This window comes from Variovorax sp. ZS18.2.2 (assembly GCF_024701975.1).
Classification (GTDB): domain Bacteria; phylum Pseudomonadota; class Gammaproteobacteria; order Burkholderiales; family Burkholderiaceae_C; genus Variovorax.
In genome coordinates this window covers 558,036-615,110 of the sequence record NZ_JANLNM010000003.1, presented here as the reverse complement: position 1 = coordinate 615,110, position 57,075 = coordinate 558,036, and the positions used below count along the sequence as shown (strand labels likewise).

Below are 57,075 nucleotides of genomic sequence, written 5' to 3'. Positions count from 1 at the left end.
CGCAGTCCGTGACCGTTGTGACCAGGCAGCGCATCGACGACCAACGCCTGCAGACCATCACCGACGTCATCAACAACACGACCGGTGTGTCCGTCAACCAGTACGAAACCAGCCGGGGCCAGTTCACCGCGCGGGGTTTCGACATCAACACCCTGCTGATCGACGGCGTGCCCACCACCTGGGAGCAGCCATGGAGCTCGGGTGAAGTCTTCACCAGCCTCGCCACCTACGACCGTGTGGAAGTGGTGCGCGGCGCAACGGGCCTTACCACCGGCGCCGGCGACCCGTCGGCGGCCATCAACCTGGTGCGCAAGCGCGCCACCAGCAAAGTGTTTACGGGCAGCGTCGAACTGGATGTCGGCAGCTGGAACGAGCGCCGTGCGATGTTCGATCTGTCGACGCCGCTGAATGAAGCCAAGACGGTGCGCGCCCGCATCGTCGGCGAGTACGCCGACAAAGACAGCTACATCCGCGGACTGAGCACCAACAACAGCACCCTCTTCGCCACCTTCGAGGCCGACCTGGGTCCCCGCACGCTGCTCACGGCCGGCTTCAGCCGCCAGAAGTTCGACACCAAGGGCCCCATGTGGGGTGGCCTGCCGGTTTGGTACAGCGAGGGCATCCGCACGAACTGGGGCACCTCCAAGACCAGCGCCGCCGACTGGACACGCTGGAGCACCGACTACGACACCTACTTTGCCTCGTTGGAGCACCGGTTCTCCAACGACTGGAAGCTCAAGCTGAGCTACAACCGCAGCGACCGCAAGGCGGATTCGTACCTGCTGTACCTCTCGGGCGCGCCGAGCATCTACACTGGCCTGGGCATGTCCGCGTTCGCCGCTTCGTACAACGTGCGCACGAAGCAGGACGACTTCAGCGCGCAGGGCAGCGGCACCGTGAAGCTGTTCGGCCGCGACCACGAGCTGGCGTTCGGCTATACGAGTTCAAAGCAGAAGTTCCTCGCCAACGACCGCTCCGCCACGCCGTCGTTCGGCATGGCGACCGACTTCAACAACTGGACCGGTTCGTACCCCGAGCCCGTCTGGGGGCCGCTGAAGTACTACGGCAAGAGCGAGACCACGCAAGACGCCGTCTACGGCGCGGCGCGCTTCAACATCACCGACCCGCTCAAGCTGATCGTCGGCGCGCGCGTCACCAACTACCAGAGGAAGGGTGACGACATCTACAGCAACCCGTACCGCCTGAAGTACAACAGCGAAGTCACGCCGTACGCGGGCCTTGTCTACGACGTCAGCAAGGAACTGTCGGTGTACGCCAGCTACACCGACATCTTCCAGCCGCAGAACGCACGCGACATCAACGGCACCTACATCGACCCCATCAAGGGCAAGAGCTTCGAGACCGGTGTCAAGGGCGAATTCCTGGACGGCCGCGTCAACGCTTCGGCCGCTGTGTTCCACATCAAGCAGGAGAACCTGGCCGTTGCCACCACCGATCGGCTGACCGGCCTGGGTGGTCTGCCTGAAACCGCGTATCGCGCCTCCGACGGCGCGACCAGCAACGGCTTCGAACTGGAGCTGACTGGCGAGCTGGCCCGCGGCTGGAACGTGAGCGCAGGCTACACCCAGTACCGCTTGAAGGACTCGAGCGGGGAAGACGTGAACAGCATCTACCCGCGCAAGCTGCTGCGGTTGTTCACCACCTACCGCCTGCCCGGTGCATGGAACGCATTGACCGTTGGCGGTGGCGTCAACTGGCAAGGCCGGACCTACACCAACACGGTCGACCCCCTGGGCGTGACGCGGCGGATCGACCAGGGCGCCTACGCGCTGGTGAGCTTGATGGCGCGCTACGAGTTCACCCCGCAGCTGTCTGCCCAGCTCAACATCAACAATGTCACCAACAGGAAGTACTACGGCATGTTCGACGCGTACAGCCAGATCACCTACCAGGCGCCGCGCAGTGCGACGCTGACAGTGAAGTACAAGTTCTGAGTTGTGCAGCAGCGGGCCGCCTACACAGCGGCCCCGGGGGCGGGGTGGTCTTGAGGCCAGCGAGCATATGCACCGCGCGCGCCACGCCCGGGCCGTGTGCAATGCCGCGGGCCTGCATGGCGGCCTCCACTCCGGCCAGGCAGCCCAGCACCATCGGCGCGTTGAGATCGCCCAGGTGCCCGATGCGAAAGATCCGGCCCGCGAGGCTGCCGAGGCCGCCCGCAATGCCCACCTGGAAGCGCTCTCGCGCCAGCGTGCGCAGCGCCTCGGGGTCGATGCCCTCGCGCACCGCGACGGTGGTGACCGACACCGAGCGCGCGGCCGGCTCGCGCACGTGGAAAGCCACGTCGCCGGCCTCGCTCCAGCCTTCCACTGGCGTACGGTCGAGCGATGCGTCGTCGGTCGCCTGAGAGTTCATGCGGTTTGCTGGAGTTGCGTGACCGAACTCCGAAACCAGGCGGGATCTGGTCGTCGGGTTTCAGGCAGCGGAGCCACGCCGGATCAGCCGCAGAAGGTCGTCGACGCCGTCCTGCAGAAACCCCAGCGTGGCCTCGTCGACGAGCCGGCCTTCCACGATCTTCTGGTGGGCCGAGCCGATGACCGTCTGCGGCCGGTGCACCAGCCTCGCCGCGATCGCGGTCAGCACTTCGGTCAGCTGGGCCTGCGCGCGCACGCCGCCAGTGAATGCGGTGGACGAAGTCAGCGTGAGCACGGGCTTGCCGCTCAGCGCCGACTGGCCGAAGGGACGCGATGCCCAGTCGAGCGCGTTCTTCAGCACGCCGGAGATGCTGTGGTTGTATTCGGGCGATGCAATCACCAGCCCGTCCGCCGAGTCGATGGCCGCACGCAGACGGATCACCGCATCCGGCGGGGTGGTGGTATCGGCATCCTGGTCGTAGGGTGGCAGGTCGTTCAACGGCAGGATCTGCAGGGTTGCGCGCTCTTCGACGGATGCTCCAAGGCTCGCGAGGATGGCGGTATTGAAGGAGCCCTTTCGCAGGCTGCCGGAGATGCCGAGAAGGCGGGGCTTGAGAGCGTTGTCGGTCATGAGTCTTTGAAGTTGAGGCAAGCGCACGCCGCGCTTCATTTGGTGTGGGATCGCATCGCGTGTGCGGCCAGCAGCACGCCCACCGCAATCCATGGCAGCCCGCCCGTGAGCCATTGCCACGAAGCAGGCAACAGCAGCCCGATCGCGTCGTCGACCCAGCAGCCGTAGCTGCACAGTTTCCGGCCGGAGGCCATGAAGCACAGCCCCACCAGAAAGGCAGCTGCGGCAACGACGAGCTGAGGCTTCATGGCCGTCACCGACGCTTGTCCAGACCCGCCTCCGCGAGCGCGCACAGCGCGATGGCGGACCAGTCGTGCCCTTCGCCCGCACCGTGCGAGCGCGCCGCAAGGAAGCGGTCGCGCACCAGGCTCGCCAGCGGCATCGACACGCCCAGCGCTTCGGCGGCGGCCAGCATCAGGCGGTTGTCCTTCTGCCCGAGAGGCAGCGAAAAGCCGGCGGGCTCGAAGCGTTGCGACGCAATCAAGGCGCCGTAGATCTTGTACGGGGGCGCGTTGAAGTTCGCGCTGGTCAGCAGATCGACCAGATGCATCGGATCGATGCCCGCCCTGCCTGCCACCGCGCAGGCCTCGCCCAAGGTCTCGATCACGACCGAGAGCATGAAGTTGCCGATCAGCTTCACCAGGTTGGCTTGCGACGGGTCCGTGCCCACGATGCCTATCGACTGGCCGAGCTGCTCCAGCAGAGGCACGGCGACTTCCAGGTCCTCGTCCGGGCCTGCCGCCATGATGAAGAGCTTGCGCGCGGCGGCCGCGTCCGGCCTGCCGAACACCGGTGCCGAGACGAAGCCGATGCCTGCCTCGCGATGCCTTGCCGCGAGCTCCCGTGCGGTTGCCACGCTGATGGTGCTCATGGCGATGTGCAGCGCGCCTGGTTTCAGGCCGGCGAGCAGGCCGGCCTCGCCGAAGGTGATGGCGTTCGCGGCCGCGTCGTCCGCCACCATCGTGAAGACGACATCAGCCGTGCGTGCGGCCTCGGCGGCGCTTGCCGCAACGCTGGCGCCCGCTTGGCGCAATGGCTCCGCGGCTGCCGGGCTGCGGTTGAAGACGTGAAGCGTGTGGCCGTCGTCGATCAGGTTGCGCGCAATGGCGGAACCCATCGACCCCAGGCCGACAAAGCCGATCTGCCTGGCCATGCGATCAGCCCTGCCGCGCCGGCGGCGCCATGAACTCGGGTCCGACGGGGTCGGTGATGTGCTGGGCCAACAACGCATCGATATCGCGCAGATCGCCGTCGCTCAGCTTCCAGCCGAAAGCTGCATCGACGCCGGCGAGCTGGTCGGGCCGGCGTGCGCCCCATAGCGCGATCGTCGGTCCCTGGTCGAGGATCCAGCGTATCGCCAGCGCCAGCACCGACTTGCCGTGGCGCTCGCGCGCAAAGCGCTCCAGCGCATCGACCGCCGCCAGGTATTGGTCGAAGCGTGGCGGCCGGAACTTGGGGTCGCCGCTGCGAAGGTCGTCGCCGGGAAAGACGGTGGCCGCGCTCATGCGGCCCGACAGCAGGCCGCGGCACAAGGCGCCGTACGCGAGGACCGTCAGGCCGTGCTGCCTGGCGTAGGGCAGCACGTCTTTCTCGATGCTTCGTTCGAACAGGTTGTAGGGCGGCTGCACCGTGGCCAGCGGCGCCTTGCGGCTGAAGCTCTCCATCTGCGACGGCGAATAGTTGCTCACGCCGATGGCGAGAATCTTTCCCTCGCGCCGGAGCCTCTCCAGCTGCGCAGCGGTCTCGTCGTGCGGCACGAGCGGGTCGGGCCAGTGGATCTGGTAGAGATCGATGCGGTCGGTGCGCAACCGGCGCAGCGACTGCTCCACCTCCGTGCGGATGCGTTCCGCCGTCGCGTTGCGCCGCACCGACCCGTCGGGCCAGTCCAGGCCCGCCTTCGTCGCGATCACGGCCTTGTCGCGCAGGCCCTCCAGGGCCTTGCCGACGACCTCTTCCGAGTGACCGAATCCATAGACCGGCGCAGTGTCGATGAGGTTGATGCCCGAGTCGACGGCAGCGCGGATCGTCGCGATGGACTGGGCGTCGTCCGTGCCGCCCCACATCCAGCCGCCGATGGCCCAGGTGCCGAGCGCGACGCGCGAGACGGGTGTCGCAATACCTTCGATCTGAAGCGTTTCCATGGTCATGTCATCCGTTGAAAAGAATGCTTTGAATCTAGTCAAAAGGGCGATGAATGGATTTCAACGCCCCATTAAACTGGGCACAACCACGGAGTCACGGATGCCAGCCTTTACCCGCTCCGAACTGGCCGACCTGAATGTGTTTGTGGCGGTCGCGCGCCGGCGCAGCTTTCGCCAGGCGGCCATTGAACTCGGCCTCACCACTTCCGCGCTGAGCCATTCGATCAAGAACCTGGAGACGCGGCTGGGCGTGAAGCTGCTCAATCGCACCAGCCGTTCGGTGGTGCCGACCGCTGCGGGGAGCGCGCTCGCCGACAAGCTGGAACGAGGTTTCCAGGCCATCGGTGATGCATTGGGCGAGCTCGATGTCTACCGCGGCGTGCCCGCTGGGCGGCTTCGCATCAACGTGCCGCGCGATGCCTCCCGGCTTCTGGTGGGTCCGGTGCTTCCCGATTTCTTTGCGACCTATCCGGACGTGCAGCTCGAGATCACCGTCGAGGACCGCCTGGTCGACATCGTGGCCGATGGCTACGACGCCGGCATCCGCTACGGCGGCACCGTGCCGCAGGACATGGTGGCGGTGGCGCTGACGCGGCCGCTGCGCTGGGTGGTCGTCGGCTCGCCGGACTATCTCTCGCGTCACGGCCGCCCCTCGCAGCCCACGGACCTGCTGCGGCATGCCTGCGTGCGCATGCGCATCGGCGACAACTCGCTCTACAAGTGGGAACTGGGCGGCGGCAACGAGGCTTGCGAGATCGACGTTCCCGGTCCCATGAGCGTCAACGAGACCGAGACCTCGGTGCAGGCCGCGATCGACGGTGTCGGCCTGGCCTACTGCCTGGAGCGACGCGTGAGCGAGGAGCTCAAGGCGGGGAAGCTGGAGGTCGTGCTGGCGGAGTGGGCCGCAGTCGGGGTTCCGTTCTTTGTCTACTACCCCAGCCGCCGGCAGATGCCGCCGGGATTGCGCCAGTTGATCGACAGCATCCGCGCGGCGAACCTGCCCTGAGGCTGCGGACGGGCGTCTCGTCGGTCGGGACCACCGCGGCGGGTAACCGTCGCCCCCTTGACCTGCATTGCTGCGATCACCCGCTCAATGACCTTGTTGACCTCTGCATGCCGCCAGCGCCCCGGCCGTACATCAAGATCCGCGCAATCCCCGAGTCTCGGACGGCCGCTCCCCGAAGCGCGCACGGTATTGCGCCGCAAAGTGCCCGAGGTGAAGAAACCCGTACTTCTGCGCCACCTCGCGCACGCCGGTTCCGGCAGCGCCGGCCGATGACTGCAGTTCGGCCCGCACCTTGTCGAGCCGGGTCTCGCGAAGAAACTCCATCGGCCCCTGCCCCGCATGCTGGCGAAACGCCAGTTGCAACGCGCGCGCACTGCAGCCGACTTCGCGGCAGATGTCGGCCAACGAAAGCGGCAGCTCCGCATTGGCCGCCATGTATTCCTGCGCCCTGCGAACCACACGCGGCAGCAGGCGCCGCCGGGCGTCTCCGGCGAGGGCTCGTGAGTGGTTGTGCCCCGCCGACATCAGCAGGCTGGACATCAGGTACGCCTCCGCATGCTCGGCCAACGGGCTGCCGGCCTGCAGCGCATTGCCCGCATCGAGCGTGAGCCGCAGGTAGTCGATGAAATGCACCAGCGGCGCCAGCACGGGGTTGTCCAGCGGCACGCCAAGGTCGAACACCAGCGGTTGCCCCACAGGCGCCTGCAGCAGTGATTCGAGCCGGGAGAGCAGCGCGGAGCGTGCCAACTGCACGATCAGGTGCGGACTGTCGTCGGCCCAGCGCATCGAAAGCGGTTCGGTGGGCGAGGGCAGCGAGGCGAGACGGGGCGTGGCGTCCACCTGCTGCGCGCCGCAACGGATCTCGGCGCCGCCGCGCAGCGGAATCTGCAGCAGAAAAAAGTCCTGCAGATAGCCGGGGTCGATCTGCACGCCCGGCCCGTACTGCACGTAGTTGAGGCTCACGTCCCGGTGCAGCCGCGCGCTGTGGTGGCAGGCGTCCAGTTCGGTGCGCGGCTTCAGCATCACCAGCCCGTGCGGGCAGAACACGCGGGCGACGCTTTCGCGTGCCTCGTCCATGTCATGGCTCTCGAAAAGCCGGTAGCGCTGCAGCGGCAGCGATGGGGTGGTGACGGTTTCCATGGGGCGAAGGCACCGTAGCAAAAACCATCCCCGCCCACAATTCGGGCCTCCCCTCGGCAAAGACCTGCGCGCCAGGGACATCGCCTGCGTTTTCGGGACTCTCCAGGAGCCCGCCCCCTCGTAACGTTCGCTCCACAGGCCAACAGGGTCTGTCCGATCGACCAACCGAGGAGAGCAAGCGTCATGTTCAAGGGACTCGCAGGCAAGAGCGCCATCGTCACCGGCGGCGCCACATTGATAGGCGTGGGCGTGGTGCGCGCGCTGCACGCGGCCGGCGTGAAGGTCGTCGTCGCCGACATCGATGCCGACAACGGCCAGGCGCTCGCCGATTCGCTCGGCGCCGGCGTGCGGTTCGTCCGCACCGACATCACCGACGACGCGCAGGTGCACGCCTGTGTGGCCGAGGCGGCCGCGCGGCACGGCGGAGTGCACTTTCTCGTCAACCTCGCGTGCTCCTATGTGGACGACGGCTTCAAGTCGCCGCGCGCCGACTGGCTCACCTCGTTCAACGTGAACGTGGCGAGCGCGGTGGCGATGCTGCAGGCCGCGCATCCGCACATGGTGGCGGCCGGCGGCGGGGCGGTGGTCAATTTCACGAGCATCTCGTCGCGCGTGGCGCAGACGGGGCGCTGGCTCTATCCGGTGAGCAAGGCCGCGATGGCGCAGCTCACCCGCAACATGGCGATGGACCTCGCGCAAGACAACATCCGGGTGAACAGCGTGTCGCCGGGCTGGACCTGGTCGGCCGTGATGGAGCGCCTGAGCGGCAACGACCGCGCCAAGACCGACCGCGTGGCCGCGCCCTTCCACCTGCTCGGGCGCGTGGGCGATCCGGACGAGGTGGCGCAGGTGGTGCTGTTCCTGTGCTCGGACCACGCGAGCTTCGTGACCGGCGCCGACTACGCGGTGGACGGCGGCTATTCCGCCATGGGCCCCGAGCAGGCCGTGCCCGCCATTCCCCAGTTGATGGACTGACCCGCTCCTCGAACGGAGCAATCAAGGAGCAGATGAAATGAAGCGAATCGCCATCGTCGGCGCAGGCCAGTCGGGCCTGCAACTGGGGCTCGGCCTGCTTGCGGCAGGCTACGAGGTCACCATGTTCAGCAACCGCACGGGGGAGGACATCCGCCAGGGCAAGGTGATGTCGAGCCAGTGCATGTTCCACACCTCGCTGCAGATCGAACGCGACCTGGGGCTGGACCACTGGGCGAGTGACTGCCCCACGGTGGACGGCATCGGCCTGGCCGTGCCGCACCCCGAGCAGAAGGGCGCCAAGGCCATCGACTGGGCCGCGCGCCTGAACGCAAGCGCGCAGTCGGTCGACCAGCGCGTGAAGATCCCGGCGTGGATGGACGAATTCCAGAAGAAGGGCGGCGAGCTCGTCTTCAAGGACGCGGGCATCGACGAGCTGGAGGCCTGCACGCAGAGCCATGATCTGACGTTGGTCGCGAGCGGCAAGGGCGAGATATCGAAGCTCTTTGAGCGCGATGCGCACAAGTCGCCCTACGACAAGCCGCAGCGCGCGCTTGCGCTCACCTATGTGAAGGGCATGGCGCCGCGCGAGCCGTTCTCGGCGGTGTGCTTCAACCTGATTCCCGGCGTGGGCGAGTACTTCGTGTTCCCGGCGCTGACGACGACGGGGCCGTGCGAGATCATGGTGTTCGAAGGCGTACCCGGCGGGCCGATGGACTGCTGGGCCGATGTGAAGACGCCCGAGGAGCACCTCGCGCGCAGCAAGTGGATCCTCGACACCTTCACACCGTGGGAGGCCGAGCGCTGCAAGGACATCGAACTGACGGACGACAACGGAATCCTCGCGGGCCGCTTCGCGCCGACGGTGCGCAAGCCCGTGGCGACATTGCCTTCGGGCCGCAAGGTGCTGGGCCTGGCCGACGTGGTGGTGCTCAACGATCCGATCACGGGGCAGGGCTCGAACAACGCGGCCAAGTGCGCCGACACGTACCTCAAGAGCATCCTCGCGCGCGGCGATGGCGCGGCCGATGCGGCCTGGATGCAGCAGACCTTCGACCGCTACTGGTTCGGTTACGCGCAATGGGTCACGCAGTGGACCAACATGCTGCTCGCGCCGCCGCCCCATGTGCTCAACCTGCTCGGCAGTGCCGGCGCGGTGCCGCCGCTGGCGAGTGCCTTCGCCGATGGCTTCGACGATCCGCGCACCTTCTTTCCGTGGTTCGCCGACGCCGCGGAATCGGAGCGCTACATCGCCACCTGCGCGGCCGTCGCATAACCCGGAGTTGGTGCATGAAACGACGCGTGGCCATCGTCGGCGCCGGGCCGTCCGGCATGCAGCTCGCACTCGGCCTGCGGCGCGCGGGGCATGAGGTGACGGTTTTCTCGAACCGCACGGCGCGGGAGATTTTCGAGGGGCCGGTGATGTCCAGCCAGTGCATGTTCGAGACCGCGCTGCAGACCGAGCGCGAATTGGAGCTGCATGGATGGGCCAGCGAATGCCCCCCGATCGAAGGCATCGGCATCGCGGTGCGCAACCCCGAGGGCGGCAAGGCCATCGAATGGAGCGCGCGGCTCGACGGGCCCGCGCGGTCGGTCGACCAGCGGCTCAAGATCCCCGCGTGGATGGCCGAATTCGAAGACCACGGTGGCCGGCTGGTGCTGCGGGACATGGGGCTCGACGACCTGGAAACCTGCACGCAGATGCATGACCTCGTGGTCGTGGCGAGCGGCAAAGGCGAGATATCGAAGCTCTTCGAGCGCGACGAGGCACGCTCCCCATTCGACCAGCCGCAGCGCGCACTGGCGCTCACCTACGTGAAGGGCATGAAGCCGGCCGAGCCGTATGCGCGCGTGTGCTTCAACCTGATTCCCGGCGTGGGCGAGTACTTCGTGTTCCCGGCGCTGACCACATCGGGGCCGTGCGAGATCATGGTGTTCGAAGGCGTGCCCGGTGGGCCGATGGATTGCTGGGCCGACGTGAAGACGCCGCAGGAACACCTCGCGCGCAGCAAGTGGATCCTCGAGACCTTCCTGCCGTGGGAGGCCGAGCGCTGCACGCACATCGAACTGACCGACGACAACGGCATCCTCACCGGCCGCTACACGCCGACGGTGCGCAAGCCCGTCGCCACGCTGCCCTCGGGTCGCCAGGTGCTGGGCCTGGCCGATGCGGTGGTGCTCAACGATCCGATCACGGGTCAGGGCGCGAACAACGCGGCCAAGTGCGCTGACATCTACTTGAAGCGCATCCTCGAACACGGCGACGCACCGTTCGATGCCGCCTGGATGCAGGAGACCTTCGATCGCTACTGGGAGGGCTACGCGCGCTGGGCCACCGACTGGACGAACAGCCTGCTCGCACCGCCGAAGCCGCACCTGCTGAAGCTGCTGCAGAGCGCGACGCACATGCCCGCGGTGGCGAGCACTATCGTCAACGGCTTCGATGATCCGCGTGCCTTCGCGCCCTGGTGGTTCGACGCCGCCGAGGCCGACCGCTTTCTCGAAACCCGCGCGCGCGAAGCGGCGGTGGACCGCTTCGACCGGCGCGACTTTCGCAAGGCGCTCGGGCAATTCAGCACCGGCGTGACCGTCATCACCACGCGGGCCATCGATGGGCGCCGCGTGGGCATGACCGCCAATTCGTTCTCCTCGGTTTCGCTCGATCCGCCGCTGGTGCTGTGGAGTCTCGCGCGGCAGGCGCCGAGCGTGGCCGACTTCACCGGCGCCAGCCACTTCGCGATCAATGTGCTCGCGGCGAACCAGCATCACCTGTCGCGGCAGTTCTCGACGCCGCAGGCGGACAAGTTCGGCGGCGTGGACTGCTGCGAGGGCACGGCCGGCGTGCCGCTGTTGAACGGCGTCATCGCGCGCTTCACCTGCCGCAACGTGAAGCAGTACGACGGCGGCGACCATCTCATCTTCATCGGCGAGGTCGAGCGCTACGATCGCTTCGACGGCGAGCCGCTGGTCTTTCATTCAGGCTACTACCAGGTGACGACCAGGCACCCGGAATGCATGCAGTGAGCACGCGGCCCGCTTCACCACCCCACCTCACCCACGGAGCAGTTCACATGCAGAAAAAAATCCGCATCCAGGCCACCGACGGCAGCGGCAGTTTCAACGGCTACCTCGCATTGCCCAAATCCGGCAGCGGCCCCGGCCTCGTGATCGCGCAGGAAATCTTCGGCATCAACCACACGATGCGCGAGGTGGCCGACTACTACGCGGAAGAAGGCTACGTCGTGCTGGTGCCCGACCTCTTCTGGCGCCAGGAGCCCGATGTGGAGCTCGGCTACAGCGAGGCCGACTGGCAGCGCGCCTTCGCGCTCTACGGCGGCTTCGACGAAGCCAAGGGCATGGAAGACATGCAGGCCGCGATCACCGCGCTGCGCCAGCGGCCCGAAGTGCAAGAGAAGAAAGTCGGCGTGCTCGGCTTCTGTCTCGGCGGCAAGCTCGCCTACCTGGCTGCGTGCCGCACCGATGCGGACGTGGCCGTCGGCTACTACGGCGTGGGCATCGATGCGGCGCTCGGCGAAGCCGACCACATCAAGCGCCCGCTCACGCTGCACATCGCCGAGCTCGACAAGTTCTGCCCGCCCGAGGCGCGCGACCGCATCGTGCAGACGCTGCAGGGCCGCCCGGGCGTTTCGCTCTACGTGTATCCGGGCATGGACCACGCCTTCGCGCGCAACGGCGGCGAGCACTTCCACAAGCCCTCGGCGCTGATGGCGCACGAGCGCAGCATCGCGGCGCTCAAGGGCGCGATCGGCCCCAACTACGACCTCTCGGCGCTCTGGGACAAGCACTGCGAGTACGAGTTCGGCACGCGCAACGTCGACGACACGATGGGCACCATGGTGGCCGAGCCGTATGTGAACCACATCCCGACCATGACGGGCGGCGTGGGCTACAAGGCGCTGCACGCCTTCTATACGAACCACTTCGTCAACAGCAACCCGCCCGACACCTCGCTGGTGCCGATCTCGCGCACCGTGGGCGCCTCGCAGGTGGTCGACGAGATGCTGTTCTGCTTCACGCACACGACGGAAATCCCGTGGATGCTCCCGGGCGTGGCACCGACCGGCAAGCGCGTGGAGATTCCGCTGCTCGCGGTCATCAAGTTCCGCGGCGACAAGCTCTACCACGAGCACATCTACTGGGACCAGGCCAGCGTGCTGGTGCAGGTCGGCCTGCTCGACGCGAAGCTGCTGCCGGTGGCCGGCGTGGAGACGGCGCGCAAGCTGCTGGACGAGACGCTGCCGTCGAACGCCTTGATGCGGTCGGGGAAAGGAAGCTGAAGCGTCGAGACCCGATCTCTGGCAGCGCAGTTCAAGCCGCCGGAAGAAACTTCCTGACATGCGCCGCGAATGCGGCCGTCAACGCCGTCGGCGCCTCGCGGTCGAACGCCAGCGTGACCCCGACGCTCGGCAGCTCGGGGAATCCCTGTTCCGCAGTGAGGATCTGGAGATCGTCGGGAACGGCCGTGCGCGTCAGCACGATGACGGCCTGCCCCGAGCGCGCCATGCCGACCAGGCCCGAGAGGCTGCTGCTGGCATAGGCGAGCCGGTAGGCGCGGCCCGCGGCTTCCAGCGCCTGCCTCGGCAACCGGTGGTCCAGCGCATCCGGCGCGCCCAGCGCCAACGGCAGCGGGTCCAGCGATGCGGCGACGCCGTCGCGGTGCGCCACCCACACCAGCGGCTCGTGGCGGATCACGTCGTCGCCGGTCGCATCACCGGGCACCGACACCAGCGCGAGGTCGACCGCGTGCCGAGCGAGCAGTTCGTGCAGCCGCGGCGTCGGCGCACACATCACTTCCAGTTGCACGCGCGGATGCAGGCTCGCGAAGCTCTGCAGCAAATACGGCAGGAAGACGACCGCATAGTCGTCGGGGCAGCTGAAGCGCAGCACGCCGGAGAGTTGCTCGCCGCGCAGCTCGGCCAGTGCTTCGTCGTGTTTGCGCAGCAGTTCGCCCGCGCGCACGAGGAGCCGCTCGCCGGTGGCGGTGAGCGTGACGCCCCGCCCGGTGCGGTGCAGCAGCGGCTGCTCGACGATGCCTTCGAGTCGCTGCATCTGCATGCTGAGCGCCGACTGCGTGCGCCCCACGCGCAGGGCCGCCTGGCCCAGCACGCCCGTCTCGGCGATGGCGACGAAGCTGCGCAAGAGGTCGATGTCCAGCGACTGGCTCACGGCATGAATTCTCCTGATAGCTGATGTCAAAACAATTCGCTTCCCGGTGGGGGCGCCCGTGCGTAATGTGCGTCATTTTGATCGGCACGCATCGACATGAGCAGCAACGACGACCCCAAGTTCTGGCAGCAGGCCCGGCAGCATCTGGTGCGCTACGGCGGCACGTTCGAGCCATTGATCATCGAGCGCGCGGAGGGTTGCTTCGTCTACGACGCCGATGGCCGCGGCATCCTCGACTTCACCTCGGGTCAGATGAGCGCGCTGCTGGGCCATTCGCACCCGGACATCGTGGCGGTGGTAACGGAGCAGATCCGCTCGCTGGACCACCTCTTCAGCGGCATGCTGTCGCGGCCGGTGGTGGCGCTCGCCGCGGAGATAGCGCGGCACGCGCCGCCCGGGCTGGAGCGCTGCCTGCTGCTGAGCACCGGCGCGGAGTCGAACGAAGCGGCGCTTCGCATGGCCAAGCTCGTCACGGGTCGGCACGAGGTGGTGGCCTTCACGCAGTCATGGCATGGCATGACCGGCAGTGCGGCCGCCGCCACCTACAGCGCCGGCCGCAAGGGCTACGGGCCGGCGGCAGCAGGCTCGCTGGCCATTCCGGCGCCGAACGCCTACCGCCCGCGCTTCACGACGGCAGAGGGCGCGCTCGACTGGCGCCGCGAACTCGACGACGGCTTCGAACAGGTCGACCGGCAATCCACCGGCGCGCTCGCCGCCTTCATCGCCGAGCCGATTCTCAGCAGCGGCGGCATCCTCGAGCTGCCGCCGGGCTACATGGCGGCGCTCAAGAAGAAGTGCGAGGAGCGCGGCATGCTGCTGATCCTCGACGAGGCGCAAACCGGTGTCGGCCGCACCGGCCTGATGTTTGCGTGCGAGCGCGACGGCGTGGCGCCCGACATCCTGACGCTCTCCAAGACGCTGGGCGCAGGCCTGCCGCTGGCGGCGATGGTGACGACCGCCGCGATCGAGGAAGAGGCCCATGCGCGCGGCTTCCTGTTCTACACGACGCACGTCTCCGACCCGCTGCCGGCGGCAGTCGGGCTGAAGGTGCTGGAGGTCGTGGAGCGCGATGGGCTGGTCGAACGCGCACGCGTCGCCGGCGAACGACTGGAAGAGGGGCTGCGGGTGCTGCAGTCGCGCCATGAATGCATCGGTGACGTGCGCGGCCGCGGCTTGCTGCTCGGACTGGAAGTCGTCGCCAGCCGCAAGACCCGCGAGCCCGCCTTCGAACTCGGCGAGGCCGTCACGCGCGAATGCATGAAGCTCGGGCTGAGCATGAACATCGTGAAGCTGCCGTCGATGGGCGGCGTCTTCCGGATCGCGCCGCCGCTGACGATCAGCGACAGCGAGATCGACCTTGGCCTGGAGCTGCTCGACAAGGCGATCGGGACGGCCGTGCGGGGGGCATAGCGACAGAGCGGCGCGGCATCTGCGCCCGGGTGCGTCCTCGCATGGCTCGCCGCCGTCGTCAGCTGCTCTGCCGCACCATCAGTTCGAAGCCCAGATCGACCGTGCGCTCGGCCACCGTTTCCGCGCGCATCAGCGACAGCAGCATGGTGGCCGCGCGCTCGCCGATCTCGCGGCGCGGGGTGTGCACGGTAGTGAGCGGCGGCAGCATCTGGTCGCTGCCGCCCAGGTCGTTGAAGCCGGCGATCGCCACGCGCTGCGGCACCGGCACGCCGGTGCGCAGCGCGGCGAGCAGCGCGCCCTGGGCGAGGTCGTCGTTGCAATAGAAGATGGCGTCCACGTCGGGGTGGCGCGCGAGCAGGTCCTCGAACTGCCGGCCGCCCAGCGCGATGGAGGTGGGGCCCGGCACCAGCAGCTCGAGCGCCGGGTCGTGGCAGCCGGCCGCGCGTAGCGCCTCGCGATAGCCCTCCAGCCGCATCATCACGCGCGGGTCGAGCTGGCCGGCGGCGTAGGCGATGCGCCGACGGCCGCGTGCGAGCAGGTGCTGCACGATGGCGCGGCCCGCGTCCTGCTGCGAGAACCCCACGCTGTGGATGCCCGGCGCGGCCGAGGTTTCCATCAGGTACACGCAGGGGGCATCGCTGCGCTCGAGCATCCGCAAGGCCGCGGCGCTGCGGTCGAAACCGGTCAGCAGCACGCCCGCCGGCCGCTGCGAGAGGTAGCTGCGCAGCAGCGCCTCTTCCTGCGCGGGGTCGTAGTGGGTCACGCCGATGAGCGACTGGAAGCCGTGCGGCGAAAGCGCGTCCTGCACCGCCTCGAGGAGTTCCACGAAAAGCTGGTTGGTCAGCGACGGAATCAGCACCGCCACATGCGAGCTGCGCGCCGAAGCCAGCGCGCGCGCCGCCACGTTGGGCACGTAGCCGAGCTGGTCGACGGCCGCCTGCACGCGGGCCTGAAGGTCGGGGGACACATTGCGCGCGCCGCGCAGGGCGCGCGACACCGTGATCGGGCTCACGCCTGACACGCGGGCCACGTCGTCGAGCGTAATGTGGCTGGAAGAACGGGAGCGTGGGCGCTCGGGGGCGTCGGCCATGGTCGTTTTTCCTAGGGTTAGTACCGAGATTGAATTGGACAGCGCTGTCCTAGGATAGCGCTGTCCCAGCCCTTTGCCGACCGGAGAAACCCGGAAACGCCAGTGCTGGTTTTTTTGGATTGTGCGGGATAGCGCTATCCCATTCATCGGCCCACCTTTGCAGCGGCCGGATATTCAGGAGACAACACATGTTCGGAATGAGCAAAGAGGTTTTCCTGCTCGTCGACGCCCTGGTGGCGATCCTCGGGCTGATCCTTCTGATCACGCGCTGGCGCGTGCACCCCTTCATCGCGCTGACGCTGGCCGCGGGCTTCCTGGGCCTGACCTCCGGCATGCCGGTGGACCTGGTGATGAAGTCCTTCCAGGACGGCTTCGGCGGCGTGCTCGGCTTCGTGGGCATCGTGCTGGGCTTGGGCACCATGCTCGGCAAGATGATGGCGGAGTCCGGTGGCGCCGACCGCATCGCGCGCACGCTGATCGACGCCTTCGGCAAGGAGCGCGTGCACTGGGCCATGATGTTCGCGGCCTTCCTGGTGGGCATTCCGCTCTTCTTCGAAATCGGCTTCGTGCTGCTCATTCCGCTGGTGTTCATCGTGGCGCGGCGCACCGGCGTGTCGCTGATCCGCATCGGCATTCCGCTCTTGGCGGGTCTCTCGGTGGTGCACGGCCTGGTGCCGCCGCACCCGGGGCCGCTCTTGGCCATCGGCGTGTTCGGCGCCGACATCGGCAAGACCATCTTCTACGGCCTCCTCGTCGGCCTGCCCACCGCGATGATCGCGGGCCCGATCTTCGGCAAGTACATCTCCAAGTACGTGCCGGGCGAGGCCTCGCCCGAACTCATGGAGCAACTGGCGCGCGAACCCGAGGCGCGCGAGCTGCCGGGCTTCGGCATCACGCTGGTCACGATCCTGCTGCCGGTGGCGCTGATGCTGCTGAAGACCTTTGCCGACGTGGCGCTCGACGAGAAGAACATCGTGCGCCTGTGGCTGGACTTCATCGGCCACCCGATCACCGCGCTGCTGGCGGCACTGCTGCTGTCGCTCTACACCTTCGGTTTTGCGCGCGGCTTCACCAGCAAGCAGATCATGAAGTTCGTGGACGACAGTCTTGCGCCCACCGCGGCCATCGTGCTGATCATCGGTGCGGGCGGCGGTTTCAAGCAGATGCTGGTGACCAGCGGCGTGGGCAACGCGATCGGACACATGGCGCTGAATGCGCAGGTCTCGCCGATCCTCCTGGCCTGGCTGGTGGCGGGGTTGATCCGCATCGCCACGGGCTCGGCCACGGTCGCCACGATCACCGGTGCGGGCATCGTCGCGCCGCTCGCCACCATGGTGCCGGGCGTGAACCTCGAGCTGCTGGTGCTGGCCACGGGCGCGGGTTCGTTGATCCTGTCCCATGTCAACGACGCGGGCTTCTGGCTGGTCAAGCAGTACTTCAACATGACGGTGGCCGAGACCTTCAAGACCTGGACGGTGATGGAAACGCTGATCTCGGTCGTGGCCCTCGGGTTCATCATGCTGCTGAGCCTGGTGGTCTGAACGCGATCACCTGAACCTGATCACTTAGGCAAGGAGACAAGCCATGGGCCGCATCGTCATCGGGGTCGACATCGGAACCACCAGCACCAAGGCGGTGGCGTTCACGCCGGCCGGCCGCGTGCTGGCGCACGAGACTGTGGAGTACCCGCTGCTGCAGCCCGAGGCCGCGGCCGCCGAGCAAGACCCGCAGCAGATCTTCGAGGCCGTGCTGAAGACCATCGCGGGCTGCGTGAAGGCCTGCAAGGCCGCGCCGGGCGATGTGCTCGCCGTGTCCTTCAGCGCGGCGATGCACAGCCTGATCCTCGTCGATGCAGCGGGCACGCCGCTCACGCACAGCATCACCTGGGCCGACCACCGCGCTTCGGCCTGGGCCGTGCGCGTTCGCGACGAATGGGATGGCGATGCGATCTACCGCCGCACCGGCACGCCGATCCATCCGATGTCGCCGCTGGTCAAGCTGGTGTGGCTGCGCCACGAGCGGGCCGAACTCTTCGCCAGCGCGGCGCGCTTCGTCGGCATCAAGGAGTACGTGTTCTTCCGGCTCTTCGGGCAGTGGCAGGTCGACCATTCGATCGCCTCGGCCACGGGGCTCTTCAACATCGAACGGCTCGATTGGGACGAAGGCGCGCTCGCGCTCGCCGGCGTGCGCGCCGACCAGTTGCCGCGGCCGGTACCGACCACCTGGCACATCGAAGGCCTCGCGGCCGATGTCGCGGCGCAACTGGGCCTGGCAACCGAGACGCCCTTCGTCATCGGTGCCAACGACGGCGTGCTCTCCAACCTCGGCGTGAACGCGGTGTCGCCCGGCGAGGTGGCCGTGACCATCGGCACCAGCGGCGCGATGCGCACCGTGGTCGACCACCCGATGACCGACCCCGAGGGCCGCACCTTCTGCTATGCGCTCGCCGAGCGGCGCTGGGTGGTGGGCGGGCCGGTGAACAACGGCGGCATCATCCTGCGCTGGGTGCGCGACGAGTTCGCCTCGGCCGAGGCCGAGACCGCCAAGCGCCTGGGCATCGACACCTACGAGGTGCTCACGCGCATCGCCGAACGCGTGTCGGCCGGCTCCGAAGGGCTGGTGTTCCACCCCTTCCTCACCGGCGAGCGCGCGCCCTACTGGAACGCCGACCTGCGCGGCTCCTTCTTCGGGCTGGGCATTCACCACCGCAAGGAGCACATGATCCGCGCGGTGCTCGAGGGCGTGATCTTCAACCTCTACAGCATCCTGCCGGCGGTCGAATCGATTGCTGGCCGCAGCGCGCACATCAAGGCCACCGGCGGCTTCGCGCGCTCGGGCATGTGGCGCCAGATGATGGCCGACGTGTTCGACCGCGAGGTGGTGGTGCCCGAGAGCTTCGAGAGTTCGTGCCTGGGCGCCGCGGTGCTCGGGCTCTATGCGCTGGGCCATGTCGATTCGCTCGACGTGGTCGCGGGTATGGTCGGCGCCACGCACCGCCACACGCCCAACGCCAAGAACGCCGCGCTCTACCGGCAACTGCTGCCGGTGTACCTGTCGCTGCCGCGCAAGCTCGGCGAGGAATACCGGCTGCTGGCCGCGTTTCAGCAGCAGACGGCCATGCCACCGCCGGCTCGCCAGAGCTGACGCCAATCGACTAGCCGCCGCCTGTTGGAGATTTGGTCTTGCTGAACACGATCCCGCCGGCTTCCGCTTCCCGCCTGCACGCGGGCGCCGCGTTGCGTGGCGCGGCTCCCGATCTCACCGTTCCCGCGCTGGTCGAGATCCGGGTCACCATCCACTGCGAGACCTCCCCCGCGGCCTCGGCGCGCGGCAACGAAGCAAGCTGCCTGCACGAGCACGAGCTGCACCTGATCGGCGCCGCGCCCGCGCGCCTGCGCGTGGGCAGGGGCACCGACGAGCAAACCCACCGGTTCGCGCCCGGCACCGTGGTGCTGCTGGGCCCGCGGCTGCCGCACAGCCTCGCGTTTGAGCATCACCCGCTGCATGGCACGGGCAATGCCGGCGGCCTGGTACTGCGCTTCGGCGACGAGCCGCTGCGCCGCGGCATGGAACTGTTTCCCGAACTGCGCGATGCCGCGCCGCTCCTGGCACGCGCGCGGCAAGGTGTGCAGTTCGTGGGACTCAACGAAGGCATCGTCTCGCGGCTGCGGCGCATCGAGAGGCTGCAGGGCCTCGCGCGCTTCGCGGAATTCACGGTGCTGCTCAACGAACTCTCGCAATGGTCCGAGTACCGGCTGCTGGCCGATGCCGCGTACACCGACGATTCGCTGGGCGAGCCCGGCGGCGCGACGCGCATCTACAGAGCGCTCGACCACATCCGCGACAACTACGCCGAGGAGTTGTCGCTCGCCGAGGTCGGTGCGATCGTGGGCATGCGCGAGAACGCCTTCTCGCGCAGCTTCCGCCGCGCCACCGGCCAGACCTTCACCGACTTCGTGATCGGTCTGCGCGTGGCGACGGCTTGCCGCCTGCTGGCGTCGACTCGCCAGCAGGTGAGCAGCATCTGCTATGAGGTGGGCTTCAACAACATCTCGAACTTCAACCGGCACTTTCGCCGGATCAAGGGGATGACGCCGGGTGAATTTCGGGCGGGGACCCAGAGGCCCAGCGCCTTCGCCACCCCTGTGTCGTAGCCCGGATCAGGTCGCGGCTTTCGTGTCGTGACCGCGCCGGCGGCGTTCGGCACGGGTGCGCTCCAGCGTGGCCTGGCTCTTCCTGGCCGTCGCTTCGCATTTCTCGTGCAGCGCAATCAACTCATGGTCGGTGAGCTTCTCGATGCCCATGAACTCGTTCTGGGCGTTGGACGAGCGGATCAGCTCGTCGAGCTTGGTCTGCAGCGCCACGCCGTCGCGGTTCTGCGTGTTCTGGATCAGGAACACCATGAGGAAGGTCACGATGGTGGTGCCGGTGTTGATGACCAGTTGCCAGGTTTCCGAGAAGCCGAAGAACGGCCCGGCAACCGCCCATGCAACGACCACGGCCACGCACACCAGGAAGGTGAGCGGGCTTCCCGCGACATGCGCGGTCTTGTTGGCAAACAAGGCGAAAAGGCGATCCATGAATGACGTTGCTCCTTGCGCCGAAGGTGCCCGCGGCGGTGCCTGGCGCGTGTCGTCCGATGCCGCGAGAGCGTCTTCCTCGGGATGCTGCGGACGCGTCGGCGCGCGCCGCAGGGCGTACACCGGGGCTCTGCCGTCGGATCGATTTTTATATACGAAACGTATATACTTTGCGCATACTTCATATAGAGACGACCGATGGGCATCGTAAAAATTTCAGACCTGATGCACGAGAACCTGCGCGTGGCCGGCAACGCCCTCAGCCGGTCCATCAACTCGCAGGCCGAGCACTGGATGCGCGTCGGCATGCTGACCGAGATGCACCCGGAGCTGGACTACCGGGAAGTCTGCCAACTGCTGATACAGGCTGAACTGGCAGGCGGGCTGGACATCGCCTCGGCCGTCACGGCCCAGTCCGGCAAGCCGCGCTCACCTGCGACCGCGAACGGAAAACGCTGATGGCGCGCGACATCGTCATCAAGTCCGCCGAGGACATCGAGATGGCGCGGCGGGCTGCCCAGCTTGCCGCAGAGGTGCTCGCCATGATCGAGCCCCATGTCGTGCCGGGCGTGAGCACGGAGGCCCTCGACCGGATCTGCCACGACCACATCGTGAATGTCCAGGGCGCCATACCGGCCAACGTGGGCTATCAGGGGTATCCGAAGACCATCCTCACCTCGGTCAACCAGGTGGTCTGCCACGGCATCCCTTCGCCCGACAAGATTTTGAAGAAGGGCGACATCGTCAACATCGATGTCGCGGTCATCAAGGATGGCTGGTTCGGCGATACCAGCCGCATGTACTTCGTCGGCGCCCCCAGCGTGCTGGCCCGGCGCCTGGTGGAGACGACCTACGAAGCCATGCTGGCCGGAATCCGCGCGGTCAGGCCCGGAGCGACGCTGGGCGATGTGGGCCACGCCATCCAGTCGGTCGCGCAGCGGGAGCGCTTCAGCGTGGTGCGCGAGTACTGCGGCCACGGCATCGGCCGGGTCTACCACGAGGAGCTGCAGGTGCTGCACTACGGGCGGCGCGGGGAAGGGCTCAGGCTGGAGCCGGGGATGGTCTTCACCATCGAGCCGATGCTCAACGCAGGCCAACGCGACACCAGGCAATTGCCCGACGGGTGGACCGTCGTGACGAAGGACAGGTCCCTGTCCGCCCAGTGGGAGCACATGGTGGCGGTGACGCCCGAGGGATACGACGTGCTGACGACCTGGCCGGGAGGCACGGGCACTTACGCGCCGGTTTGACGCCCGGCTCGGGCGAGGCGCGCGGCGCCCTCAGGCGCCTGCGCCTCCTTCCGCCTCACGCCTTCGACAACCGCCGCCGCGCCTTCACCGCCGAAGCCAGCCCCTCGAGCACCGGCACCGTCTGCGCGAAGCCGATGCAGGCATCGGTGATCGAGACGCCGTGCTTCAGCGCAACGCCGGGCTTCAGGTCTTGCCGGCCTTCCTCGAGATGGCTCTCGATCATGAGGCCCGTGATGCGATGCTCACCGCCCGCGATCTGCGCTGCCACGTCTTCGGCCACCACGATCTGCCGCTGGTGCTGCTTGCTGCTGTTGCCGTGCGAGACGTCGATCATCACCTGCGGCCGCAGGCCGTTCGCCAGCAGCGCCTGGCAGCTGGATTCCACGTCCGCGGCCGAATAGTTGGGCGACTTGCCGCCGCGCAGGATGACGTGGCAGTCGTCGTTGCCGCGCGTCTCGAAGATCGCCGCCATGCCCATCTTGGTCATGCCCATGAAGGCATGCGGCGCGCGGGCCGCGAGGATGGCATCGGCCGCCACCTTGACGCTGCCGTCCGTGCCGTTCTTGAAGCCGACCGGGCAGCTCAGGCCCGAGGCCAGTTGCCGATGGCTCTGGCTCTCGGTGGTGCGCGCGCCGATGGCGCCCCAGGCGATCAGGTCGGCAATGAATTGCGGGCTCAACAGGTCGAGGAACTCGGTGCCGGTCGGCAGGCCCAGCGTGGTCAGCTCGAGCAGCAGGCGGCGCGCGCGCTCCAGCCCTTCGTTGATCGCGAAGCTGCCGTCCAGGTGCGGGTCGTTGATGTAGCCCTTCCAGCCGACGGTGGTGCGGGGCTTTTCGAAGTAGGCGCGCATCACGATGAGCAGGTCGTCCTGCAGCGAATCGGCAACCTTCTTCAGTCGGTGGGCGTATTCGATGGCCTGGTCGTGGTCATGGATGGAGCAGGGGCCGACCACGACCACCAGCCGGTCGTCGCGGCCATGCAGCACGTCGGCAATCGCAGCGCGGCTGCTCTCGACCAGCGCCAGCGTGTTGTCGCGCACGGGCACGCGCTCCTGCAGCAGCGCGGGGGTCATGAGGGGGCGAACGGCGCCGATGCGCACGTCGTCGATCCGGGTGGTGTCGAGCGTGCTGTCGCGGGAGCCGATTTCGGCGTCGTGGAGAGGGTCGTCGAGGCGGGGCATGTCGTGGCTTTGATTTCGATGGGAGCTTCTTCGATTGTCCGTCCGAAGGCGTTCACACGAATGCCCGCGCGATCTCGGTCCGGATTCCGTCCGGAGCGGCGCTTTGCATCTGCATCGTCGCTTGCGCAGCGACCACCCGCCGCGCGGCTACCATCCGGGGTTTTCCTCCAGCGCCGGCACTGGCTTGCCGGCTCGCGCCCCATGTCCAACGCAACGCCGCTCGGTGTCACCGAGGAACAGATCGCAGCCGCCGAAGCCGAACTGGGCATCCGGTTTCCCGACAGGCTTCGGGAAGTGTGGAAGACCTACAACTGCAACGAGCTTCCGGGTGGCTGGCGCGTCTATCCGGTCTTCGATCCGGCCAACCCGCGAAAGACGGCAGGCAGCATCACTTATGAAAACCTGCGAGGCGCGTGGGGCCGTCGTGTGATGACGCTCGGGTTGATCTCCATCGCGAGCAACGGCACCGGCAACCAGCTGGTGCTGAAGGTCGAAGAAGGACAGGCCGGGGCCGAGATCTTCTTCTGGCAGCACGACACGCAGAAGCTCAAGGCCTGGAAGCCCGGCTTCGACAGCATCGCCGGCCGCGCCGCGAAGGCGCGCGAAGCGGTGCAGCGGCTGCAGCAAACCTTCGGCAGGCGCGAGCACTGATCTTCAGCGCAGCACCAGCACCGGAATGTGCGAGTGCGTGAGCACGTGCAGCGTCTCGCTGCCCATGAGCAGGCGCGCGAGGCTGCGGCGGCCGTGCGAGGCCATCACGATGAGGTCGCATTCCTGGTTCTTCGCGGTCGCGACGATGGCCTCGGCCACCTGGTTCGACTTCATGACGATCGCCTGCGCGTTGCGCACGCCCTTGTCGAGCGCGGTGGCGGCCACCCTGTCGGCGATGCGCTGCGCGGCCAGGTTCGTCTTTTCCTGCGTGGCTTCGATGTCGCGCTGGCTCAGCATCATCGAGCCTTCGAAGTAGCCGAAGGGCTCGATGTGCGCGACGTTGACGGCCACCAGTTCCGCGCCGGCCAGCAGGGCCAGGTCGATGGCGGCGGCGACCGCCTGTTCCGACAGCGCGGAGCCGTCGGTGGCAACAAGAACACGCTTGTACATGGCAGGCTCCTTGGCCCCCGGCACCGCGGGTGCCCTCGCAATTCAGTCTAGTTCGCGGGCCGCGTCCTTCAAGCCTGGCGCGTGGGTTGCTGCCTCTAAAACGCGATGCGCGAACCTGCGCTCAGGTGCCGCGCTTGGGCCAGTGGTGGCGCGTGCCGCCCGAGCGGCGGTCGGCCTTTTCCGGCACCACGCCCTGCGCGCTCAATTCGGTGCCACGCACTTCGAGCCGGCGCAGGCATTGCAGAAAGATTTCGATGTGCGCGGCCTCGATGCCGTCGAGCAGTTCGGTGTTGAGGCTCGCGATGCGGGGGAACAGCTCGCCGAAAAGCTGCCGGCCAGAAGGGCTCAGGCGCACATGCACTTCGCGGCGGTCCTCGGCGTCCTGGCGACGCTCGACCAGCTTCTTCTCGGAGAGGCTGCGCAGGCCCCGCGAGGTGCGCACGCGGTCCAGGTCGAGCTGCTCCGCAAGCGCCGAGGGCGTGATCTCGCCGACCTCCGCGAGCGTGCCGATCATTCCCCACTCGCGGCGCGTGATGCCGAAGCCGCCTTCGACCATGCGGGTCGCCATGCCGCTGCCGGCGCGTGCTGCGCGAGAGAGCCGATACAGGAGCAGGTCGTCCAGGGAACGGGGAGCGCGCAATGCGCCCGCATCGGGGAAAGCTGGCATGGAAATGACAAGGGGTTGTGGCTGCGCCGCCTCGGCAGCCGATGATGGATTAGATCAACTATTTGTTACCTTCGTATAAACAAAGTAACAAAAACCGGCCTGTCGCCGGAAGCAGGAGATCTCGTGGCCATTGTCTTTTCCCGGCGCAGGCTCACCGCATGGTGCGTTGCCGTCCTTGCCGGTTTCGGCGCTGTCGCGTCCGCTCAAGCGCAGACCCTGGACGGCCCGCTCACGCTCGTCGTCGGCTACGCGCCCGGCGGCAGCACCGACCGCATGGCGCGGCTCATCGCGGAGCGGCTGAGCCCGAAGATCGGCGTGCCGGTGACGGTCGAGAACCGCCCCGGCGAAGGCGGCCGGCTGGCCGCCAAGCAGATCAAGCGCGCAACTGCCGCCGAGAACATCCTGATGCTCGGCAACCCGGCGGTGATGGTGATCGCGCCGCTCGTGATCAAGGATGTGGGCTACGACCCCGACAAGGACTTCGTGCCGGTCTCCCAGGTCAGCAGCTACGACTTCGCGCTGGCCGTGGGCAACAAGCTGCAGCTCGACCGCGCAATGTTCCTGGTGGGCCGGCTCTGGGCGCACCCGGAAGAAGCGGTCTTCGGCGTGCCGGCCACCGGCAGCCTGCCGCACTTCTTCGGCCTCATGGTGGGCGATGCACTGAGCGTGCAGCCGCAGATCAAGGGCTACGGTGGTTCCGCACCGCTCGCGGCGGACCTGAGCGGCGGCTCGCTGCCGATCGCGATCGACACGATGGACTCGCTCTACGCGCAGCACGTGGCAGGCAAGATCCGCATCCTGGCGGTGTCGGGCAAGAAGCGCGCGAGCTTCGCGCCCTCGGTGCCGACCTTCCGCGAGGCCGGCATGAAGATCGATGCCGATGGCTGGAACACCTTCTTCGCGCCGAGCACGATGCCGCAGCCGAAGGTGCAACTGCTGGCCACGAAGATCCGCGAAGTCATGCAGGACCCGGGCTTGCAGAAGGCGGCCGATGCGCTCTACATCACGCCGGTCGTGAGCACCGCCGCGGAAACCGCGCAGATGCTCAAGACCTACCGCCAGCAATGGGAGCCGGTGGTGCGCCGCTCCGGCTTCGCGCCCTGATGCCGTTCAGCCGCCAAGCGCGATCAGCGGCACGCCCGTGTACGCCAACCTGAACGCATAGATGATCGCCGCCGCATAGCCGGCGGTCAGCACCCAGACCGCCGCCCGCCCAAAGGGAATGCGCCACATCGCGATCAGCGCGCCGGCGAGCGGCAGCACCTGCTGCGCATGCACGCCAAGGAAATGCGGAACCCGCAGATCGCCTCCGGTGGCTGACCAACCGACAACGGGCAGCACCGCGCCGCCCGCGAGCGCACCGAATGTGGGGCCCTCATGCTGGCTGATCGCGATGCCCGCGCTCGCGCCGGCCACGAAGGTCAGCACCAGGCCGATCACCGTCGCGAGCCGGTAGGCCGGCGGCAGCGCGTCGCCATGGCGCGCGAACTGCCAGGCGAGCGGCAAGGTCATGGCGTTGAGCGACAGCGCGCCCACGCCCATCAGCGCGTACATGACGGCGTGGAAGGTCGAGTCGTTGTTGAAATGCGAGGCCTGTCCGAGCGCGCCCTGCAGCGTGATGTAGCCGATCTCGAAGGTCCCCGTGGCGATGACGACGGCGACGATGACGCGCACCACGGCCGCGTTGCGGCGTTCGCGCGGCAGGTCGCCGATCAGCCAGGCCATCGTGAGCGCATAGAGGCTGACCGACGCCATGAACTTCAGCGGCTTCACCCACACGCCGACGCCGTTCAGCGTGCGCGGATCGAAATAGCTCGCCGCCAGCGCGGGCACCATGACCGCCAGCAGCAGGCCGCCGAACACCGTGAGCTGCGGCTGGCGCGCGTACAGCGTGCGCGCTGCCCGTGCGCAAACCGGCGCCACCCGCAGCGCAAGAAAGGCCAGGAGCCCGACAGGCCCGAACAGGAAGGTGAGCGCGAAGCACGGAATCAGCAGCACCGGCGCAATGCCGGCGCGCTCGCCTTCGCGCGCGATCCAGGTGCCCACGAAGAGATCGAAGGCGAGGTAGTGGAACCAACCCGCAGTGAGCAGGCCCGGATGCTGGAACAACGCATGCACCGCCGACAGCGAGCTGTAGCCACCGCCCTCGGCCGACGACCAGTACGTCGCCATCAGCCACCAATAGACCAGCCCGAGCCCGACCGGAATGACGATGCCGGTGAGCGCCCAGATGGCGGGTTTGGCGCGGCCCAGCCACGGCGCCGCGCCGAGGGCCGCCCAGGCGGGAAGGGCAATGGTGCCGCCTGCGCTGAAAAGTGAATCGAACATGGATGACCTCGCTGGTGGAAAGGGGCGACGGAAGAAGAACTGGCTTTATCTTGACATCGTTTAAATAGAAAATCCATCGAAATTTAAACGGTGTAAAGTTCGTCTATCGAAAACACCTGGAAATCGAGCAGTCATGGCGGAAAGAAAAAAGGCGGAAGCGCCTGCGCCCTATCACCACGGCGACCTGCGCGCGGCACTGATCGAAGCAACCGAGGGCCTGCTCGCCGAGCGCGGCGTGGAGGGCTTCACGCTGCGCGAAGTGGCGCGCCGCGCGGGCGTGTCGCCCGCGGCGCCGCTGCATCACTTCGGCAGTGCCGCCGGTCTGCTGACCGAGGTGTCCATCCTGGGGTACGAGGAACTCACGCGCTCGCTGCGCGCCGGCACGGCCAGCGGCGGCAAGGACCCTGCGCGCCGGCTGCGGGGCCAGGGTTTGGGGTACGTCCACTTCGCGTTGGCATACCCGGGGCGCTTCCAGCTCATGTTCCGCAAGGACAGGCTGATGCAGGACCCGCGGCTGGCACAGGCCGGCGACGCGGCCTACGCCGAACTGGAGATGGCGGTGCGCGACTACACCGGCTGGGGCCAGGAGAAAGCGCTGAACCGTGCGACGCAGGCGACCGTGCTGGCGGCCTGGTCCACGGTGCATGGCTTCGCGCACCTCGCGCTCGACGAGAAGTTCGGCGCACCGGCCGGCGCTGAAGGCACGCGGGAATTCGTCGACGGCATGCTGCCCGAGATCCTGCGGCAGCTCTGGCCCTAGCCTTGGAAAACTAGGCGGGCCGCAACGGCGGCAATCGCCGCGGGATCGTGTGCGCCTTCACGATCGAGGTGTTCGTCTCCGCCTTCGCCGCGATGCGGTCGAGGATGCCGTCGAGTTGCTCCAGCGATTGCAGGAAAAGCCGCGCGATGAAGCAGTCTTCGCCCGTGACCTTGTCGCACTCGCAGAACTCCGGCGTGTTCTCGATCAGCTTCTGCACTGCCTGCAACTGGCCCGGCAGGGGACGGATGCGCACGATGGCCTGGAACTGGTAGCCGAGTGCCTTGGGGTTCAACGCGAGCGTGTAGGCGCGGATCACGTCGCGCTCTTCCAGCCGCCGCAGCCGCTCGGCCACGCTGGGCGAAGAGAGGCCCACCTGCTGGGCGAGGTCCTTGAGCGACATGCGCGCGTTCGCGCCGAGGGCTGTCAGGATGTCCTGGTCGATGTCGTCCAGCATGGCGCGATCTCCGGTGGTTTGAGCGGTGAACCTAATTTTCGATGGCAATCGAATGCCATCGCCTTTTTTAAAGCATTCTCATCCGTTGCCAAAGCTGGCACGCTCGACGCCATGCAAACCCAGCTTCGCGGCGCGCTCGAAATGAGCGTCGCCATGGTGATTTCCGGAACCATCGGATGGTTCGTGGTCCGCTTCAACCAGCCGTTGGTCGACGTGCTGTTCTGGCGCTGCGTGTTCGGCGCGGCCACGCTGCTGGCCGCATGCGTCGCGCTGGGCGTGCTGCGCCGCGGCCTCACGCCGCGCACGCTCGCGCTGGCTGCGTTCGGCGGCGTGGCACTGGTCGTCAACTGGTTGCTGATCTTCGCGTCGTTCTCGCGTGCATCGATCTCCATCGCCACCGCGGTCTACAACACGCAGCCCTTCATGCTGGTCGCGCTCGGTGCGCTGCTGTTCTCCGAACGGCTGACGGCGATGAAGGTGGCGTGGCTTTGCATCGCCTTCGCCGGCGTCGTGCTGGTGGCGCAAGCCAAGGGTGGCGGCGGCGCCGATGGCTCGGCCTATCTTTCAGGCGTGCTGATGGCATTGGGCGCCGCCTTCTGCTATGCGGTGGCCGCGATCGTCGCGAAGAAGCTCGGTGACATGGCGCCGCACCTCATCGCGCTGATCCAGGTCTGCGTGGGCATCGCGATGCTCGCGCCGTTCGCGCACCTGCGCGCGCTGCCCACCGATGCGGGCACCTGGGGCGTGCATCTCACGATGGGCGTGGTCTACACCGGGCTGGTGTTCATCCTGCTGTACGGCGCGATCCAGAAGCTGCCGACGACGGTGGCCGGTGCGCTGTCGTTCATCTATCCGCTGGTGGCGATCGGTGTGGACTTCGTGGCCTTCGGCCAGCGCCTGGCGCCGGCGCAACTCGTCGGCGCCGCGGCCATCCTGATCGCGGCGGCGGGCATGACGTTCGGGTGGCGCCTGCCGGGTCTGGCATCGCGCGCAACTGCTGCCGGGAAGCGTTGATTCGCGCAGCGTGTCATTGCACTGACACGCCATCGTCACGCCGCGCCGTCACGATCCCGGTCGCCCCGGAGCCACACCGCTGCGCGGGCCTCCGAACAGTGCCGCACATGGTTGCCTTCCCCTTCTTCGATGCTGAGTCAGCATGCCTGTCGCTGGCCGGTACCTGCTCGCGGGATTGATGGCCATGCTCGGAGTCTGCAGTGTCGCGCGCGGCACCGGCGTACAGCCGGCCGCCATCGAAACCGAAGCCCCGGCGGTGTTCGCGGGCCGCATCCGGTTCGACATTCCACGCCAGCCGCTGCAAAGCGCGCTGGCCCGGTTCCACGGCCTGACCGGGCAGTCGCTGCTCTACGACGAACTCATCGCCGAAGGGCGCATGGCAGGCCCGCTGCAGGGCGAATACACGCCCGAGGCCGCGTTGCATCGCCTGCTGGAAGGCAGCGGCATCGTGGCCCGCTACACCTCGCAGGCGGCCTTCATGCTGGTGCGCGAGGCCGCACCGGAAGGCGCGGGCAGCGTGCCGCCGGCTCAGGACCCGGAGGCTCCCGCACGCGCCGCCAGGCAGGACTACTACGGCCGGTTGCAGGCCCGTCTGGTCGCCGTGCTGTGTGGCGATCCGAAGACGATTCCCGGCAGCTACCGCCTGGCCCTGAATATCTGGGTCGGGGCGGACAACACCGTTTCGCGCATGCTGCTGCATCCAACCGGCGACGTCGCACGCGACGCGCGCATCCGGGCGCTGCTCACCGGACTCGCGCTGCCGGCCGAGCCGCCCGTCGGCCTGGCGCAGCCCGTCACGCTGCTGGTCTTGCCGCGCCAGCCTAAGCAGACCGGCGATTGCAGGGCGCCCGCATGAGCGCCGCTCCTTCAGAGCTGCTGCGTTTCCTCGTCGACCGCTATGACATTCTGAGAAGGAAACTGACGCACCACCTGGGCTCGATCGAGCTGGCCGAAGACGTGCTGCACGACACCTACGTGAAGCTCTCGACCCGCGCACCCGCGGCGCCGGTGCACAGCCCGCAGAGCTTTCTGCTGCGCACGGCCATCAACCTGGCCATCGACCGCATCCGCTCCGACCGGCTGCTCCTGTCGAGCGAGGAAGTCGATGAACTGCTGGTGCCCGACCAGAACGCCGCCGACCCCGCCGACGCCGCCGGCGCGCGCATCGACCTGGAGACGCTTGCCCGCGTGATGGACCAGCTGCCGCCGCTGCGTCGCCAGCTTCTTTTCGCATCGCGCGTCGAAGGCGTTCCGCAGAAGGAGCTGGCTCGCCGCTATGCGATTTCGCTGCGCCGCGTGGAGCGCGAAATCCACACTGCGCACGAATTCTGCGTGGCACAGATGCGCAACAAAACCAAAAAAAGCGGCGGTTGACCGCGCCGCCATCCGTCCAGGTCTTGCACACGCACCTCCAGGCGCAGCCCGCCCGCCGAAACCGAATCCGATGACTGTTGCGAACATGGCCGTTGACGATCCCGATGCCTCCGCGTCTCCTCTGGACGAGGAAGCGCGCGCCTGGGTGCGCCACCTGAGTTCGGGCAGGGCCACCGGCCGCGATGCCCGGCTGCTGCGGCAATGGTGCGCGCTCAGCGAGCCGCATCGCGAGGCCTTTGCACGCGCACGGCAGGAGTGGCACGACATCGGCGGCATCGCGGCCACCTACCAGCGTCTGTTCCCGTTGTCGGCGGCCGCACCGCGCCGCGTCGCGGCGGCTGCGACAGGGCCCGATCCGCGGCGCCGCTGGCTGCTTGGCGCCGGCCTGTCGGCCGCGGGCGCCGCGGCGGTGGTGGCGGCCATCCATCCGCCGCTCGCGCTGTGGCCCTCATGGTCGGAGCTGTCCGCCGACTACCGCACCGGCACCGGCCAGCAGGCGAGGGTGGCATTGTCCGAGCAGGTCGAGATCACGCTCAACACGCAGACCAGCCTGGCGGTGCAGGCGGCCGGCAGCAGCGAAGGCAGCGACCGCATCCGCCTGATTGCCGGAGAGGCTTCCATCCAGCGCGGCCCTGGTGCCCGGCCCGTGGAGCTGATGGCGGGCAGCGGACGCATCCTGCCCGGCGTGGGCGGCGTCGAAGTGCGGCGGGTGGACGGGCGCTGCAGCGTCACCTGCACCGAAGGCCGCGCCGAGGTGCTGCATGCCGCCGGCAGCGTTGCATTGCGCGAAGGCGAGCGCGTCTGGTACGGCCCCGAGGGCCTGGCTGCGGCCGTGCCCGTCGACATGGAACAGGCGCTGGCGTGGCGCCGCGGCGTGGTGGTGTTTCGCGGCACACCGATGGCCGAGGCCGTCGCCGAGATCAACCGCTACCGCGCGGGCCGGGTGGTGCTGGTGAACGACGCGCTGGCGAGCCGGCGCCTGAGCGGGCACTTCCGCATCAGCGCGCTGGACGAGGCCATCGTGCAGATCCAGAAGCTGTTCGGCGCCAGCGTGACACGGCTGCCGGGCGGTGTCGTGGTGCTCGCCTGACGGGGAAACAACGCGGACGGCAGATTTCCTGGCGGGTCTTCGCCGCTGCAACGTCTAGGTAGCAGCCGGTGTTCCGGCGACCGGCATGCGGTCGCCGGCATGCCAAGAACACCTCATGTTTCACCCGGACCCGCCGCCATGTCGTTTCGCCCGTCCCCGTCTTCCGTTTCCCCCGCCTCTGCGCGCCGGCGTGTCCGGCTCAAGCCCGTTGCGCACGCGATCGCGCTGTTGGCCATTGCCGGCGGCATGGCCGGCACGGCCCATGCGCAGCGCGCGTTCAGCGCGGGCTGGATGGCGCAGAAGAACATGGCCCAGAGTTCGGCCGCGGCCACAGGCCGCATGCCCAATGGCCAGCCGGCCTCGATGCTCACCAGCCCGCAGGCACAACAGCAACGCGCGAGCCAGGAACTGCAGCGCTCGCTTGGCAACCTGAACCTGGCGGCGCAGGGCATCGCCGCGCAGCAGGCCGCACAGGCCGCCGCGCGCCGCGCCGCGCAGGCAGAAGCCTCCGTACCCGACGGCCTTGCGGAAGGCGGCCTGCGGATCGACAGCGCCAGCCTCACCGCCGGCTGGCTCAACGCCGAGCGTCCGCAGCAGTCCACGTCGGCCGACGGCCGCACGAACGTCGCGATCCGCCAGACCGGCGACAGGGCCATCCTGAACTGGGAGACCTTCAACGTCGGCAAGGCCACCACGGTGGAGTTCCAGCAGCAGAAGGACTGGGCGGTGCTCAACCGCGTGAACGATCCGCAGGCGCGGCCGAGCCGCATCCAGGGACAGATCAAGGCCGAGGGCACGGTGCTCATCGCCAATCGCAACGGCGTGGTCTTCAGCGGCACCAGCCAGGTGGACACGCGCAACCTCGTGGCCGCGGCCGCGAACATCGGCGATGCGCAGTTCCAGAAGAACGGCATCTATGGCGCGCAGGCCGGCGGCCAGCCACTGCCCAGTTTCACCGATGCGCTCGGCAAGGTGGAGGTGCAGCCCGGTGCGCGCATCACGACGCGCCAGCCCACCTCGGTGACGCAGGGCGGCGGCTATGTGCTGCTGTTGGGGGCCGAGGTGCACAACGCCGGCGAGATCGTCACGCCGCGCGGCCAGACACTGCTCGCGGCCGGCGACAGCTTCGTCATCCGCAAGGGCGCGGGCACCGATGGCAATGCGTTCTCGACCACACGCGGCAACGAGGTGGCGCCGCGCTTCATGCCTGAAAGCACCGCGGGGCTGGTGCGCAACAGCGGCCTCGTGGTGGCGACAGAGGGCGACATCACGCTGACCGGCCGCGACGTGCGCCAGGACGGCGTGGCGCTGGCCACCACGACCGTCAACGCGCGCGGAACCGTGCACCTGCTGAATGCGGCGAGCGATGCCAGGGGCCGGGTGACGGTCGGCAAGAACGCCGTGACGGCCGTTCTGCTCGACGCCAACGCCAGTGCGACCGCGCTCGACACCCAGCGCGAATCCCTCATCAAGGAATCGGCGGAACTCGACCGCCTTCGCACCATTGCAACGGCGAATGCCTTCGACAACCTTTCGCGCCTGCAGGACCGGCGCGACCTGTCGCGCATCGAAATCGTGAGCGGCGGCGACGTGAACTTCGAGGGCGACTCGCTCACGCTCGCCACCGGCGGCCAGATCGCGGTGAGCGCCAGGCGGCGTGCCTTCGTCGCAAGGAACGCGCAGCTCGATGTCTCGGGCGCGGTGGGCGTGAGCGTGGCCATGGAGGCCAACAACGTCCAGGTGAACATCCAGGGCAACGAGCAGCGCGATGCACCGCTCAACCGCGACACCGGCAACCTGAACAACGCCAACGTCTGGATCGACCGCCGGCGCCTGAGCTACGTGCCCGCGAAGCAGGGCGTGTACGACAAGGACCGCTGGTACACCGCCGGCGGCCTGCTCGAGGTCGGCGGCTACCTGGGCAACCAGCCGCACAGCCTGGGCGAGTGGATGGCGCAGGGCGGCACGGTCGTGCTCGGCGGCGCCGAGGTGGTCACGCAGCGCGGCTCGGCCATCAACCTCTCGGGCGGCACGCTGAACGTGCGGACCGGCTATCTGAACCAGAGCTGGCTCAAGGGCAGCGACGGTCAGCTGTACCGGCTCGACAGGGCGCCGATCGACGTGGTGTTCGACGGCCTCTACCGCGGCTTCGAGGACGCGCACGTGCGCTGGGGCAAGAAGAACACGGGCTACTACTACAACCCGCTCATCGGCCCGCAGCGGCAACTGGAGAATGGCTACACCGTGGGGCGCGATGCGGGCCGGCTGGTGGTGAGCGCGCCCACCGCCGTGCTCGAGGGCGACATCGAGGCGAAGGTCTTCCAGGGTGTGCGCCAGACGCAGGCCCGCGGGCTCGCCCAGGACGGCTATCTGCAATCGCAGATGGCGGTGGCGCAACCTGGCACGCTGGCGCTGCGGCGCGTCGGCGGCGTGGGGGCGGACGGTGCCTTCGACATCCGCGTGCGCGTCGCCGAGGTGGCGGACATCTCGGACGACATCGCGGCGGACTCGTCGGCCCCGCTGCCGCTGACGCGGATCGGCACGGCGCTGATCGACGCCGCGCGGCTCGGCGGCTTCGGCCTCGGCGCGCTCGAGATCGCCAGCGCCGGCGAGGTGAGCGTGGAGCGGCCGCTGCGCCTGGCCGACGGCGGCCGGCTGGAGATCATGGCCGCGCTCACCCGGATCGATGCCGACCTGACCGCGCGCAGCGGCGACATCGTGATCGGCAACGTGGCGCCGGTCATGACGGCGACCACTCCCGTCCCGGGCCAGCTGCTGCAGCGCGACGGCGCCGCGCAGTTCGTGCTTGGCGAGGGCGTGAAGCTCGACCTGCGCGGCCTGTGGACCAACCAGCAGCTGGACCGCGGCACCGAAACCGGCGTGGCCTTCGTCGATGGCGGGAGCCTCTCGGTACGCATGGTCCAGGGCGGCATCGCGCTGGGGCGAGGCAGTCTGGTCGACGTGTCCTCGGGCGCCACGCTGGCGCGCGACGGCCGGCTGGCGGGCGGTCGCGGCGGCGACGTGAGCCTGCTTGCAGGGGCGAGCCTGAACGATGCGTCCCGGACGGAAAACCCCGGCAGCGCCGTGCTGCGGCTCGACGGCGAACTCCGCGCCCAGGGCGTGCTCGGCGGCGGCACACTGACGCTGCAGTCGCCCGGGAACATCGTGTTCGGCCACGACGCCGTGCTTGCCGGCGGCGTGCTGGCGCCCGACACGCCGGCGCCGACGCCCATCGTGCTCGTGCGCGATGTGCACCTTGCGGTCGGAGACCGGCTGCCGGTCACGACCGCCACCGCGCTGTCGGTCTCGCTGCAGGACTTGCGGCTGCCATTCGCGCTGAGTCCGACCAATGCGGCACCGCTGGTGACCGGCGCCGCCTGGACCGTGCCGGCCGGCGTGGGCTTGTACACCGCCCAGGGTTACCAGGCGGCCGGCACCATGCTGCCGGCCGGCACGCGCATCAATTCGTTCGCCACCCAGATTCCTGCGGGCACGGTGCTGCCGTCGGCCGTGTTTGCGCAAGGCATTCCGGTGAATGGGTACAACTTCGTCCAGCAAGCGGGCGAGGCGGCGGTGATTCCCGTCACCTATGCCGCGGGCCGAATCATCGAGCGCGGCGCGCGCTTTGCACAGCAGGTCGCCTTCGAGCCCGCGCAGCAGATCGCGCCCGACTTGCTGCGCAGCGGCTTTTCCTCCTACCGGCTGACCAGCTTCAGCGGTATCCGCATCGTAGAGGGCGAGATGCTGCGGCCCGAGGTGCCGGTGCTGCGCGCAAGCGCCGCCGCACCCGACGTCGAGACCGGTGCCGACCCGGCGCGCGCGCTCGAAAGCTGGCTGCCGCCGCTGTACCGCGAGAACCCCGGAAAGCGCCGCCTGACCCAGCGCGAAGGCGCCAGCCTCCAGTTGCACGGCACCACGCTCGAGTTGGCGCGCGGCGCGGGCATCGAGGTCGATGCGGGCCGCCAGGTGCGGCTCCTGGCGCAGGAGCAGCTCACCATCGAGGGCCGCGTCGCCGCACCCGGCGGCGACATCGTGCTGAACACCGCCCCCACGCGCGGTCCCACGAACCCGCAATTGGCCCCCCTGGGAACCTCCATCTGGATCGGCAGCGATGCCGTGCTCGACGTGGCCGGCCGCGCCTACACCGCGATCGACAGCGCGGGCCTGCGCTACGGCATCGCGCCCGACGGCGGTTCGATCCGCATCGGCCTGGAAGACTTCACCCGCGCCGATCGCGACTTCCTCAAAGCGACCGGCGCGCACGTGATCGTGCGGCCGGGTGCACGGCTCGATGCCTCGGGCGCGAGCGCGGAGATCGACATCCCCGCCGGCAACGCGTCGCCGGCCGCGGCACAGACGCAGCGCCTGGCCGGCGACGGCGGCCTGATCCGGATCGGTTCGTCGCGCGGCATCTTCAACGACGGACTGCTGCGCGCGGCAGCCGGCGGCGAAGGGGCGGCCGGCGGCACGCTCAACCTCGTGCTGGAGAACCCGCTGAACCTGAGCGACCGGGTGCAGGTGCTGAGCATCGCGCAGGACCGCGTTGCCAGCGGCGCGGCGGCCGATCTGCGGCCCGGCGTGGCCGATGCCTCGCTCGTCGATGCCCACGCGCGCACCAGCGCCGAAGAAATCCGCGCCGGCGGCTTCGGCACGCTCGACCTCTGGAGCCGCGATGTCTTCAGCTTCGAAGGCGACGTGAATCTGCGGCTGCCCGAAAGCCTGATGCTGCATCGCGGCGTGCTGTCGGTGTCGGCCGCGACGCCGCGCGCCCAGGTGTCGCTGGCCGCTCCCTATGTGCTGCTGGACGGCAAGGTCGATATCGCACTCACGCCCGGCGAGTTCGTCTCGGGCCTGAGCTTTGGCTACGAATACGGGCGGCTGTTGTCGTCGGCGAGGAACGAAGGGCGGCTCGCGATCGAGGCCGACCTGCTCGACGTGCGCAACAAGAGTTTCCTGGGCGCCGCAGGCGCGAGCCCGCGCCTGCGCCCGATCGACGGCGGCGAAAGCCAGATCGACAGCACCCCGCAGGACTTCTACGGCTTCGATGCCACCACGCTGTACAGCCGCGGTGACCTGCGCCTCACCAACGGCCTGGTCGCCAGCGGCGGCGACATGACGGTGACTGCCGCGCAGATCTATCCCACCACCGGCGCGACCGGCGAGCTGCGCGTCGGGTATCGCATGAATTCCGAACGACGCTACGCCTACGACGCGGATCGCACGCTGACCCTGCGAAGCACGGGCGGCCCCGGCGAGCTGCCCGCGATGCCGTCCTCGGTGTTCGGCACGCTGACGCTCGCGGCCGCGAAGATCGATCAGGGCGGCGTGCTGCGCGCACCCCTCGGAACGATCCTGTTCGGCGTGAAGCCGGTGGTCGGTCTCGGCTTGGCCCAGGAGCGGGGCCTGATGTTCGACGTGCTGCTGCGCGACGGCAGCCTCACGTCGACCAGCGCCGCGGGCCTGACCCTGCCTTACGGCGGCACGGTCGACGGCATCAACTATGTCTACAACGGCCAGGCGGTGGAGTTCCTCCCGCTGGCCGCGGCTGCCGGCCGGCCCGCCATCTACTCGGAGCTGTTCGTGCGGCCCGGCGTCGTGTTCGGCCAGGTGCAGCTCACCGCGCAGCCGGGCTCGGTGCTCGACATTTCCGGCGGCGGCACGCTGACCGGCGCAGGCTTCTTCACCGGCCGCGGCGGGTCGGTCGATGTGCTGCGCACGCCGCTTGTGAACGCCAATCCCGCCTACGGCTTCAGCACCCAGGGGGCCGGGGTGTATGCGATCGTGCCGGGCTTTTCGGGCGCCTATGCGCCGGTGAGTCCCGATGCGGGTGCGGGTGCGCCGCGCGTGGGCCAGCAGATCACGCTGGCCACCGCTGCCGGCGGCCTGCCTGCGGGCACCTACACGCTGATGCCCTCGACCTATGCACTGCTGCCGGGGGCATGGCGCATCGAGCTTGGTGCCCAGGGCACACAGGGCGCAACCGAGCAGTTCGGCGCACTGCGCGCGAGCGGATCGGTGCGTACCAGCGGCTACCTGGGCATCGCCAACACGTCCGTGCGCGATGCGCTGCCCACCGCGGTCACGCTCACGTCGGGGCAGGCGGTGCGCAGCCTCTCTCAGTACAACGAAGCCAGCTATGCGGACTTCGCGCTCGCCAAGGCGGCCTCGTTCGACAGCGTGCGGCCGCGGCTCGAACGCGATGCCCAGAGCCTGCACTTCGATTTCGGCACGGCCACCGGCAAGGCGATGTCGTTCGAGGGCACCGTCAGGGCGCAGCGCGCTTCGGGCGGCCTGGACGGCAATGTGTTCCTCACCGGGCAGCGCTCGATGGAAGTGCTGGCGCCCGGCGCAGCGGGCACGCCGGGCTTCGTCTCGCTCGATGCTGCCCAGCTCTCGGCCTTCGACGCCGGCGCGCTGATCGTCGGCGGCGTCTACGGCCTGCGGGATGTCTACGTCACCGTGGGGCAGGGAGCGATCCCTGTGGGGCCGCACGTGGTCTTCACCGCCGCCAACCTGGACGACGTGGTCGTGCGCGACGGCGCGCGGCTGACTGCCGGGCAGATATTTCTCACCGGGCGCAATGTGCGCGTCGAAGGCGGCGCCCTGCTGGACACCAGCCGCAGCACGACCGCGAGCTTCGACTCGTCGACGGGCTATGTCTATCTCGACTCCGCCAGCAACGGCGCCAACGCCGTCCTCACGGTGGGCAACGGCATCTTCAACTTCGCGCCGCCGCAGGGCGACGCATCGCCGCTGCTCGGTGCGATCACGGTCGGCGACGGCGCGATGCTGCGCACGCGCGGCACCATCGGTTTCCTGAGCAGCGGCCCCGTTGTCCTGGGCGACGCGGAGATCAATGCGCGCTACCTGAACATGACGGCGCCCACCATCCATGTCGGCACGCAGGCGTCGTTCGCCGAGGCGGAGGCAGAGGGCGTGCTCGGTTCGGGCGTGCGCCTGAGCCAGCACATGCTGGAGCGGCTGCTGCGCCCCAGCGTGCCGGGCCAGACGCCGATCGAGCAGCTGACGCTGACGGCCGGCAACTCGCTCAACTTCTTCGGCAGCGTGGACCTGGACCTGCGCGCGGCAGAGGGAAGCGATCGCGCGGATGCCGTGCTGTCGCTGAACACGCCGGCCATCTACGGCTGGGGCACCGCGGGGGATTCCGCGCGCATCGCGGCCGACACCCTGATCTGGAACGGCCTGTCCGTCGGCGACGGCGGACCCACGTCGCCCTTCGCGAGCCGGGCACCGGGCGCGCCGACGCCCGGCGGGGCCGGAACCGGCGCCGGCCGGCTGACGATGGATGCACGCCGCATCGAGTTCGGCTACGACCCGCTCGCGCGAACGCAGGACCAGGTGGCACTCGACCGGATCGCGCTGGGCTTCTCGGGCGTCGCGCTCAATGCCACCGAACGCATCACGGCCAACCACCGCGGCACGCTCTCGGTGTACCGGCAGGGGCGCGACGCCGCCACCTACGCCGGAGGCGACCTGACGCTCGCCACACCGCTGCTCACGGGGGAGACTGGCTCCTTCATGGCCTACCGTGCGGGCGGCGCCGTGAGCGTCGCCGCACCGGCTGGCGCGGCGCCTTCGAATCCGGCCGGCATCGACACCCTGGGCGCGGAACTGCGCCTGGCGGGCCGTTCGGTGGCGCTCGACACCGCCGTGGCCTTGCCCAGCGGGCGCCTGGTGCTCGAGGCGGAACAGGACATCCGCCTGGGCGACGCAGCCGCCATCGACCTGTCGGGCCGCGCCATTCGCTTCTTCGACGTCACGCGCCACAGCAGCGGTGGCGACCTGGTGATGGAGGCGGCCAACGGCGCCATCGAGCAGGCGGCCGCGTCGCGCATCGATGTGTCCGCGGCGGGCAAGCCGGCGGGTGCGATCCGCATCACCGCCACCGGCGCCGACGGACGCGTGAACCTCGCGGGCCGCATCCTCGGCGCCTCGCCGGCGGCGCGCGAGGCCGGCAGCATCGACATTCGCGCGCGCTCGCTCGACGACTTCGCGGGGCTGAACCAGCGCCTCAACGAGGGCGGCGTCTTCGGCGGCCGCGGCTTCGTCGTCAAGACCGGCGACCTGGCGATCGGCAACGAGTTGCGTGCCAACCGCATCGAGGTGTCGGTCGACGGCGGCTCGCTGACCGTCAACGGCCGCATCGACGCGAGCGGCGAGGACGTGGGCACCATCCGCCTCGCCGCACGCGACAGCCTTGTGCTCGCACAGGGCGCGGTGCTGGACGCGCACGGCACGCGGCTGGCCGTGGACGGCCGCGGCCAGGCCATCGAGGCCTCCAACCGCGGCCAGGTCGAGCTTGCGTCAACGGCCGGCACGGTGCGGTTCATCCCCGGCGCCACCATCGACCTGCGCTCGGCCGACGGCGTGGCGCGCGGGCGGCTCGAGATCAACGCCCCGCGCACCGGTGGTGGCGATGTCGCAGTTGATGCGGCCGCGGGCGTGACGGTGCGCGGCGCGGAGAGCATCGCGGTCAATGCCTTCGCGCGCTACATGCCCGAGGGCGGCACGATCGACCAGGCCTACCTCGACACGCTGCATGCCGACAGCAGCGCCTTCATCGATGCGGCGAACGCGAGCGGCGCCACCCGCGCCAGGCTGGCGGGGCTGCGCGCGTACGGCGACGCCTTCCATCTGCGCCCCGGCGTCGAGATCCGCAGCGACGGCGACCTGACCGTGAGCAGCGATCTCGATTTCTCCGGCTACCGCTATGGCCCCGGCGCCGATGCCGCGCTGCGCGGATCGGGCGAGCCCGGGGTGGTCGTGCTGCGTGCCGGAGGCCATCTCATCGTCAACGGCAGCATTTCGGATGGCTTCGCGCCGCCGCCCGGGACGCCCGACGACTTCGGCTGGACGAACCGCCCCGACGGGCAGGGCCGGATGATGGCGGTGGCCGACATGCTCGCACCGGGCATGCGCTCGTGGTCGATGCGCCTGGTGGGCGGCGCCGACCTCGGCGCGGCCGACAGCCGCACGCTGGCCGCGAAATCGCGGCTCGGCGAAGGCGGCGACGTGGTGCTCGACGATCCGCACCTGGCCGGCGTCGAGGGCGGCTATCCGAACGAGGCGTTCTCGGTGATCCGCACCGGCACCGGCTACCTGGACGTGCTGGCCGGCGGAGACTACCGGCAGAACTCGCTGTTCGGTGTCTACACCGCCGGCACGCAGATCGCGGGCAGCGAGGCCTGGGACACGGGTCGCGCGCAGTTCGGGGACGGCACCGTGCTCGGTGCCTGGAACCCCGGCTACGAGGCCACGCTCAACGCGCACCGCATGTACTTCACGCAGGGCGGCGGCGATCTGCTGCTGGCCGCGCAGGGCGACGTGCGCGGCCGCGTGGTGGCCGACACCTCCATCCTGCGCACCAGCAACGAGATCGGCCGGTGGCTCTGGCGCCAGGGTGGCGGTGAACTGGGCCAGCGCGCCGCATGGGGCGTCAACTTCGGTCAATACCGCATGGACGGACTCGCCGGCGCCGTCGAGCTGGTCGGATTCAACGGCATCGGCACACTCGGCGGCGGACACCTCACCGTGCGCGCCGGCGGCGACGCGGGATCGACAACCCATCTCTCGACCAACGACGTGGGCGCGACCACCTCCGGGCTCGACCTGGTCGTGGCGGCAAGCGGCCGGGTGGACGCCGCGGGCACACTGCTGCAGGCCGGCGGCGGGCGGCTGAGCTACGAGGTCGGCGGCCGCATCAACACCGGGCTGGACATCGGCGGCATCCCGATCACCACCGGGCAGATCGTGAACCTTCGCGGCGACACCCGGGTCGAGGCCGGCTCGGTCGGCATGACGCTGGAGGCCGGCTACGGCCTGAAGCTCGATCGCGACCCGCGCGCCGTCGATGTCCGTGCGCCGCGCGACCGCTTCGGCTACGGGGCTTTGGGCCTCACCGTGGGCGACGGCACGATCGCGATCGACACGCGTGGCGATCTCATCGCGGTCACCATGAGAGACGCCGGCCGCATTCAGTTGCGCGGCGGCGAGACGCAGGCGGCCGTTGCCGGCACGGAGGGCGCGGCCGCGACGTCGTTCACGCTGTGGACCGAGCGCAGCGGCCTCGAACTCTTCTCCGCCGGCGGCGACATCATGCAGGTACGGCCTCCGACGCTCGACACCGCCGCGATCCGCTACGACCCGGGCCGCTTCTCCGCGATCGCGGCGAACGGATCGATCACCACCGACATCACCCTCGCGCCCTCGCGGCTGGGCCGGCTGGAACTGCTCGCGGGCAACAGCATCTTCGGGGTCTCCGCCATGTCGAGCGGATCGACGGACTCCCTGGCCACACCCTTGCGGCCGCTGTGGCTGCTGGGCGCCCCGCCGTTGGGCCTGTCCGAACGCTACGCGAGCAACTTCTACGCCGATCTCAACGCGCGTCCCTTCGAGGGCGACCTCTACGAAAGCCTGCTGGAAGGCAGTTTGCTGTTCGGCCATGGGCCGGACCGTGCGACGGCCCTGCATGCCGATGCCGGCGAGCCGATCCGCATGTATGCCGCGCGGGGCGACATCGTTGCCAGCACCGGCAGGAGGACCGATCGCTACGAAGGCGTGTCGATCCTGGAGAGCTTCTACATCGCCGCCCGGCCGGTGCAGATGCGCGCGGGGCGGGACATCCTTGCCGACGGCTTCATCCTCAACAACCACCCTGGCGACATCTCGGTGGTCAGGGCCGGGCGCGACATCCTGGACACCACGCTGGACATCGCCGGGCCGGGGCTGCTGGAGGTCGGCGCGGGTCGCAACATCCAGCAGGGGATCTCGGGCTCCGGTGGCGTGAGCACCCTGCGCAGCGTCGGGCCGGTCGTCGAAGGCGACACGCGCGACGGCGCGGCCATCGTGCTCGTGGCAGGCATGGGCGCCAGGGGTCCCGACTACGCGGGTTTCGCGGCGCGCTACTTCGATGCGGCGAACCTGGCCGACGCGACGGCACCGCTGGCCGACCAGCCCGGCAAGGTCGCCAGGACCTACGAGCAGCGCCTGCTGGACTGGATGCAGGAACGCTTCGGCTACGCCGGTGCCGCGGAGGGCGCGCTGGCGGCCTTCCGGGCGCTGCCCGAGGAACAGCAGGGCGTGCTGGCGCGCGAGGTCTTCTACGAAGAACTGCGCCAGGGCGGCCGCGAATACAACGATGCCGACAGCCGGCGCGCCGGCAGCTACCTGCGCGGGCGCAACGCCATCGCCGCGCTGCTCCCCGCGCTCGATGCCGGGGGGAACGCCATCGGGCGCGGCGGCTCGATCACCTTCCAGACCACGGCCGGTGTCCACACCGACTTTGGCGGCGGCATCCAGGTGCTCGTGCCTGGCGGCGGCCTCACGCTGGGGGCCAACGGCATCGCACCGCCGCCCAGCACGGGCCTTCTGACCCAAGGCAGGGGCGAGGTCGAGATCTACACGCACGACAGCGTGCTGCTCGGCCTCTCGCGCATCTTCACCACCTTCGGCGGCGGCGTTCTCGCCTGGTCGGCCGAGGGCGACATCAACGCAGGCCGCGGCGCCAAGACCACTGTGGTCTACACACCGCCCAAGCGCGGGTACGACGCGCTCGGCAACGTCAAGCTCTCGCCCAACGTGCCGAGCACCGGCGCGGGCATCGCGACGCTGGCGCCGATCGCCGAGGTGCCGGCGGGCGACGTGGACCTGATCGCGCCGCTGGGCACCATCGACGCGGGCGAGGCGGGCATCCGCGTCTCGGGCAACGTGAACCTCGCGGCGCTGCATGTGGTCAATGCGGCCAACATCCAGGTCAAGGGCGAGTCCAGCGGGCTGCCCACGGTGGCGGCAGTGAATGTGGGCGCGCTGACCAACGCGAGCGCCGCCGCTTCGCAGGCCGGTGCCGCCGCGCAGGACGCGATGCAGCGCGAACGCAATGCGGCGCGGCAGGCCCAGCCTTCGGTCTTCACGGTGCGTGTGCTGGGCTTCGGCAACGAGCCCTTGCCGGGCAGCGGGGCCGGCTCCACCGCGCCGCGCGAGGACGCACGCGCCGGCGAAAAGACGGGCTACCGCAACGGCAGTGCGGTGCAGGTGCTGGGCGATGCGGCGATGGGCGCGTCGGAGCGCAACCAGCTCACGCCGGCGGAGCGGCGAAGCCTGGGGCTTTGAGAGGCGGGGGGAAGCGGCGCGCGGTCAGCTGGGGATGTCCCGCCGCTGCAGCCAGGTCCGCATCATCGTGCGCCGCTCGGTGCCGGGGGCTGCTGCAAGAAAGGCTTCCGCGTCCGCCCCGGCCAGGGGCTCGGAGCGCGTCACCGTGGTCGCCACGGACTGCACCTGCAGCCAGAGCGCGCCGCAGTGAACGCACGAATGGATCGTGAGTTCGTACGCGTCGACCCGGCCGAGGTACGCCTCGGTGGGGTCGCGTCCGGGCGTGCCGCAGCAGGTCCATTCCAGTGTCATGTCTTGCGGCTGCCGCGCCGCGTTCGCCCATCCCGCAAAGCGGGACCACAGGCTTGTTCTTGCTTGCATTTCGATGCTCCGACGGCTGCGCTGCGTAGTGCTTCGGAAAGCGAAGCCGGAGCGGGCAGCCTATCGGGTCGCGCGTAAAAAAGGCGCAAAAACAGCGCGCGTCATGCGGCGTGCGCCGGGCTCGCCTTGCGTCCACGCCATCGCGCGGCCGCGCGTTTCACCAGCAGGTAGAACAGCGGCACGAAGAAGATCCCCAGCGCCGTCGCAGCGAGCACGCCGCCGAACACGCCGGTGCCGATCGCGACCTGGCTGCCCGAGCCCGCACCCGTCGCCACGGCGAGCGGAATCACCCCGGCCAGGAAGGCGAGCGAGGTCATCAGGATGGGCCGCAGCCGCAGGCGCGCGCCTTCGGCCACCGCTTCGAGCAACGGCACGCCGCGCCGCAGCGCCGCTTCCGCGAACTCGATGATCAGGATCGCGTTCTTGGCCGACAGCCCGATGGTCGCGAGCAGGCCGACCTGGAAGTAGATGTCGTTCGACAGCCCGCGCAGCGCCGCTGCGATCACCGCGCCGAGCACGCCCAGCGGAATCACCAGCATCACCGAGAACGGCACCGACCAGCTCTCGTAGAGCGCCGCCAGGCACAGGAACACCACGAGGATCGACAGCGCGAACAGCAGCGGCGCCTGCCCGCCCGACAGGCGCTCCTGGTAGGAGAGCCCGCTCCATGCGTAACCCGTGCCGCTCTGCTTCTTCGCGACGGTCTCGATCGCGGCCATGGCCGTGCCCGAGCTCGTGCCCTGCGCGGCGGCGCCCTGGATCTGCACCGCCGGCAGGCCGTTGTAGCGCTCCAGCTGCGAGGCGCCCTGGCTCCAGCGCGTGGTGGCGAAGGCCGAGAACGGCGTCATGGCGCCGGTCGCGCCGCGCACCGACCACTGGCGGATGTCTTCGGGTGCCGAGCGGTAGGGCGCATCGGCCTGCACGTACACGCGCTTCACGCGGCCGCGGTCGATGAAGTCGTTGACGTAGCTGCCGCCCCAGGCCACGCCCAGCGTGGTGTTCACATCGTCCAGCGAGAGCCGCAGCGCCGAGGCCTTCAGCTGGTCGATGTCGACCTGCAACTGCGGCGTGTTGGCGATGCTGTTGGCGCGCACGGACTGCAGGCGCGTGTCTTTCTTTGCGTCGCGCACGAGCTTTTCGCGCGCCTGCACGAGCCGCGTGGCGCCCATGCCGGAGGTGTCCTGCAGCCAGAACTCGAAGCCGTTGGATTCGCCCAGCCCTTCGATGGGCGGCGGCACCATGCCGTGCACCTCGGCGTCGCGCTGCTGCGCCGAGAGTGCGGTGCCGGCGCGTTCGCTGATGGCATGCGCGCGCTTGTCCGCGCCGCGCCGCTCCGACCAGTCCTTGAGCGAGACAAAGGCCATGCCTTGGTTCTGCCCCGAGCCGCCGTAGCTCCAGCCCGAGATCGTGAAGATGGTGTCGGTGGTGTCCTTCTCGGTCTCGAGAAAGTGCTTCTCGACGGCACGGTTCACCGCATCGGTGCGGCCTTGCGTGGCACCGGCCGGCAGCGTCAGCTGCACCATCACGCTGCCCTGGTCTTCCTCGGGCAGGAAGCCGCCGGGAAGGCTGAGGTAGAGCGCGCCCATGCCGGCCACGATGGCCAGGTAGATGGCGGCAAAGCGCCAGGGCTTGCCGAGCATGCGGCCCAGCAGCCCGACATAGCGCCCCTGCGCCGCATCGAAGCGGCGATTGAACCCGCCGAGGAAGCCGCGCGTGCGCGGCGCCGTGCCCGCCTTCAGGAAGCGCGCGCACAGCGCAGGGATCAGCACGATGGCCACCACCACCGACAGCGCCATCGACGCGATGATCGTCACCGAAAACTGCCGGTAGATCACGCCCACTGAGCCGCCGAAAAAGGTCATCGGCAGGAACACCGCCGACACCACGACCGCGATGCCGACCAGTGCGCCGGTGATCTCGCCCATCGACTTGATCGTGGCGGCCTTCGCGTCGAGCCCTTCTTCATGCATCACGCGCTCGACGTTCTCCACCACCACGATGGCGTCGTCCACCAGAAGGCCGATGGCCAGCACCATGCCGAACAGCGTCAGCACGTTGATCGAATAGCCGAAGGCCGCGAGTACGCCGAAGGTGCCCAGCAGCACCACCGGCACGGTGATCGCGGGGATCACCGTGGCGCGCCAGTTCTGCAGGAACAAGAACATCACGACCACCACCAGCGCGATGGCTTCGAGCAGCGTCTTGATGACCGACTGGATCGAGATCTTCACGAAGCGCGTCGTGTCTTCCGCATAGGCCACGCGCAGGCCGGCGGGCAGCGAGGCTTCGAGTTCGGCGATGCGCGCCTTCACCGCGTTCGCGGTGGTGAGCGCGTTGGCGCCCGGCGCCAGCATCACGGCCGAGCCTGCGGCCGGGTGGCCGTTCAGGCGCGTGGTCTCGGCATACGACTCGCTGCCGATCTCCACGCGCGCCACGTCGCCCAGCCGCACCACGGCGCCGTCGGCCTGCGTCTTGAGCACGATGTCGCGGAACTGCTCGGGCGTCTGCAGCCGCGAGAGCGCGGTGACCGTGGCGTTGAGCTGCTGCTTCGCCGACGAGGGCCGCGCGCCGATCTCGCCCACCGACACCTGCGTGTTCTGCGCGGCGATGGCGGCCGTCACGTCCGAGGGCATCAGCTGGTAGCTCGCGAGACGGTGCGGATCGATCCAGATGCGCATGGCATACGCCGCGCCGAAGGCCTGCACCGAGCCCACGCCGTCGACGCGGCTGATCGGGTCGCGCAGGTTGCTGGCCATCCAGTCGGCGATGTCGGTGTCGGTGCGCTGGCCGGTCTGGTCGTAGAGCGCCACGATCAGGAGGAAGTTGTTCTGCGACTTCGCGACCGTCACGCCCTGCTGCTGCACCGCCTGCGGCAGGCGGCTCGTGGCCTGGCTGATCTTGTTCTGCACCTGCACCTGCGCGGTGTCGGGATCGATGCCCTGGCGAAAGGTGACGCTGATCTCGGCCCAGCCGGCAGAGCTGCTCGTCGACTTGAAGTACAGCAGGCCGTCGATGCCCTTCAACTGCTGCTCGATGACCTGCGTGACGCTGCTCTCCACCGCCTGCGCCGAGGCGCCGGGGTAGTTGGCGGAGACCACGACCGTGGGCGGCGCGATGTCCGGGTACTGCGACACCGGCAGCGTGCGGATGGCCACGCCGCCGGCCAGCATGATGAGGATGGCAATGACCCAGGCGAAGACCGGGCGCTGGATGAAGAAATTCGCGATCACTGTCTGCTTGTCTTGTTTTTCATTCGGCGGCGGCGGTGGCCGCTTCGAAGGACACCGGCACCGGTTTCACCTTCTCGCCGGGGTGCGCGCGCTGCAGTCCGTCGACCACGATGCGGTCGCCTTCGCGCAGGCCCTTGGTCACGATCCACTGGTCGCCTGCCGCGCTGCGCACTTCGAGCGCCCGCAGTTCGACCTTGTCGTCCGCGCCGACCACCAGCGCGGTCGGCTCACCCTTTTCGTTGCGGCCCACGCCGCGCTGGGGCGCGAGGATGGCGTGGCGTTCCACGCCGGCTTCCACCTGCGCGCGCACGTACATGCCGGGCAGCAGCAGCCCCTGCGGGTTCGGAAATTCCGCGCGCAGCGTGACCGAGCCCGTCGCGGCATCGACGCCGACCTCGGTGAACTTCAGCGTGCCTTCGTGCGGATACGGCAGGCCGTCTTCCATGCGCAGCTTCACGCGCGTGCTGGCCGGCGCCATGTCGCCCGAGATGAAGCGGCGCTTGAGCTTCGTGAGCTCCAGGCTCGACTGGATGACGTCGACGTAGATCGGGTCGAGCCGCTGGATCGTCGCCAGCGCCGTCGCCTGGCCCGGTGCAACCAGCGCGCCTTCGGTGATGGCGGAACGCCCGATGCGCCCCGCGATGGGCGCGGTGATGCGCGTGAATTCGAGGTTGATGCGCGCCGCCTTCACCGCCGCCTGCGCGGCCTTCACGCCCGCCTGGGCCTGCGCGAGCGCGGCCTGGGCCTCGTCGTGCTCCTGCCGGCTGACCGCGTTGGCCTTGACGAGCTCGCCGTGGCGCTCGGCCTTGCTGCGCAGGCTCGCGATGCCCGCCTGTGCGGTGGCCAGCGAGGCCTCGGCCTGTTCGTGCGCGGCCTCGAACGGGCCGGGCTCGATTTCGTAGAGCACCTGCCCCGCGCGGACCATGCCGCCTTCCTCGAAGAGGCGCTTGCGCACGATGCCGTTGACCTGCGGGCGCACTTCCGACACGCGGAATGCGGCCGTGCGGCCGGCCAGTTCGGTGAGCACCGGCACGTCGCCGGCGTGCAGCGTCACCACGCCGACTTCGCCCGGTGCGTCGTCGGCGGCGGGGGCCGGCTTGCCGCCGCAGGCTGCGAGCGCGAGCGTGGCGATCAGGGAAAGGGAGAGCAGGAGCTTGGCGTTCATGGGCGTCTGGAATCGGGGCGCGAGGCTGTCCGGCGCAGTCCGGGAAAACCCCGGTTGCACGTCGATTTCGCACCTGAATGGTGCATTCTGCCTGGGGCGCTGCGGCGCGATACGGCGCATGGGCATGGCCTCTGTAGGGGCAAGCAAAACGAAAAAAAGCCAACGCTGGTACAGCCTTGCGGCTGCCCGGATCGTTGGCGGGGCGCCGGCGCGGTGGCCGGCGGTCTGGCTAGGGAGTACTTCCGATTCGCCGCTCGCGCGGCGAAGCAGAACTGTAACTAACCGGCGCGCTGCTGGCGCCGGCCCAGTGCGAACACCGAGTTCGGCGCGTCCACGACGAACGGCTTGCGCACCGGCGTGCCGACCACGGTGGTCCGCCTGCTGCCGGCCACGCTCGTGGCGGCCTGCACGCCCTTGGCCTTCTGTTCGTCGACCAGGCTCTGCAGCGAGATCGATTTCAGGAACTCGACCGCCCGCAGGTTGACCGAGGCCCAGAGGTCGTCGACTTCGCAGCGGCCGGTGTCGTCCACATCCGCGCCGGCACGGCGCCGCGTGGTCTCGTTGCCGTGGTCCTCGATGGACAGCACGATGTCCGCCACGCTGATGAGCGCGGCCTTGCGGCTGAGCGAATAGCCGCCGCCCGGGCCGCGCGTGGATTCGACCAGGTCGTTGCGGCGCAGCTTGGCGAACAGCAGTTCCAGGTACGACAGCGAGACCCGCTGGCGCAGGCTGATCGAGGCCAGAGTGACCGGGCCCGAGCGGCCGTGGAGGGCGATGTCGATCATCGCGGTGACCGCGAAGCGGCCCTTGGTGGTGAGGCGCATGGAAAGATTCCCTTCGTAAGCGTTACTCGTCCTTGCCGCCGCCCATGCCCAAGAGGGCCAGCAGCGCCTGGAACACGTTGTAGATGCTGAGATAGACACCCAGCGTGGCGGAGATGTAGTTGGTCTCGAGGCCGTCCTTCACGCGCTTCAAGTCATGCAGGATGAAGGCCGAGAAGATGCCGATGGCGGCGACCGCCAGCGTCATCATCAGCGCGCTCGACTGGATGAAGAAGTTGGCGATGCCCGCCACCAGCAGCAGGATGGCGCCGATGAAGAGCCACTTGCCCATGGCCGACAGGTCGCGCTTGATGACCGACGACAGCGTGGCCATGCCCAGGAAGATCGCGCCGGTGCCGGCGAAGGCCGTCATCACCAGGTTCGCGCCGTTGGACAAGCCGAGCACCGAGCCCACGAGGCGCGACAGCATCAGCCCCATGAAGAAGGTGAAGGCCAGCAGCACGGGCACGCCGGCGGCCGAGTTCTTGGTCTTCTCGATCGCGTACATGAAGCCGAAGGCGCCGCCGAGGAACACCATGAGGCCGATGCCCGGCGACATGGCGCGCGCGAGGCCCGTGGAGACGCCGATCCAGGCGCCGAGCACGGTGGGCACCATCGACAGCGCGAGCAGCCAGTAGGTGTTGCGGAGAACGCGGTTGCGTTCCTGGGCCGACGCGATCGGTGCGTCGAAGCCGGGGTGGTAGGTGGGTTGACCGTTGTTCATTCTGATTCCTTGATCGGGCGTCCCGACGAAGCGGGAACGCGGTATTGGCACGGGAGGAGCGGTGTGTTCGCGATGCGAGTGCGGCTGCCGGAATGCGGCGACGCGGTCGGATCGGGACAAAGGCAGGAGCCGCAAAGGCTCCAGTCGCGGCGGAGCCTTAGGCGACCAGGGCGGTGCCGCGGGGCGGCCGCTTGGGCCGATCGAGGAGCGGCGAGAGCGCGGGCGTCAGGGCGAGGCCGCGCGGCTGTTCAGAGAGAAAAAGCGGCACCGCCACAGGGTGGCGGGCATCGACCAGCTCGACGTGCTCGGAGCCCGCCTCGTCATGGGAGGGGAGTTCGTCCGCCAGGTCCATGGCGTCGCTCACGAACGCATCGGAGAACGACATGCTGGCTGTCGCGCAGGTCTGCGTGTCGGCGCCCGCATGCGCGGGATGCCCGGCGCCCATCAGGCCCTGCGCGAACACGGCAAGGCCGTAGCAGGACAACATGAGGGTGAGGACGGTAGCGGCGAACCAGCGTGACATGGAGCCGCGATTTTACCCGGCGCAACCTGACTAGCCTTCTGGCGGGTTGTTTCGCCCAGCCGGGCGGTCGGCCTCTCAGGTTTCCAGGGTCGCGGGCGTTGCGTCGTCCACGGGCTGCAGCCACTCGCGCGCGTGGGTGCGCAGCGCGTCGATCTGCAGCCAGACCAGGGCCAGCTCGGTGTGGATGGTGCGTTCCGCCGCGCCGGCATCGCCTGCCGGCGCCACGGCGGCCGCGAGGGCCGCGCGCACGGGGGGTTCGGTGGCGGGATCGTCCCCGATCGCCCCGACCTGCAGCCCGCCGGCCAGCGCATCGAGCGCCGCCGCCGCGCCTTCGGCCGCGTCGCGCAGCACCGCCATGTGCGGCGAGTCGGGCAGCGCGGCACGGTGCGCACCCAGCGCCGAGAGATAGCTCAGGAGCGTGTGCGACCGGATCAAAAAGCGCAGCGCGATGCCCGCGCGCGGCCGCACATAGCCCGGCTCGCGAAACATGTCCGACACCGCCGTGGAGAGCGCCGCATCGGCGTTGTGGTCGTTGCGCCGCGCGAGCCGATAGTCCAGGTGGTCGCGCGGACCGGTGCCGTACTGCTCGACGATCCGGCGCAGATACCCCGCATGGCTGCGCATCGCCGTGGCGGCCAGCTCGTTGAGGCGCCGCGCCTGCCAGTGCGGCAGCACCAGCAGCACCGCGAGGCCGGCGATGGCGCTGCCGATGGCGGTGTCGACCAGCCGCGGCACGAGCAGGAGGCCGCTGTCGCCCACCTGGTTGAAGCACATCAGCACCAGCAGCGTCATCGCGGCCGTTGCGAGCAGGTAGCGCGTGGCGCGCGTCGCGAAGAACAGCACCCCGGCCACCACCGCGATCACCGACTGCACCAGCGGCTGCGGAAAGAGCTGCAGCAGCGCCCAGCCCGCGACCACGCCGAGCGCCGTGCCGGCGATGCGCTGGCCCATGCGCGAGATGGTGTCGCCGAAGCTCTGCTGGCAGACGAACAGCGTGGTCAGCAGGATCCAGTAGCCCTGCGCGGGATGGATCAGGTGCATCACGCCGTAGCCTGCGGCGAGTGCAATCGCCAGCCGCAGCGCATGGCGGAACAGCGGCGACCGTGGCGTGAGCTGCCGCCGCACGCGCTCCACCGCATCGCGCCACGAACGCGGCGAGCGGTTGAAGAGACCCATCTCGGTCCGGCCGGCACGGGCCGACGGCTGGCTCGCACCGGCGAGCTGCCCGTCGAGTTGCGCGAGGTTGCGCGCGAGCGCCTCCACCGAGGCGAGCAACGCCAGCTGCTCCGGCGTGGTCGCGCGCGCGCGTTCGTGTTCGATGGCGCCGCGCAGGTCGGCCAGCGCCTGCACGGTTTCCCCGCCCACCTCGAAAGGCTCGCGCCGCGCGATCGATACGGCCAAGCGCTGACAGGCCAGCCCTTGCAGCCCGAGCACGCGCTGGCAGCGGTACAGCAGGTCGCTGTGGAAGAAGGCGTCGGCCAGCGCGTTGTAGTCGTCGTGCGAGGAGCTTGCGCGCTCGTGCACGTCCTGCGCGATCAGGTAGAGCCCGCGGTAGCGCGAGATGCGCCCGGTCGGCGCCCGCGCGCCGATGCGGCGGAAGATGCTTTCCTTCGCGGCATTCAGCTCGCTCACCACCTCGGCATTGAGCTGTGCGAGCGAGAGCCGCTTCTGTTCGATGTCGATGCCCCGCAGCGGCTCGAACAGCGACGCCTTGAAGCGTACGAAGTTGCCGAGCACGGTGAACAGCGTCACCAGTCGCGCCTGCACCGGCTGCGCCGGAAAGGCCGCGCACCACAGCACCGAGAACACGCCGTACCACGCGGCACCGGCGAGCAGCAGCAAGGGCTCGCGCCCACCATCACCTTGTCCGTGGCCATGCGTAGCCTGGTTCTCGATGCCGAGCGTGGCGTACATCGCGAGGATCAGCGTCGCATAGGCGATGGCCTTGTAGCGCGCCTCCACCGCGCCCAGCATCGTGAGCCAGAAGGCCGCGAAGGCCAGCCCCGCGATGAAGAGCACCGGCCGGCCGTACAACGCCTCGACCGAGAAGGACACCACCGCGAAGCACGCGAGCGTCACGAGCTGCGCGCGAAAGCGGCCGCGCCAGCTGTCGTCGGTCTCGGCGAGCGCGCTCGCAATGGCGCCGAGGAACAGCGGGATCACCGCATCGGGATGACCGGTGTAGCCGCACACGGCCATGAGGCTGCCGAGGGTGAGAAGAATGCGCAGCGGCTGCGCGCGGGAAGCAAAGGAACGCAGGCGCTGGCGCAGCGTGTCGGGAAACAGGGGGAGCATGGCTGCAATCTTGCACGATGCATGCCACGAGGCTGCAAAGCTTCAGGCCGTCAAGTCAGGCTTGTGGCGGCGCCTCCCACGCGAACCCCACGCCGTACACCGAACGGATCCAGTCGTGCGAAGGCGATACCGCGCCGAGCTTGCGGCGCAGGTTCTTCACATGGCTGTCGATGGCGCGTTCGGTCACGTCCACCGTGTCGTCGTAGGCCAGCTCCAGCAGCCGTGCGCGCGAGAAGATGCGCCCGGGGTGCCGCGACAGCACCTGCAGCAGCCCGAACTCGCGGCGCGTGAGGTTCAGCGGCGTGCCTTCCAGCGAGGCGCGCCAGTGCACGTCGTCGAGCACGAGGCCCGGCGCATCGCCCTGCGGGGCCTGCCCCGGTACGCTGCCAGGTGCCGTGCGCCGCAGCACCGCACGCACGCGCGCCACCAGCTCGCGCGGCGAGAAGGGCTTGCACACGTAGTCGTCCGCGCCGAGTTCCAGCCCGAGCAGGCGGTCGACCTCCTCGATGCGCGCGGTGAGCATGATGATCGGATGCGCCGTGTGCTCGCGCGCACGGCGCAATACCTCGATGCCGTCCAGCCGCGGCAGCATGATGTCCAGCAGCGTCAGGTCGGGTGGCGCGGCGACGATGCTTTCGAGCGCGCTCTGTCCGTCGGTGAAGTGCTCGGTCTCGTAGCCGGTGTAGCGCAGGTAGTCCTGCACCACCGAGGCGATGTCGATTTCGTCTTCGACGATGACGATGCGTGTCATGCGGTGGCTGCCAGTGGAAGGGTGATGGTCATGCGCAGCCCGCCGAGTGGCGATGGCGCCGCCTCGATGGTGCCGCCGTGCGCCTCGATGGTCGCGCGGCAGATCGAGAGGCCCAGCCCGGAGCCGCCGAGCGCGCGGCTGCGCGAGGTTTCGCCGCGGAACAGGCGGTCGAAGAGCCGCGGCATTTCTTCGTCGGGCACGCCGGGGGCGCTGTCGTCGAACAGCAGCGTGAGGCAGTTGCCGGTCCACGCGCCCTCGACGGTCACGTCGATGCGCAACTGGCCGCCGGCATCGGTGTAGGCCAGCGTGTTCTCCAGCAGGTTCATGAAGACCTGGTGCAGCCGGTGCGCATCGCCGTCGATCACCGGCTGGGCCGATGCGGCGATGCGATCGATCGCGTCCCGGTCGACCGCGATGCCGCGCTGCGCGAAGCGGTCGCGCGTGTGGTCCAGCGCCTCCTTCAGCAGCGTGAGCGGAAATACTGCGGTGGTGAGCAGGTCGTTCTGCGGCTCGCGCATGCTGCTGCGCAGGTCGTCGACCAGCTGGCCGAGCCGTATCACCTGCCGGTGCATGCGCAGCGCGGTGCGTTCGTCGAAGGTGCGCACGCCGTCCTGCAGCGCCTCGATTTCCGCGCGCATCGCCGCGAGCGGGGTGCGCAGTTCGTGCGCCGCGTCGGCCAGCCAGGCACGCCGCGAGGCCTCGACCTTGTCCAGGCGCTGCGCCATGTCGTTGAAGGTCTTGCCCAGCAGCGCGAGTTCGTCGGAACCATGCACGACCACGCGCGTGGACAGCCGCCCGCGCGCCACGTCCTGCGCCGCCTGCGTCAGCGCGTCGATGGGCTTGAACCAGCGGCGCGCGAGCAGCCATGACAGCACCAGCGCAAAGGCGAGACCGCACATGCCGGTGAGCGCGATCACGCCGGACTGGCGCGCGAGGAAAGCGCGATCGGCTTCGCTTTCGAAGCCCTGCGCGGGCGCGAGCGCCAGGTAGCCGACGACCGAGCGCCCGCGCCGGATCGGCATGCGCGCGGCGTTCTCGAAGTCGATGGTGGCGCCGACCACCGGTGCGCCTTGCGCATCGAGCACGGCCAGGCGCTGGTAGATCGAATCGGCCGCCGAGCGCGGGTCGGGAAAGAACCAGGGCGGCGGCGGCATCGACAAGCGCCGGGTCAGCAGGTCGAGTTGCGGCGAGGCGGAAGAAGATTCAGGGGGGAGCGGCGGCGGCGATCCGTTGTCCGGGTCGCCGCCGGGCCGGGTGGCGCCTTGCATGCGGCGCTCATACCAGGGAGGAAGCCGCCGGTCGTCGGGGCTGGCCGCGCCGTCGAGCACGCCCGCCAGCTGGCCCATGCGCAGGCGGTGCCAGGCCTCGTCGTTGTCGCGCAGCTTCTTCCAGTCGCCGTTGGCGACATAGTGCTTCAAGAGAAGCTGGGAGAGCCAGTCCATGCGCCGGATCTCGATCTCGGCGACGTAGGCGCCCAGGCCCCGCTGCAGCGCGATGATGGAGAAGCCCACGAAGCTGAGCAGCAACACGACCAGCAAGGCGGCCAGCGCCAGGAAGATCTTCCGGGAGAGTGTCAGACGCGGCATGGGGGTTCGTTCACGCCTTCTCAGGCATGGCCGCATTCTGCGACATGCGTTTCGGGCAGGCGGGCGTCATAGGCAAGCGGCGGATCATGGCGGGCAATTGGGGAGAAATCTGGGAGAGCCTGCCCTCCCACATTTCTCCCGATTCGAAACGCACGATGCGGGCCCATGAACCCGGCCACGCATCGCCTTCGCCACAGATTCCTCCATGCCCTCGCGGCCGCAGCATTGGCCTGGGCCAGTCCGGCGCACTGCGCGCCGGCGCGCCCCGTCTGGTCGTGGGCCGATGTCTGGTCCGACCCCGGCATGGACCTGTTCCTTCTGTGGCTCACCGCGATCTTCTGGGTGGTCACCCATGTGTGGACGCTGCTGGTCGTCTGGGCGGAGGCGCGCGCCACCCGGGCCAGGGAGCCCGGCATCGAAGCAGAGGAGGAAAACGCATGACCGGCCATACACCGAATACACAGCAGCCCATCGGGCGTCGCGGCCTGCTGGCCGCCGTCGGCGCGATGGGTCTTTCCGCTTCGGCGCCCCCGGCACTCGCCGCTTCGCGCAAGCTGCCGCTGACGGCCCAGACCACCGAAGGTCCGTACTACCTGGACGTTGCACAGATGCGCTCCGACATCACCGAAGGACTCGACGGCGTGCCGCTGGAGGTGTGCTTCACCGTGTGCAACGCGGCCGGCAAGCCGCTGCGCAACCTGCGCGTCGACCTGTGGCATTGCGATGCACAGGGGCGCTACTCCGGCTTCGGCGGGCAGGGCGACGACCGCTCGCTGTCGTTCGAGGGCCAGACTTTCCTTCGCGGCAGCCAGCGCACCGACCGCGATGGCGCCGTGTCGTTTCTCACCCTCTATCCCGGCTGGTATGCGGGGCGTACCACGCACATCCACTTCAAGGTGCTGAGCGGCACGCGTGCCGTGCTCACCTCGCAGTTCTTTTTGCCCGATGCGCTGAGCGAGTTCCTCTACACGCAGGTGTCGGGCTACAAGCGGGCCCGCTTGCGCGATACGCTGAACAGCGCCGACGGCATCGCGCTGCGGGCCGGCGATACGGTGCTTGGTGCCGTGCGCGAAGGGCACCGGCGCTACGTCGCCACGCTGGCCGTGGTGGTTGACCCCGCCGCCGATCCCGTGGCGGACCGACCCTCGCCGCCCGGCGCGATGCCGCCCTCCGGTGGCCTCGGCCTGTTCCGCGGGAGCCGCCTGGAGCGGCCGCAGGCGCTGAACGGTTCTGCGCGCACGAAGGCCCTGGTGCCGCCGCGCACCGAGGGCTGAGTGTTGCGATCCGCCATGCCATCGCACAGCGAGACCGCCTGGCTGCACCCCGTCGAGGCGCCGCCACCGGCCGGCGGGTTGTCGCTGGTGCAGCGCCTGGTGGGCCTGCTGGCGTTCAGCGGCCTCGCGCTGGGCGCCTTCATCGCCGCGCGCGAAGGAGGGTGCGTCGAGCGTCACCCGGCCGGGGCGCGCCACCGCAGTCCCTCGAGCCTTTCGACCCTGGCGCCGATCATGCGCACCGGCCCCGCCACGCCGCTCGATGCCGTACGGCGCGACGCCGCGTGCCGCGCTCAGGCGGGCCGTTCCGCAAAGCTGAAGCCCACGCCGTAGATCGAGCGGATCCAGCCGTGCGACGGCGCCACGGCCATGAGCTTCTTGCGCAGGTTCTTGATATGCCCGTCGACCGCGCGCTCGTTCACATCGAGCGCTTCCGGAAACGCCGCCTCCAGCAGCTTGGAGCGCGTGAACAC

Annotated in this window: 47 protein-coding genes and 1 pseudogene (2 of these 48 running past the window's edge); 24 read left to right on the top strand and 24 right to left on the bottom strand. The window is 69.0% G+C overall.

Features of this window, described 5'->3' with window-relative positions; all coding sequences use genetic code 11:
- Positions 1 to 1,955 carry the 3' portion of a TonB-dependent siderophore receptor gene (locus NU688_RS16720; RefSeq protein WP_257861831.1) on the top strand. It extends 235 nt beyond the left edge of the window, so 1,955 of the gene's 2,190 nt are visible here — the last part of the coding sequence; its start codon lies off the left edge, out of view; the stop codon is at positions 1,953 to 1,955.
- On the opposite strand, the gene NU688_RS16715 is transcribed toward NU688_RS16720, so the two are convergent.
- Genes NU688_RS16715 through NU688_RS16695 form a run of 5 tightly spaced genes read right to left on the bottom strand, consistent with a single transcriptional unit; the run spans position 1,903 to position 5,144 of the window.
- Positions 1,903 to 2,373, bottom strand: coding sequence for a hypothetical protein (locus tag NU688_RS16715; protein WP_257861830.1), 471 nt, complete (start codon positions 2,371 to 2,373; stop codon positions 1,903 to 1,905). The two genes, NU688_RS16720 and NU688_RS16715, sit on opposite strands and share 53 nt — an antisense overlap.
- Before the next feature lie 60 nt (positions 2,374 to 2,433).
- Positions 2,434 to 3,003: an NADPH-dependent FMN reductase gene (locus tag NU688_RS16710; RefSeq protein ID WP_257861829.1), complete on the bottom strand. Its 570-nt coding sequence runs from the start codon at positions 3,001 to 3,003 to the stop codon at positions 2,434 to 2,436.
- 35 nt (positions 3,004 to 3,038) lie between these two features.
- Positions 3,039 to 3,251 (bottom strand): hypothetical protein, encoded by a 213-nt coding sequence (locus tag NU688_RS16705; RefSeq protein WP_257861828.1) that lies wholly within the window; start codon positions 3,249 to 3,251, stop codon positions 3,039 to 3,041.
- Between the two features lie 5 nt (positions 3,252 to 3,256).
- Positions 3,257 to 4,156: an NAD(P)-dependent oxidoreductase gene (locus NU688_RS16700; RefSeq protein WP_257861827.1), complete on the bottom strand. Its 900-nt coding sequence runs from the start codon at positions 4,154 to 4,156 to the stop codon at positions 3,257 to 3,259.
- 4 nt (positions 4,157 to 4,160) lie between these two features.
- A complete protein-coding gene (locus NU688_RS16695) occupies positions 4,161 to 5,144 on the bottom strand; it encodes an aldo/keto reductase (RefSeq protein WP_308340309.1) in 984 nt (327 codons plus the stop codon).
- A gap of 100 nt (positions 5,145 to 5,244) precedes the next feature.
- Between NU688_RS16695 and NU688_RS16690 the strand changes: the two genes are divergently transcribed.
- Positions 5,245 to 6,150, top strand: a complete 906-nt coding sequence (locus NU688_RS16690; protein WP_257861825.1) for a LysR family transcriptional regulator — start codon at positions 5,245 to 5,247, stop codon at positions 6,148 to 6,150.
- Between the two features lie 132 nt (positions 6,151 to 6,282).
- Here the strand turns inward: NU688_RS16690 and NU688_RS16685 are convergent, their stop codons facing one another.
- Positions 6,283 to 7,290 (bottom strand): AraC family transcriptional regulator, encoded by a 1,008-nt coding sequence (locus tag NU688_RS16685; protein WP_257861824.1) that lies wholly within the window; start codon positions 7,288 to 7,290, stop codon positions 6,283 to 6,285.
- Between the two features lie 183 nt (positions 7,291 to 7,473).
- Here NU688_RS16685 and NU688_RS16680 point away from each other — a divergent pair, with 183 nt between their 5' ends.
- From NU688_RS16680 to NU688_RS16660, 5 genes and pseudogenes are all read left to right on the top strand, one after another.
- Positions 7,474 to 8,265: an SDR family oxidoreductase gene (locus tag NU688_RS16680; protein WP_257861823.1), complete on the top strand. Its 792-nt coding sequence runs from the start codon at positions 7,474 to 7,476 to the stop codon at positions 8,263 to 8,265.
- A gap of 37 nt (positions 8,266 to 8,302) precedes the next feature.
- Positions 8,303 to 9,538 (top strand): styrene monooxygenase/indole monooxygenase family protein, encoded by a 1,236-nt coding sequence (locus tag NU688_RS16675; protein ID WP_257861822.1) that lies wholly within the window; start codon positions 8,303 to 8,305, stop codon positions 9,536 to 9,538.
- A 14-nt stretch (positions 9,539 to 9,552) separates the two neighbouring features.
- Positions 9,553 to 10,791: pseudogene (locus tag NU688_RS33975) on the top strand (styrene monooxygenase/indole monooxygenase family protein); the annotation flags it as partial.
- A complete protein-coding gene (locus NU688_RS16665; protein WP_241027351.1) occupies positions 10,789 to 11,286 on the top strand; it encodes a flavin reductase family protein in 498 nt (165 codons plus the stop codon). The pseudogene NU688_RS33975 and the gene NU688_RS16665, both read left to right, overlap by 3 nt.
- A 47-nt stretch (positions 11,287 to 11,333) precedes the next feature.
- Positions 11,334 to 12,560, top strand: a complete 1,227-nt coding sequence (locus tag NU688_RS16660; protein ID WP_257861821.1) for a dienelactone hydrolase family protein — start codon at positions 11,334 to 11,336, stop codon at positions 12,558 to 12,560.
- A 31-nt stretch (positions 12,561 to 12,591) separates the two neighbouring features.
- Here the strand turns inward: NU688_RS16660 and NU688_RS16655 are convergent, their stop codons facing one another.
- Positions 12,592 to 13,449 (bottom strand): LysR family transcriptional regulator, encoded by an 858-nt coding sequence (locus tag NU688_RS16655; RefSeq protein ID WP_257861820.1) that lies wholly within the window; start codon positions 13,447 to 13,449, stop codon positions 12,592 to 12,594.
- A 96-nt stretch (positions 13,450 to 13,545) separates the two neighbouring features.
- Between NU688_RS16655 and NU688_RS16650 the strand changes: the two genes are divergently transcribed.
- Entirely contained in the window at positions 13,546 to 14,859 is a 1,314-nt protein-coding gene (locus NU688_RS16650) for an aspartate aminotransferase family protein (protein WP_257861818.1), read from the top strand.
- A 58-nt stretch (positions 14,860 to 14,917) separates the two neighbouring features.
- Here the strand turns inward: NU688_RS16650 and NU688_RS16645 are convergent, their stop codons facing one another.
- A complete protein-coding gene (locus tag NU688_RS16645; protein WP_257861817.1) occupies positions 14,918 to 15,949 on the bottom strand; it encodes a LacI family DNA-binding transcriptional regulator in 1,032 nt (343 codons plus the stop codon).
- A gap of 188 nt (positions 15,950 to 16,137) precedes the next feature.
- Here NU688_RS16645 and NU688_RS16640 point away from each other — a divergent pair, with 188 nt between their 5' ends.
- Genes NU688_RS16640 through NU688_RS16630 form a run of 3 tightly spaced genes read left to right on the top strand, consistent with a single transcriptional unit; the run spans position 16,138 to position 20,103 of the window.
- Positions 16,138 to 17,490, top strand: a complete 1,353-nt coding sequence (locus NU688_RS16640) for a GntP family permease (RefSeq protein ID WP_257861816.1) — start codon at positions 16,138 to 16,140, stop codon at positions 17,488 to 17,490.
- Between the two features lie 43 nt (positions 17,491 to 17,533).
- Complete coding sequence (gene gntK / locus NU688_RS16635; RefSeq protein WP_257861815.1) at positions 17,534 to 19,093, top strand: gluconokinase; 1,560 nt, start codon at positions 17,534 to 17,536, stop codon at positions 19,091 to 19,093.
- Positions 19,094 to 19,131: 38 nt separating this feature from the next.
- Positions 19,132 to 20,103: an AraC family transcriptional regulator gene (locus NU688_RS16630; RefSeq protein ID WP_257861814.1), complete on the top strand. Its 972-nt coding sequence runs from the start codon at positions 19,132 to 19,134 to the stop codon at positions 20,101 to 20,103.
- 6 nt (positions 20,104 to 20,109) lie between these two features.
- On the opposite strand, the gene NU688_RS16625 is transcribed toward NU688_RS16630, so the two are convergent.
- Positions 20,110 to 20,529, bottom strand: coding sequence for a low affinity iron permease family protein (locus NU688_RS16625; RefSeq protein ID WP_257861813.1), 420 nt, complete (start codon positions 20,527 to 20,529; stop codon positions 20,110 to 20,112).
- A gap of 198 nt (positions 20,530 to 20,727) precedes the next feature.
- Here NU688_RS16625 and NU688_RS16620 point away from each other — a divergent pair, with 198 nt between their 5' ends.
- Together NU688_RS16620 and map are read left to right on the top strand one after the other, a co-directional pair.
- Positions 20,728 to 20,988 (top strand): ParD-like family protein, encoded by a 261-nt coding sequence (locus NU688_RS16620; RefSeq protein ID WP_257861812.1) that lies wholly within the window; start codon positions 20,728 to 20,730, stop codon positions 20,986 to 20,988.
- Entirely contained in the window at positions 20,988 to 21,779 is a 792-nt protein-coding gene (gene map, locus NU688_RS16615; RefSeq protein WP_257861811.1) for a type I methionyl aminopeptidase, read from the top strand. Before NU688_RS16620 ends, map begins: the two co-directional genes overlap by 1 nt.
- Before the next feature lie 55 nt (positions 21,780 to 21,834).
- On the opposite strand, the gene NU688_RS16610 is transcribed toward map, so the two are convergent.
- Positions 21,835 to 22,959 (bottom strand): 3-deoxy-7-phosphoheptulonate synthase, encoded by a 1,125-nt coding sequence (locus NU688_RS16610; RefSeq protein WP_257861809.1) that lies wholly within the window; start codon positions 22,957 to 22,959, stop codon positions 21,835 to 21,837.
- A gap of 201 nt (positions 22,960 to 23,160) precedes the next feature.
- On the opposite strand from NU688_RS16610, the gene NU688_RS16605 reads away from it, so the two are divergent.
- The gene (locus tag NU688_RS16605) at positions 23,161 to 23,610 is read left to right on the top strand and encodes an SMI1/KNR4 family protein (protein ID WP_257861808.1); all 450 of its coding nucleotides are present in this window, start codon (positions 23,161 to 23,163) and stop codon (positions 23,608 to 23,610) included.
- Between the two features lie 3 nt (positions 23,611 to 23,613).
- On the opposite strand, the gene NU688_RS16600 is transcribed toward NU688_RS16605, so the two are convergent.
- Positions 23,614 to 24,060 carry a universal stress protein gene (locus NU688_RS16600; protein ID WP_257861807.1) on the bottom strand — a complete coding sequence of 149 codons (447 nt, stop codon included), beginning with the start codon at positions 24,058 to 24,060 and terminating at the stop codon, positions 23,614 to 23,616.
- A gap of 121 nt (positions 24,061 to 24,181) precedes the next feature.
- Positions 24,182 to 24,727 carry a MarR family winged helix-turn-helix transcriptional regulator gene (locus tag NU688_RS16595; protein WP_257861806.1) on the bottom strand — a complete coding sequence of 182 codons (546 nt, stop codon included), beginning with the start codon at positions 24,725 to 24,727 and terminating at the stop codon, positions 24,182 to 24,184.
- Between the two features lie 123 nt (positions 24,728 to 24,850).
- Here NU688_RS16595 and NU688_RS16590 point away from each other — a divergent pair, with 123 nt between their 5' ends.
- Entirely contained in the window at positions 24,851 to 25,831 is a 981-nt protein-coding gene (locus NU688_RS16590) for a tripartite tricarboxylate transporter substrate-binding protein (RefSeq protein ID WP_257861804.1), read from the top strand.
- Positions 25,832 to 25,837: 6 nt separating this feature from the next.
- Here NU688_RS16590 and NU688_RS16585 read toward each other — a convergent pair whose 3' ends face one another.
- The gene (locus NU688_RS16585; RefSeq protein ID WP_257861803.1) at positions 25,838 to 27,055 is read right to left on the bottom strand and encodes an ABA4-like family protein; all 1,218 of its coding nucleotides are present in this window, start codon (positions 27,053 to 27,055) and stop codon (positions 25,838 to 25,840) included.
- Positions 27,056 to 27,188: 133 nt separating this feature from the next.
- Between NU688_RS16585 and NU688_RS16580 the strand changes: the two genes are divergently transcribed.
- Positions 27,189 to 27,815 (top strand): TetR/AcrR family transcriptional regulator, encoded by a 627-nt coding sequence (locus NU688_RS16580; protein ID WP_257861802.1) that lies wholly within the window; start codon positions 27,189 to 27,191, stop codon positions 27,813 to 27,815.
- A gap of 10 nt (positions 27,816 to 27,825) precedes the next feature.
- Here the strand turns inward: NU688_RS16580 and NU688_RS16575 are convergent, their stop codons facing one another.
- Positions 27,826 to 28,269, bottom strand: a complete 444-nt coding sequence (locus tag NU688_RS16575) for an Lrp/AsnC family transcriptional regulator (protein WP_206175245.1) — start codon at positions 28,267 to 28,269, stop codon at positions 27,826 to 27,828.
- Between the two features lie 111 nt (positions 28,270 to 28,380).
- Between NU688_RS16575 and NU688_RS16570 the strand changes: the two genes are divergently transcribed.
- The 5 genes from NU688_RS16570 to NU688_RS16550 all read left to right on the top strand — a co-directional run bounded on the left by NU688_RS16570 (position 28,381) and on the right by NU688_RS16550 (position 43,876).
- Positions 28,381 to 29,283: a DMT family transporter gene (locus NU688_RS16570; RefSeq protein ID WP_257861801.1), complete on the top strand. Its 903-nt coding sequence runs from the start codon at positions 28,381 to 28,383 to the stop codon at positions 29,281 to 29,283.
- 142 nt (positions 29,284 to 29,425) lie between these two features.
- Positions 29,426 to 30,139, top strand: coding sequence for an STN domain-containing protein (locus NU688_RS16565; protein ID WP_257861800.1), 714 nt, complete (start codon positions 29,426 to 29,428; stop codon positions 30,137 to 30,139).
- A complete protein-coding gene (locus tag NU688_RS16560; protein WP_257861799.1) occupies positions 30,136 to 30,657 on the top strand; it encodes an RNA polymerase sigma factor in 522 nt (173 codons plus the stop codon). Before NU688_RS16565 ends, NU688_RS16560 begins: the two co-directional genes overlap by 4 nt.
- A 70-nt stretch (positions 30,658 to 30,727) precedes the next feature.
- Complete coding sequence (locus NU688_RS16555; protein WP_257861798.1) at positions 30,728 to 31,747, top strand: FecR domain-containing protein; 1,020 nt, start codon at positions 30,728 to 30,730, stop codon at positions 31,745 to 31,747.
- Between the two features lie 138 nt (positions 31,748 to 31,885).
- The gene (locus NU688_RS16550; protein ID WP_257861797.1) at positions 31,886 to 43,876 is read left to right on the top strand and encodes a filamentous hemagglutinin family protein; all 11,991 of its coding nucleotides are present in this window, start codon (positions 31,886 to 31,888) and stop codon (positions 43,874 to 43,876) included.
- A 24-nt stretch (positions 43,877 to 43,900) separates the two neighbouring features.
- On the opposite strand, the gene NU688_RS16545 is transcribed toward NU688_RS16550, so the two are convergent.
- The 9 genes from NU688_RS16545 to NU688_RS16505 all read right to left on the bottom strand — a co-directional run bounded on the left by NU688_RS16545 (position 43,901) and on the right by NU688_RS16505 (position 55,331).
- Positions 43,901 to 44,236, bottom strand: coding sequence for a hypothetical protein (locus NU688_RS16545; protein ID WP_257861796.1), 336 nt, complete (start codon positions 44,234 to 44,236; stop codon positions 43,901 to 43,903).
- Positions 44,237 to 44,337: 101 nt separating this feature from the next.
- Positions 44,338 to 47,466 carry an efflux RND transporter permease subunit gene (locus tag NU688_RS16540; protein ID WP_308340308.1) on the bottom strand — a complete coding sequence of 1,043 codons (3,129 nt, stop codon included), beginning with the start codon at positions 47,464 to 47,466 and terminating at the stop codon, positions 44,338 to 44,340.
- A gap of 19 nt (positions 47,467 to 47,485) precedes the next feature.
- On the bottom strand, positions 47,486 to 48,631 hold the full coding sequence (locus tag NU688_RS16535; RefSeq protein ID WP_257861795.1) for an efflux RND transporter periplasmic adaptor subunit: 1,146 nt from the start codon (positions 48,629 to 48,631) through the stop codon (positions 47,486 to 47,488).
- Between the two features lie 278 nt (positions 48,632 to 48,909).
- A complete protein-coding gene (locus NU688_RS16530) occupies positions 48,910 to 49,455 on the bottom strand; it encodes an Rrf2 family transcriptional regulator (RefSeq protein WP_257861794.1) in 546 nt (181 codons plus the stop codon).
- Between the two features lie 22 nt (positions 49,456 to 49,477).
- Complete coding sequence (locus NU688_RS16525; RefSeq protein ID WP_257861793.1) at positions 49,478 to 50,176, bottom strand: Bax inhibitor-1/YccA family protein; 699 nt, start codon at positions 50,174 to 50,176, stop codon at positions 49,478 to 49,480.
- A gap of 157 nt (positions 50,177 to 50,333) precedes the next feature.
- Positions 50,334 to 50,663: a hypothetical protein gene (locus NU688_RS16520; RefSeq protein ID WP_257861792.1), complete on the bottom strand. Its 330-nt coding sequence runs from the start codon at positions 50,661 to 50,663 to the stop codon at positions 50,334 to 50,336.
- 111 nt (positions 50,664 to 50,774) lie between these two features.
- Positions 50,775 to 52,994, bottom strand: coding sequence for a YccS family putative transporter (gene yccS / locus NU688_RS16515; protein ID WP_257861791.1), 2,220 nt, complete (start codon positions 52,992 to 52,994; stop codon positions 50,775 to 50,777).
- 55 nt (positions 52,995 to 53,049) lie between these two features.
- Positions 53,050 to 53,745, bottom strand: a complete 696-nt coding sequence (locus NU688_RS16510) for a response regulator (RefSeq protein ID WP_257861790.1) — start codon at positions 53,743 to 53,745, stop codon at positions 53,050 to 53,052.
- Entirely contained in the window at positions 53,742 to 55,331 is a 1,590-nt protein-coding gene (locus NU688_RS16505) for an ATP-binding protein (RefSeq protein ID WP_257861789.1), read from the bottom strand. Before NU688_RS16505 ends, NU688_RS16510 begins: the two co-directional genes overlap by 4 nt.
- A gap of 165 nt (positions 55,332 to 55,496) precedes the next feature.
- Here NU688_RS16505 and NU688_RS16500 point away from each other — a divergent pair, with 165 nt between their 5' ends.
- The 3 genes from NU688_RS16500 to NU688_RS16490 are packed head-to-tail and all read left to right on the top strand — an operon-like array spanning position 55,497 to position 56,935.
- Positions 55,497 to 55,772, top strand: coding sequence for a hypothetical protein (locus NU688_RS16500; RefSeq protein ID WP_257861788.1), 276 nt, complete (start codon positions 55,497 to 55,499; stop codon positions 55,770 to 55,772).
- Positions 55,769 to 56,605 carry an intradiol ring-cleavage dioxygenase gene (locus tag NU688_RS16495; RefSeq protein WP_257861787.1) on the top strand — a complete coding sequence of 279 codons (837 nt, stop codon included), beginning with the start codon at positions 55,769 to 55,771 and terminating at the stop codon, positions 56,603 to 56,605. The genes NU688_RS16500 and NU688_RS16495 overlap by 4 nt, the downstream gene beginning before the upstream one ends.
- A gap of 15 nt (positions 56,606 to 56,620) precedes the next feature.
- A complete protein-coding gene (locus NU688_RS16490) occupies positions 56,621 to 56,935 on the top strand; it encodes a hypothetical protein (protein WP_257861786.1) in 315 nt (104 codons plus the stop codon).
- Here NU688_RS16490 and NU688_RS16485 read toward each other — a convergent pair.
- Positions 56,896 to 57,075, bottom strand: partial view of a response regulator gene (locus tag NU688_RS16485; RefSeq protein ID WP_257861785.1) — the 3' portion only. The gene runs 504 nt beyond the window's last position; only the last 180 of its 684 coding nucleotides appear in the window; its start codon lies beyond the right edge, outside the window; it ends in the stop codon at positions 56,896 to 56,898. The two genes, NU688_RS16490 and NU688_RS16485, sit on opposite strands and share 40 nt — an antisense overlap.

Excerpts from the sequence above, each read along its gene's own strand:
- NU688_RS16715 (WP_257861830.1), bottom strand. The coding sequence starts at position 2,373 with ATGAACTCTCAGGCGACCGACGACGCATCGCTCGACCGTACGCCAGTG.
- NU688_RS16710 (WP_257861829.1), bottom strand. The coding sequence starts at position 3,003 with ATGACCGACAACGCTCTCAAGCCCCGCCTTCTCGGCATCTCCGGCAGC.
- NU688_RS16705 (WP_257861828.1), bottom strand. The coding sequence starts at position 3,251 with ATGAAGCCTCAGCTCGTCGTTGCCGCAGCTGCCTTTCTGGTGGGGCTG.
- NU688_RS16700 (WP_257861827.1), bottom strand. The coding sequence starts at position 4,156 with ATGGCCAGGCAGATCGGCTTTGTCGGCCTGGGGTCGATGGGTTCCGCC.
- NU688_RS16695 (WP_308340309.1), bottom strand. The coding sequence starts at position 5,144 with ATGGAAACGCTTCAGATCGAAGGTATTGCGACACCCGTCTCGCGCGTC.
- NU688_RS16690 (WP_257861825.1), top strand. The coding sequence starts at position 5,245 with ATGCCAGCCTTTACCCGCTCCGAACTGGCCGACCTGAATGTGTTTGTG.
- NU688_RS16685 (WP_257861824.1), bottom strand. The coding sequence starts at position 7,290 with ATGGAAACCGTCACCACCCCATCGCTGCCGCTGCAGCGCTACCGGCTT.
- NU688_RS16680 (WP_257861823.1), top strand. The coding sequence starts at position 7,474 with ATGTTCAAGGGACTCGCAGGCAAGAGCGCCATCGTCACCGGCGGCGCC.
- NU688_RS16675 (WP_257861822.1), top strand. The coding sequence starts at position 8,303 with ATGAAGCGAATCGCCATCGTCGGCGCAGGCCAGTCGGGCCTGCAACTG.
- NU688_RS16660 (WP_257861821.1), top strand. The coding sequence starts at position 11,334 with ATGCAGAAAAAAATCCGCATCCAGGCCACCGACGGCAGCGGCAGTTTC.
- NU688_RS16650 (WP_257861818.1), top strand. The coding sequence starts at position 13,546 with ATGAGCAGCAACGACGACCCCAAGTTCTGGCAGCAGGCCCGGCAGCAT.
- NU688_RS16645 (WP_257861817.1), bottom strand. The coding sequence starts at position 15,949 with ATGGCCGACGCCCCCGAGCGCCCACGCTCCCGTTCTTCCAGCCACATT.
- NU688_RS16640 (WP_257861816.1), top strand. The coding sequence starts at position 16,138 with ATGTTCGGAATGAGCAAAGAGGTTTTCCTGCTCGTCGACGCCCTGGTG.
- gntK (WP_257861815.1), top strand. The coding sequence starts at position 17,534 with ATGGGCCGCATCGTCATCGGGGTCGACATCGGAACCACCAGCACCAAG.
- NU688_RS16625 (WP_257861813.1), bottom strand. The coding sequence starts at position 20,529 with ATGGATCGCCTTTTCGCCTTGTTTGCCAACAAGACCGCGCATGTCGCG.
- NU688_RS16620 (WP_257861812.1), top strand. The coding sequence starts at position 20,728 with ATGGGCATCGTAAAAATTTCAGACCTGATGCACGAGAACCTGCGCGTG.
- map (WP_257861811.1), top strand. The coding sequence starts at position 20,988 with ATGGCGCGCGACATCGTCATCAAGTCCGCCGAGGACATCGAGATGGCG.
- NU688_RS16610 (WP_257861809.1), bottom strand. The coding sequence starts at position 22,959 with ATGCCCCGCCTCGACGACCCTCTCCACGACGCCGAAATCGGCTCCCGC.
- NU688_RS16605 (WP_257861808.1), top strand. The coding sequence starts at position 23,161 with ATGTCCAACGCAACGCCGCTCGGTGTCACCGAGGAACAGATCGCAGCC.
- NU688_RS16600 (WP_257861807.1), bottom strand. The coding sequence starts at position 24,060 with ATGTACAAGCGTGTTCTTGTTGCCACCGACGGCTCCGCGCTGTCGGAA.
- NU688_RS16595 (WP_257861806.1), bottom strand. The coding sequence starts at position 24,727 with ATGCCAGCTTTCCCCGATGCGGGCGCATTGCGCGCTCCCCGTTCCCTG.
- NU688_RS16585 (WP_257861803.1), bottom strand. The coding sequence starts at position 27,055 with ATGTTCGATTCACTTTTCAGCGCAGGCGGCACCATTGCCCTTCCCGCC.
- NU688_RS16580 (WP_257861802.1), top strand. The coding sequence starts at position 27,189 with ATGGCGGAAAGAAAAAAGGCGGAAGCGCCTGCGCCCTATCACCACGGC.
- NU688_RS16575 (WP_206175245.1), bottom strand. The coding sequence starts at position 28,269 with ATGCTGGACGACATCGACCAGGACATCCTGACAGCCCTCGGCGCGAAC.
- NU688_RS16570 (WP_257861801.1), top strand. The coding sequence starts at position 28,381 with ATGCAAACCCAGCTTCGCGGCGCGCTCGAAATGAGCGTCGCCATGGTG.
- NU688_RS16565 (WP_257861800.1), top strand. The coding sequence starts at position 29,426 with ATGCCTGTCGCTGGCCGGTACCTGCTCGCGGGATTGATGGCCATGCTC.
- NU688_RS16560 (WP_257861799.1), top strand. The coding sequence starts at position 30,136 with ATGAGCGCCGCTCCTTCAGAGCTGCTGCGTTTCCTCGTCGACCGCTAT.
- NU688_RS16555 (WP_257861798.1), top strand. The coding sequence starts at position 30,728 with ATGACTGTTGCGAACATGGCCGTTGACGATCCCGATGCCTCCGCGTCT.
- NU688_RS16550 (WP_257861797.1), top strand. The coding sequence starts at position 31,886 with ATGTCGTTTCGCCCGTCCCCGTCTTCCGTTTCCCCCGCCTCTGCGCGC.
- NU688_RS16545 (WP_257861796.1), bottom strand. The coding sequence starts at position 44,236 with ATGCAAGCAAGAACAAGCCTGTGGTCCCGCTTTGCGGGATGGGCGAAC.
- NU688_RS16535 (WP_257861795.1), bottom strand. The coding sequence starts at position 48,631 with ATGAACGCCAAGCTCCTGCTCTCCCTTTCCCTGATCGCCACGCTCGCG.
- NU688_RS16530 (WP_257861794.1), bottom strand. The coding sequence starts at position 49,455 with ATGCGCCTCACCACCAAGGGCCGCTTCGCGGTCACCGCGATGATCGAC.
- NU688_RS16525 (WP_257861793.1), bottom strand. The coding sequence starts at position 50,176 with ATGAACAACGGTCAACCCACCTACCACCCCGGCTTCGACGCACCGATC.
- NU688_RS16520 (WP_257861792.1), bottom strand. The coding sequence starts at position 50,663 with ATGTTGTCCTGCTACGGCCTTGCCGTGTTCGCGCAGGGCCTGATGGGC.
- yccS (WP_257861791.1), bottom strand. The coding sequence starts at position 52,994 with ATGCTCCCCCTGTTTCCCGACACGCTGCGCCAGCGCCTGCGTTCCTTT.
- NU688_RS16510 (WP_257861790.1), bottom strand. The coding sequence starts at position 53,745 with ATGACACGCATCGTCATCGTCGAAGACGAAATCGACATCGCCTCGGTG.
- NU688_RS16505 (WP_257861789.1), bottom strand. The coding sequence starts at position 55,331 with ATGCCGCGTCTGACACTCTCCCGGAAGATCTTCCTGGCGCTGGCCGCC.
- NU688_RS16500 (WP_257861788.1), top strand. The coding sequence starts at position 55,497 with ATGAACCCGGCCACGCATCGCCTTCGCCACAGATTCCTCCATGCCCTC.
- NU688_RS16495 (WP_257861787.1), top strand. The coding sequence starts at position 55,769 with ATGACCGGCCATACACCGAATACACAGCAGCCCATCGGGCGTCGCGGC.
- NU688_RS16490 (WP_257861786.1), top strand. The coding sequence starts at position 56,621 with ATGCCATCGCACAGCGAGACCGCCTGGCTGCACCCCGTCGAGGCGCCG.